The sequence below is a fragment of the Streptomyces roseicoloratus genome, assembly GCF_004117935.1.
Lineage (GTDB): Bacteria > Actinomycetota > Actinomycetes > Streptomycetales > Streptomycetaceae > Streptomyces > Streptomyces roseicoloratus.
This window is the reverse complement of the sequence record NZ_SDOY01000073.1, coordinates 1-56,148: the sequence shown is the minus strand read 5'-3', so window position 1 is coordinate 56,148 and position 56,148 is coordinate 1. Positions and strand designations below refer to the sequence as shown.

51 protein-coding genes, 2 tRNA genes and 1 pseudogene (1 of these 54 only partly in view) are annotated in these 56,148 nt (G+C 72.6%); 30 read left to right on the top strand and 24 right to left on the bottom strand.

Annotated elements, in window-relative coordinates:
• Positions 1-591: part of a serine/threonine-protein kinase coding region (locus ESG85_RS06715; protein ID WP_164986181.1), annotated on the bottom strand (this coding region is incomplete at its 3' end). Its footprint begins 346 nt before the window's first position; the window shows 591 of its 937 annotated nt.
• A 72-nt stretch (positions 592-663) separates the two neighbouring features.
• A complete protein-coding gene (locus tag ESG85_RS06710) occupies positions 664-1,212 on the bottom strand; it encodes a helix-turn-helix domain-containing protein (protein WP_128977110.1) in 549 nt (182 codons plus the stop codon).
• Positions 1,213-1,344: 132 nt separating this feature from the next.
• Here ESG85_RS06710 and ESG85_RS06705 point away from each other — a divergent pair.
• From ESG85_RS06705 to ESG85_RS06695, 3 genes are all read left to right on the top strand, one after another.
• Positions 1,345-1,417: transfer RNA gene (locus ESG85_RS06705), tRNA-Ala, on the top strand.
• Between the two features lie 134 nt (positions 1,418-1,551).
• Positions 1,552-2,913, top strand: a complete 1,362-nt coding sequence (locus ESG85_RS06700) for an MFS transporter (protein WP_128977109.1) — start codon at positions 1,552-1,554, stop codon at positions 2,911-2,913.
• Between the two features lie 276 nt (positions 2,914-3,189).
• Complete coding sequence (locus ESG85_RS06695; RefSeq protein WP_181018977.1) at positions 3,190-3,615, top strand: DUF6344 domain-containing protein; 426 nt, start codon at positions 3,190-3,192, stop codon at positions 3,613-3,615.
• A gap of 49 nt (positions 3,616-3,664) precedes the next feature.
• Here the strand turns inward: ESG85_RS06695 and ESG85_RS06690 are convergent, their stop codons facing one another.
• A complete protein-coding gene (locus tag ESG85_RS06690) occupies positions 3,665-4,354 on the bottom strand; it encodes a DUF5324 family protein (protein WP_128977108.1) in 690 nt (229 codons plus the stop codon).
• 177 nt (positions 4,355-4,531) lie between these two features.
• On the opposite strand from ESG85_RS06690, the gene ESG85_RS06685 reads away from it, so the two are divergent.
• Positions 4,532-5,056 carry a peptidylprolyl isomerase gene (locus ESG85_RS06685; RefSeq protein ID WP_246094843.1) on the top strand — a complete coding sequence of 175 codons (525 nt, stop codon included), beginning with the start codon at positions 4,532-4,534 and terminating at the stop codon, positions 5,054-5,056.
• A gap of 213 nt (positions 5,057-5,269) precedes the next feature.
• Positions 5,270-6,115: a rhomboid family intramembrane serine protease gene (locus ESG85_RS06680; RefSeq protein ID WP_128977106.1), complete on the top strand. Its 846-nt coding sequence runs from the start codon at positions 5,270-5,272 to the stop codon at positions 6,113-6,115.
• Between the two features lie 267 nt (positions 6,116-6,382).
• Here the strand turns inward: ESG85_RS06680 and crgA are convergent, their stop codons facing one another.
• Positions 6,383-6,640 (bottom strand): cell division protein CrgA, encoded by a 258-nt coding sequence (gene crgA, locus ESG85_RS06675; protein ID WP_128977105.1) that lies wholly within the window; start codon positions 6,638-6,640, stop codon positions 6,383-6,385.
• 165 nt (positions 6,641-6,805) lie between these two features.
• Between crgA and ESG85_RS06670 the strand changes: the two genes are divergently transcribed.
• The 6 genes from ESG85_RS06670 to ESG85_RS06650 all read left to right on the top strand — a co-directional run bounded on the left by ESG85_RS06670 (position 6,806) and on the right by ESG85_RS06650 (position 11,104).
• Entirely contained in the window at positions 6,806-7,573 is a 768-nt protein-coding gene (locus tag ESG85_RS06670; RefSeq protein WP_128977104.1) for a DUF881 domain-containing protein, read from the top strand.
• Positions 7,574-7,604: 31 nt separating this feature from the next.
• Positions 7,605-8,309: a class E sortase gene (locus ESG85_RS06665; protein WP_128977103.1), complete on the top strand. Its 705-nt coding sequence runs from the start codon at positions 7,605-7,607 to the stop codon at positions 8,307-8,309.
• Between the two features lie 64 nt (positions 8,310-8,373).
• Entirely contained in the window at positions 8,374-8,535 is a 162-nt protein-coding gene (locus tag ESG85_RS34870; protein ID WP_030493741.1) for a hypothetical protein, read from the top strand.
• Positions 8,532-9,170, top strand: coding sequence for an aminodeoxychorismate/anthranilate synthase component II (locus ESG85_RS06660; protein WP_128977102.1), 639 nt, complete (start codon positions 8,532-8,534; stop codon positions 9,168-9,170). The genes ESG85_RS34870 and ESG85_RS06660 overlap by 4 nt, the downstream gene beginning before the upstream one ends.
• Entirely contained in the window at positions 9,167-10,384 is a 1,218-nt protein-coding gene (locus ESG85_RS06655) for a class E sortase (RefSeq protein ID WP_128977101.1), read from the top strand. The genes ESG85_RS06660 and ESG85_RS06655 overlap by 4 nt, the downstream gene beginning before the upstream one ends.
• Before the next feature lie 42 nt (positions 10,385-10,426).
• Positions 10,427-11,104 carry a class E sortase gene (locus ESG85_RS06650; protein WP_128977100.1) on the top strand — a complete coding sequence of 226 codons (678 nt, stop codon included), beginning with the start codon at positions 10,427-10,429 and terminating at the stop codon, positions 11,102-11,104.
• 208 nt (positions 11,105-11,312) lie between these two features.
• Here the strand turns inward: ESG85_RS06650 and pknB are convergent, their stop codons facing one another.
• The 6 genes from pknB to ESG85_RS06620 form a co-directional block, all read right to left on the bottom strand.
• Positions 11,313-13,289, bottom strand: coding sequence for a Stk1 family PASTA domain-containing Ser/Thr kinase (pknB, locus tag ESG85_RS06645; protein WP_128977099.1), 1,977 nt, complete (start codon positions 13,287-13,289; stop codon positions 11,313-11,315).
• A 205-nt stretch (positions 13,290-13,494) separates the two neighbouring features.
• Positions 13,495-14,961 carry a peptidoglycan D,D-transpeptidase FtsI family protein gene (locus tag ESG85_RS06640; RefSeq protein WP_128977098.1) on the bottom strand — a complete coding sequence of 489 codons (1,467 nt, stop codon included), beginning with the start codon at positions 14,959-14,961 and terminating at the stop codon, positions 13,495-13,497.
• Positions 14,958-16,400, bottom strand: coding sequence for an FtsW/RodA/SpoVE family cell cycle protein (locus tag ESG85_RS06635; RefSeq protein ID WP_128977097.1), 1,443 nt, complete (start codon positions 16,398-16,400; stop codon positions 14,958-14,960). The genes ESG85_RS06640 and ESG85_RS06635 overlap by 4 nt, the downstream gene beginning before the upstream one ends.
• 28 nt (positions 16,401-16,428) lie before the next feature.
• The gene (locus tag ESG85_RS06630) at positions 16,429-17,913 is read right to left on the bottom strand and encodes a PP2C family protein-serine/threonine phosphatase (protein WP_128977096.1); all 1,485 of its coding nucleotides are present in this window, start codon (positions 17,911-17,913) and stop codon (positions 16,429-16,431) included.
• Positions 17,914-18,090: 177 nt separating this feature from the next.
• Positions 18,091-18,615: an FHA domain-containing protein FhaB/FipA gene (locus ESG85_RS06625; protein ID WP_128977095.1), complete on the bottom strand. Its 525-nt coding sequence runs from the start codon at positions 18,613-18,615 to the stop codon at positions 18,091-18,093.
• Between the two features lie 10 nt (positions 18,616-18,625).
• On the bottom strand, positions 18,626-19,492 hold the full coding sequence (locus ESG85_RS06620) for an FHA domain-containing protein (RefSeq protein WP_128977094.1): 867 nt from the start codon (positions 19,490-19,492) through the stop codon (positions 18,626-18,628).
• A 366-nt stretch (positions 19,493-19,858) separates the two neighbouring features.
• Between ESG85_RS06620 and ESG85_RS06615 the strand changes: the two genes are divergently transcribed.
• The 3 genes from ESG85_RS06615 (at position 19,859) to ESG85_RS06605 (ending at position 22,864) form a co-directional block, all read left to right on the top strand.
• Positions 19,859-19,945 (top strand) — tRNA-Leu (locus ESG85_RS06615).
• Between the two features lie 343 nt (positions 19,946-20,288).
• Complete coding sequence (locus tag ESG85_RS06610; protein ID WP_128977114.1) at positions 20,289-22,031, top strand: sensor histidine kinase; 1,743 nt, start codon at positions 20,289-20,291, stop codon at positions 22,029-22,031.
• A 170-nt stretch (positions 22,032-22,201) separates the two neighbouring features.
• Positions 22,202-22,864, top strand: coding sequence for a response regulator transcription factor (locus tag ESG85_RS06605; RefSeq protein ID WP_128977093.1), 663 nt, complete (start codon positions 22,202-22,204; stop codon positions 22,862-22,864).
• A gap of 30 nt (positions 22,865-22,894) precedes the next feature.
• Here ESG85_RS06605 and ESG85_RS06600 read toward each other — a convergent pair whose 3' ends face one another.
• Positions 22,895-23,374, bottom strand: a complete 480-nt coding sequence (locus ESG85_RS06600) for a MarR family winged helix-turn-helix transcriptional regulator (protein WP_128977092.1) — start codon at positions 23,372-23,374, stop codon at positions 22,895-22,897.
• A gap of 90 nt (positions 23,375-23,464) precedes the next feature.
• Here ESG85_RS06600 and ESG85_RS06595 point away from each other — a divergent pair, with 90 nt between their 5' ends.
• The 4 genes from ESG85_RS06595 to ESG85_RS06580 all read left to right on the top strand — a co-directional run bounded on the left by ESG85_RS06595 (position 23,465) and on the right by ESG85_RS06580 (position 27,952).
• Positions 23,465-24,586, top strand: coding sequence for an ABC-2 transporter permease (locus tag ESG85_RS06595; protein WP_128977113.1), 1,122 nt, complete (start codon positions 23,465-23,467; stop codon positions 24,584-24,586).
• Positions 24,587-25,003: 417 nt separating this feature from the next.
• Positions 25,004-26,389 (top strand): DUF2252 domain-containing protein, encoded by a 1,386-nt coding sequence (locus tag ESG85_RS06590; protein WP_128977091.1) that lies wholly within the window; start codon positions 25,004-25,006, stop codon positions 26,387-26,389.
• Positions 26,390-26,481: 92 nt separating this feature from the next.
• Positions 26,482-27,387 carry a J domain-containing protein gene (locus ESG85_RS06585; protein ID WP_374050409.1) on the top strand — a complete coding sequence of 302 codons (906 nt, stop codon included), beginning with the start codon at positions 26,482-26,484 and terminating at the stop codon, positions 27,385-27,387.
• 220 nt (positions 27,388-27,607) lie between these two features.
• Positions 27,608-27,952, top strand: a complete 345-nt coding sequence (locus ESG85_RS06580; protein ID WP_128977090.1) for a rhodanese-like domain-containing protein — start codon at positions 27,608-27,610, stop codon at positions 27,950-27,952.
• A 19-nt stretch (positions 27,953-27,971) separates the two neighbouring features.
• Here the strand turns inward: ESG85_RS06580 and ESG85_RS06575 are convergent, their stop codons facing one another.
• The 6 genes from ESG85_RS06575 to paaA all read right to left on the bottom strand — a co-directional run bounded on the left by ESG85_RS06575 (position 27,972) and on the right by paaA (position 32,990).
• Positions 27,972-29,105, bottom strand: coding sequence for an acyl-CoA dehydrogenase family protein (locus ESG85_RS06575; RefSeq protein WP_128977089.1), 1,134 nt, complete (start codon positions 29,103-29,105; stop codon positions 27,972-27,974).
• Positions 29,106-29,297: 192 nt separating this feature from the next.
• Entirely contained in the window at positions 29,298-30,395 is a 1,098-nt protein-coding gene (locus ESG85_RS06570; RefSeq protein ID WP_128977088.1) for a 2Fe-2S iron-sulfur cluster-binding protein, read from the bottom strand.
• The gene (gene paaD / locus ESG85_RS06565; protein WP_128977087.1) at positions 30,396-30,911 is read right to left on the bottom strand and encodes a 1,2-phenylacetyl-CoA epoxidase subunit PaaD; all 516 of its coding nucleotides are present in this window, start codon (positions 30,909-30,911) and stop codon (positions 30,396-30,398) included.
• Complete coding sequence (gene paaC / locus ESG85_RS06560) at positions 30,905-31,651, bottom strand: 1,2-phenylacetyl-CoA epoxidase subunit PaaC (protein ID WP_128977086.1); 747 nt, start codon at positions 31,649-31,651, stop codon at positions 30,905-30,907. The genes paaD and paaC overlap by 7 nt, the downstream gene beginning before the upstream one ends.
• On the bottom strand, positions 31,648-31,935 hold the full coding sequence (gene paaB, locus ESG85_RS06555) for a 1,2-phenylacetyl-CoA epoxidase subunit PaaB (protein WP_128977085.1): 288 nt from the start codon (positions 31,933-31,935) through the stop codon (positions 31,648-31,650). Before paaB ends, paaC begins: the two co-directional genes overlap by 4 nt.
• Positions 31,932-32,990, bottom strand: coding sequence for a 1,2-phenylacetyl-CoA epoxidase subunit PaaA (gene paaA / locus ESG85_RS06550; RefSeq protein ID WP_128977084.1), 1,059 nt, complete (start codon positions 32,988-32,990; stop codon positions 31,932-31,934). Before paaA ends, paaB begins: the two co-directional genes overlap by 4 nt.
• Before the next feature lie 663 nt (positions 32,991-33,653).
• Here paaA and ESG85_RS06545 point away from each other — a divergent pair.
• The 3 genes from ESG85_RS06545 to ESG85_RS06535 are packed head-to-tail and all read left to right on the top strand — an operon-like array spanning position 33,654 to position 36,273.
• A complete protein-coding gene (locus ESG85_RS06545) occupies positions 33,654-34,310 on the top strand; it encodes a DUF5819 family protein (RefSeq protein ID WP_374050294.1) in 657 nt (218 codons plus the stop codon).
• Positions 34,307-35,617 carry an HTTM domain-containing protein gene (locus ESG85_RS06540; protein WP_246094841.1) on the top strand — a complete coding sequence of 437 codons (1,311 nt, stop codon included), beginning with the start codon at positions 34,307-34,309 and terminating at the stop codon, positions 35,615-35,617. The genes ESG85_RS06545 and ESG85_RS06540 overlap by 4 nt, the downstream gene beginning before the upstream one ends.
• On the top strand, positions 35,614-36,273 hold the full coding sequence (locus tag ESG85_RS06535; protein WP_128977082.1) for a TrmH family RNA methyltransferase: 660 nt from the start codon (positions 35,614-35,616) through the stop codon (positions 36,271-36,273). The genes ESG85_RS06540 and ESG85_RS06535 overlap by 4 nt, the downstream gene beginning before the upstream one ends.
• Before the next feature lie 67 nt (positions 36,274-36,340).
• Here ESG85_RS06535 and paaN read toward each other — a convergent pair whose 3' ends face one another.
• A complete protein-coding gene (gene paaN, locus ESG85_RS06530) occupies positions 36,341-38,038 on the bottom strand; it encodes a phenylacetic acid degradation protein PaaN (RefSeq protein ID WP_128977081.1) in 1,698 nt (565 codons plus the stop codon).
• Between the two features lie 241 nt (positions 38,039-38,279).
• On the opposite strand from paaN, the gene ESG85_RS06525 reads away from it, so the two are divergent.
• Positions 38,280-39,740 carry a 3-hydroxyacyl-CoA dehydrogenase gene (locus ESG85_RS06525; RefSeq protein ID WP_246094847.1) on the top strand — a complete coding sequence of 487 codons (1,461 nt, stop codon included), beginning with the start codon at positions 38,280-38,282 and terminating at the stop codon, positions 39,738-39,740.
• The gene (locus tag ESG85_RS06520; protein ID WP_128977079.1) at positions 39,737-40,330 is read left to right on the top strand and encodes a TetR/AcrR family transcriptional regulator; all 594 of its coding nucleotides are present in this window, start codon (positions 39,737-39,739) and stop codon (positions 40,328-40,330) included. Before ESG85_RS06525 ends, ESG85_RS06520 begins: the two co-directional genes overlap by 4 nt.
• A 186-nt stretch (positions 40,331-40,516) precedes the next feature.
• Here ESG85_RS06520 and ESG85_RS06515 read toward each other — a convergent pair whose 3' ends face one another.
• Entirely contained in the window at positions 40,517-41,155 is a 639-nt protein-coding gene (locus ESG85_RS06515) for an Lrp/AsnC family transcriptional regulator (RefSeq protein WP_425471171.1), read from the bottom strand.
• Positions 41,156-41,332: 177 nt separating this feature from the next.
• On the opposite strand from ESG85_RS06515, the gene pdhA reads away from it, so the two are divergent.
• The 7 genes from pdhA (at position 41,333) to ESG85_RS06480 (ending at position 50,324) form a co-directional block, all read left to right on the top strand.
• Positions 41,333-42,499, top strand: a complete 1,167-nt coding sequence (gene pdhA, locus ESG85_RS06510; RefSeq protein ID WP_128977078.1) for a pyruvate dehydrogenase (acetyl-transferring) E1 component subunit alpha — start codon at positions 41,333-41,335, stop codon at positions 42,497-42,499.
• The gene (locus ESG85_RS06505) at positions 42,496-43,527 is read left to right on the top strand and encodes an alpha-ketoacid dehydrogenase subunit beta (protein WP_128977077.1); all 1,032 of its coding nucleotides are present in this window, start codon (positions 42,496-42,498) and stop codon (positions 43,525-43,527) included. The genes pdhA and ESG85_RS06505 overlap by 4 nt, the downstream gene beginning before the upstream one ends.
• Complete coding sequence (locus tag ESG85_RS36550; RefSeq protein WP_128977076.1) at positions 43,527-44,909, top strand: dihydrolipoamide acetyltransferase family protein; 1,383 nt, start codon at positions 43,527-43,529, stop codon at positions 44,907-44,909. Before ESG85_RS06505 ends, ESG85_RS36550 begins: the two co-directional genes overlap by 1 nt.
• Before the next feature lie 469 nt (positions 44,910-45,378).
• Positions 45,379-46,434: a DUF6457 domain-containing protein gene (locus ESG85_RS06495; protein ID WP_246094840.1), complete on the top strand. Its 1,056-nt coding sequence runs from the start codon at positions 45,379-45,381 to the stop codon at positions 46,432-46,434.
• Positions 46,431-48,032, top strand: coding sequence for a molybdopterin molybdotransferase MoeA (locus ESG85_RS06490; RefSeq protein WP_128977074.1), 1,602 nt, complete (start codon positions 46,431-46,433; stop codon positions 48,030-48,032). Before ESG85_RS06495 ends, ESG85_RS06490 begins: the two co-directional genes overlap by 4 nt.
• Positions 48,029-49,114, top strand: a complete 1,086-nt coding sequence (locus ESG85_RS06485; protein WP_246094839.1) for a potassium channel family protein — start codon at positions 48,029-48,031, stop codon at positions 49,112-49,114. The genes ESG85_RS06490 and ESG85_RS06485 overlap by 4 nt, the downstream gene beginning before the upstream one ends.
• Positions 49,115-49,343: 229 nt before the next feature.
• Positions 49,344-50,324, top strand: a complete 981-nt coding sequence (locus tag ESG85_RS06480; protein ID WP_128977072.1) for an NAD(P)H-quinone oxidoreductase — start codon at positions 49,344-49,346, stop codon at positions 50,322-50,324.
• A gap of 196 nt (positions 50,325-50,520) precedes the next feature.
• Here the strand turns inward: ESG85_RS06480 and ESG85_RS06475 are convergent, their stop codons facing one another.
• The 5 genes and pseudogenes from ESG85_RS06475 to ESG85_RS35450 all read right to left on the bottom strand — a co-directional run.
• Complete coding sequence (locus ESG85_RS06475; RefSeq protein WP_128977071.1) at positions 50,521-51,072, bottom strand: bacterial proteasome activator family protein; 552 nt, start codon at positions 51,070-51,072, stop codon at positions 50,521-50,523.
• Positions 51,073-51,170: 98 nt separating this feature from the next.
• Positions 51,171-54,038, bottom strand: a complete 2,868-nt coding sequence (locus tag ESG85_RS06470) for an FtsX-like permease family protein (RefSeq protein WP_128977070.1) — start codon at positions 54,036-54,038, stop codon at positions 51,171-51,173.
• Positions 54,035-54,778: an ABC transporter ATP-binding protein gene (locus ESG85_RS06465; RefSeq protein ID WP_128977069.1), complete on the bottom strand. Its 744-nt coding sequence runs from the start codon at positions 54,776-54,778 to the stop codon at positions 54,035-54,037. The genes ESG85_RS06470 and ESG85_RS06465 overlap by 4 nt, the downstream gene beginning before the upstream one ends.
• A gap of 122 nt (positions 54,779-54,900) precedes the next feature.
• A complete protein-coding gene (locus tag ESG85_RS06460; protein ID WP_128977068.1) occupies positions 54,901-55,545 on the bottom strand; it encodes a PadR family transcriptional regulator in 645 nt (214 codons plus the stop codon).
• 94 nt (positions 55,546-55,639) lie between these two features.
• Positions 55,640-56,148, bottom strand: a pseudogene (locus tag ESG85_RS35450) (hypothetical protein); the annotation flags it as partial.

Here is a 56,148-nt window from a genome sequence, read left to right as displayed (position 1 = left end):
CGCGACCAGGCCGACCGCGAACAGGTCGGCGGTGAAGTCGGGCTCGGCGCCCATGAGTTGCTCGGGCGCGAAGTAACCGGGCGTCCCCACCACGTAGTTGGTCTCGGTGAGGCGGGGCTCGCCCTTGCGCATCGAGATGCCGAAGTCGGACAGCCGCAGGTGCGGCCGTCCGGTCCCGGTGACCTCGAGCAGGATGTTGGCGGGCTTGATGTCGCGGTGCACGACCCCCTCCGCGTGCACCGCGGCGAGACCGGACAGCAGCTGGTCGAGCAGGACGCACACGAAGCGGGGCGGCAGCGCGCCGTAGTCCCCGATGACGTGCGCCAGGGAACCGCCCGCCACGAGGTCCATCGTGAAGAGGACCTTGTCGTCGTCCGCGGCCCAGCTGGCCGGGGCGAGGACGTGCGGGTGGTCGATCCTGAGCGCCTGCTCGCGGACGAAGCGCAGCAGGGCGTGGGCGTCGCTCTGCTGGAGCACCTTGGCCGCCACGTAGCGGCGGCGCCGGTGGTCCCAGGCACGCCAGACCGCGCCGATTCCGCCGCGGCCGATCGGATCGATCAGCTCGTACCGACCAGCGAAGACCTCACCCATCGCGCTGCGCCCGCTCCCGTACCGTCTCGGATGCCGCCGTGTCCGTACCGGGTCGCCCCGGACGGGCCGGCGTCAGTTCTGGTGCGACTCGTAGTGGGCGACCGCGTCCGCGGTGCGCCCGGCGCCGTACACCCGGAGGAACTCTGCCAGCTCGGGGTGGGCGGGCGCGAGCGAGTCGGCGGCCTCGATGATGTCGCCGGCCGCCGCCACGGAACGCAGCAGCGACTGGATCTCGCGGACCACGCGGCGCACGGTGGGCGCGCCGCTGCTCGTGGTGGTCTGGCTGCCCGTGGTCAGCACGGAACCGCCCTGGGACTTCTTGATCTCGTCCATCCGGTCGGTCGCCTCGGCGGCGCTGACGCTGCCGTCGGCGACCTGGCGGGCGAGCTCCTGCAGGGCCTGGACACGCTGGACGACCGCCGGGTTGCCGATCTTGGCCCGCTGGCCGCTCATCAGCTGTGACAGCATCGGCGCCGAGAGCCCGAGCACGGCCGCCAGCCGGGCCTGGTTCAGCCCGAGGTCGTCGATCAGGCGACGGAAGAGCGCCCCCAACGGCTCCCCGTACCAACTGCGCTGAAGCTCGCGGGCTCTCGCCGTGGCTTCCTGCTGCGCTGTATCCATTCCTACTTCTCCCCATCCCTTGGGTTCGCCACTGCGAACCCCGATCAGCATCTTACGGAGCGTGGTCGCCCACGGGGAGTCCCAATCCTTTTGCGGGATACGGGGGGTGACCCGGTACTCTGTTGTCGTTCCGGGGCCTTAGCTCAGTTGGTAGAGCGCTGTCTTTGCATGGCAGATGTCAGGGGTTCGACTCCCCTAGGCTCCACTCCGGTAAGAAGAGCTCCCTGACCTGCGGAAACGCGGGCAGGGAGTTTTTTCGTACACCGGAAGAAGTGGCCCGGTCGCACGGGGCGGGAATGGACCAGGAAGGGTGGGCCATCCAGCCCTAGATTCGTCGTCATGACGCAGACGGGGAGCACCACGCGCACCGGTACGGGAAGCACGGCGCACACCGGTACGGGAAGCACGGCGGGCACCGGTACGGGGCACGGGGCGCACACCGGTACGGGGAACGGGGCGCACACCGGTACGAGGACCCGCCGGGCGCTGCTGGCCGCCCAGCTCGCCAATTCCGTCGGCGACGGGGCCTTCTACGTGACCTCGGCCCTCTACTTCTCCCGGGTCGTCGGGCTCTCCGCCCCGCAGATCGGCGCCGGGCTCGCCGTGGCCTGGGGCATCGGCTCGCTCGCCGGGGTGCCGCTCGGGCACCTCGCCGACCGGCGCGGGCCGCGCGGCAGCGCCGTCCTGCTCGCCCTGGTGACCTCGGCGGCCGTCGCCTCCTTCCTGCTCGTCCGCTCCTTCGTGCCCTTCCTGGTCGCCGCCGCCGTGTACGCGACCGCCCAGAGCGGCCTTGCCGCCGCCCGCCAGGCGCTCCTCGCGGGGCTCGTCGAGCCGGCCGAGCGGGTCGGGACGCTGGCGAAGCTCCAGGCCACGCTGAACGCCGGGCTCGCCGTCGGCGCCGCGCTCGGCGGCCTCGCCCTCGGCGCCGGGACCCGTACGGCCTATCTCACGGTCTTCGCCCTCGACGCGCTGGGCTTCCTGCTCTGCGCCCTGGTGCTGCGCGGCCTCCCGCCGGTGCCGGGCAGCCCGGCCGGCGGCGCCGGCGAACCCCGGCTCGTGGTGCTGCGGGACCGCCCGTACGCCCTGCTCACCCTCCTCAACGCGGTCCTGCTGCTCCGGATGCCGCTGCTCAGCCTCGCGCTGCCGCTGTGGACGGTGGAGCGCACCGCGGCGCCCGGCTGGACGGTCTCGGCGCTCTTCGTCCTCAACACCGGCGCCGTGATGCTCTTCCAGGTGCGGGCCGCGCGCTCGGTGACGGGCTTGCCCGAGGCGACCCGGGCCGTGGGCCGGTCGGGGGTGGTGATGCTCGCCTCGTGCGCCGTGTTCGCGGTGACGGCCGCCGGTCTCGGTGCCTGGCAGGCCGTCGGGGTGCTGGTCCTCGGAGCGGTCCTCCAGGTGATCGCCGAAATGCGTCACTCCGCGGGCTCGTGGCAGATCGGCTTCGCGCTCGCCCCGGCCGACCGGATCGGCCAGTACCAGGGTTTCCACGGCACCGGCGTGCCGGTCGCGAGGACGCTGGGGCCAGTGCTCGTCACCACGCTGCTGATCGGCTGGGGCCCGGCGGGCTGGCTGGTCCTGGGCGGGATCTTCCTGGTGGCGGGCTGGGCGACGGCGCCGGCGGTGCGCTGGGCGGAGCGCTCCCGGGGCCCGGTGGGTCCGGTCGCGGGCGCCCCGGTCGCGGAGCGCGCGGGAGGGCACTGAGCCGGACGGGTGGTGTTCATCGGAAGAACTGCGCGGTGGCGGCGTCGCTCCACGGTTCGCGGACGCGCTTCCTCATCATGAGGAAGGTACGAAAAGCGCGCAATTCGTCATGAACCATCAGAGGACATTCCTCCGGAACGTTCCAGGGCATCGAGGACCGTTCGGAGCGTCCGGGGAGTCCGCAGTACGGGAAGTCCGCAGCACCAGGAAGTCCGCAGCACCGGAAGATCCGCAGCACCGGGAACACCTGACACCCTCTCAGGAAAGTGAGGAGCCATGGCCACCGCCAAGGTCAAGCAGTTCTGGACCGCCTTCATCTCCCTCTTCTTCGCCCTGTTCGCCTCCCTCGGCCTGGCGAGCCCGGCGACCGCCGCACAGCAGCCCTCCCTGCAGCAGGGCGAGGAGCCGGCGGTCGCGCCCGCGAAGGCCGCGACGACCGCCGCGCGCACCCTCGTCTCCGTACCCGCACAGCGGATCAGCAGCCATCAGTGGCACCTCGCGCAGGGCCGCGCCCTGCCGCCCACCATCAAGCAGCGCATCGGCGCCGAGGCCCACGGTTCCTCCCCCTCCGTCCGCCACCTGCGTGCGGACGCCCCGGCCGGCTCGGACCCGACCGGAGCGCACGACCCGACCGGAGCGCACGACCTGACCGGCGCGGCGCTCGCCACCACCTCCGCCGCCACTACCGCCGCCGCCGCGTAGGGCGCGGCGGGCTCCTCCGCCGCGTCCTACCGCCCGGAACGGCCGGTGGTCAGCGACGTTCCTCGTCGCGATCCGCGGCCTCCTCCTCGGCCTCCTTGGCCGCGACACCGGGATCGAGGTCCGAACGGTCGTCGACGGACGACAGCCCGGTCTCCTCGTCCACCTCGGTGGGAGCGGGCGGCTCGACCAGCCAGTCGGGGTTGGCCTGCTTGTCCCACCACTTCCAGGCGGCGAAGGCGCCGCCGATCACGACGCCGAGGACCACGAGTCCCTTGGCGAGGCGTCCGGCCCTGGCCCGACGCGCATGCTTCTTCATGATCCTGTCGATGTCCTTCGGCGTCACCTGACCGCGCAGCGCGGCCCAGGCGGCGGTCGAACGCGAACCGGCCTCCTCCAGGACCGGACCGGTCGCGGCAACCGCGTGCTCGACGCGCGGAACGGTGTAGTCGGTCGCCTGACGGGCGGCCTTGCGGGTCACGGCCGCGGCGCGTTGCGCGGCCTCGTCGACCCGCGGCGGCACGTGCGGTGCGACATGGCTGTCGTACTGCTGACGGGCCTGAACACGGGCCGCTGACGCGGCCTTCGAGACTTTGGGCGCGAGCCTGACGCGCGCCTCGTGCGCGTAGAGAACGGCCTGGTCCCTGGCCGTGCCGGCGTACGGCGCCACCACTTCCGCGGCGTGCAGGACGCTCTCCTTCGCCGAACCTGTCGCGGCGCGCACGCTGTCCATGCGGGTCACGGGTTTCCTCCTCCTCGGTGGCGATGTCGGTTTTTCACCTTTCCATCCTTTTCGGAATCATGCCTGCCGTACCGCGCTCCGGCATGCGGGGCGGGCATCCGGGGCATGCGAGGATGCGGACGTGCAGGACGCGTGGGCATCGCCGTGCCCGTGCGGAGGTGTGGAGGAAGGCGCAACGTGCCCCAGCAGTACGCGATTCTGAAGACCAGCCAGGGTGACATCGAGATCCGGCTGCTGCCGTTCCACGCTCCGAAGACGGTACGGAACTTCGTCGAGCTGGCCCGCGGCGAGCGCGAGTGGACCCACCCGGCGACCGGTGAGGTCTCCACGGCGCCGCTCTACGACGGCACGGTCTTCCACCGGGTGATCAAGGGCTTCATGATCCAGGGCGGCGACCCGCTGGGCAACGGCACGGGCGGCCCCGGCTACGAGTTCGCCGACGAGTTCCACCCCGAGCTCCTCTTCGACAAGGCCTACCTGCTCGCGATGGCCAACGCCGGCCCGGGCACCAACGGCTCGCAGTTCTTCATCACGCTCGGCGCCACGACCTGGCTGAACCGCAAGCACACGATCTTCGGCGAGGTCGTCGGCGAGGCGAGCAAGAAGGTCGTGGACGCGATCGCCGCCGTCGAGACCAACCCGCGCACCGAGCGGCCGGTCGAGGACGTCGTCGTCGAGACCGTCGTGATCGAGAACCGCTGAGTCCCGGCCGGGAGCCGCCGAGTCGCCCGACGGATCCGTCCTGCCGACTTCTCCGGCGGGCCCGTCCTGCCGACTCGTCCGGCGGGCCCGGTCCGGGTCCGGGAACCTTCGCGCCCCGCCCGTCCGTCAGGAGGGCGGGGCGATCTGCCGGGCCCGGTCCCGCCGACCGCCCTCCGCCGACCGCTCTCGGCCGACCGTCCTCGGAGGACCCTGATGCACTGCTACCGACACCCGGACGTCGAGACCGGCATCCGCTGCGCCCGCTGCGAGAAGCCGATCTGCCCGGAGTGCATGGTCTCCGCGGCCGTCGGCTTCCAGTGCCCCGACTGCGTCCGCACCGGCTCCGGCACCGGTCACGCGCCGGACGCCAACCGGCCGAGGACGATCGCCGGCGGCCGGGTGAGGGCGGACGGACGGTTCGTCACCAAGATCCTCATCGCGGTCAACCTGGGTCTGTTCATCGCGGCCCAGGTGGTCGGCGAGCGGTTCGTGGACCGGCTGGTCATGATCGGCTACGCCTACAACCCGGTGCTCGGCGAGGTCGTCGGGGTCGCGGACGGCGAGTGGTACCGGCTGTTCACCTCGGCCTTCCTGCACCAGGAGGCCATGCACTTCGTCTTCAACATGGTCGGCCTGTGGGTGATCGGCGGGATCGTCGAACCGGAGCTGGGCCGGATGCGCTACGCGGCGCTGTGCCTGCTCTCCGGTCTCTCGGGCTCGGCGCTCGTCTATCTGATCTCCCCGGCGAACCAGGCCTCGCTCGGTGCGTCCGGCATGGTCTACGGCCTGATCGGCGCGTGGGTGGTGCTCGCCCGGTGGCGGCGCCACGACATGGGCCCGGTGATGCTCTTCGTGGCGATCTCGCTGGTCTTCACCTTCGCCCGGCCGGGCGTCTCCTGGGAGGCGCACGTCGGCGGGCTGGTGGCGGGCGCGCTCGTCACGTACGGGCTGGTGCACGCGCCGAGGGCGCGGCGGGAGCTGGTGCAGTACGCGGTCTGCGGGCTGATCCTGCTGATCGACCTGGGGCTCGTGCTGAGCAGGACCGCTGCGCTCACCTGAGCGGGGCTAGCTGTGGACGAGCTTCCCGGGAAGCTTTCCCCAGAGTTATCCACAGTGTGTGTCCCGGCAGGGCTGCTGATCTGTGCATGACCGCGCCCTCTGGCTCTGACCAGGCCTTCTTCGTCAGAGGCAGAGGGCGTCACGTGCCCGAACGGGCGTTCCCGTGGTCGTATCGGCGTCAACTCCATGGAGGTTATCCACAGATCTTCGTAAGTTATCCAGTGCTGTGCACAACACTGTGGATAACTCAGGGCAGAGCTTGACGCGTCACTTCCACTGCGTGGAGACACCGAAGCCCGCGGCGATGAAGCCGAAGCCGACGACGATGTTCCAGTTGCTGATGGACTTGACCGGCAGCGTGCCGTCGGTGACGTAGAAGACCACGATCCACACCAGCCCGATGGCGAACAGCGCCAGCATCACCGGAGCCACCCAGCTGCGGTTGGTCAGCTTGATGGCGGCGGCCTGCTTCGTGGCGGGCGGCGGCGTGTAGTCGGCCTTCTTGCGGATCCGTGACTTCGGCACGAGGAACTCTCCTGTCGATGCGCTGCGTGACCGCGCAGGGAACTGTGGCTGGTGCCGGGCCGGACGGACGGGCTGTGACAACGGGATGTGACACAGAGGACCGCGGCGTCCCCCGGGCGTCCGTTAGCGTAGTGGTTCCGCGGCACCGAAGGGGATCAGGGTACGTTGAGCAATTCCGCCGGCACTCCCGCCGGGCCGGGACGCAGCCACAGGTGGCGACCGGTCCGGGTGCTCACCGCTGCCGTCTTCGCCCTGGCCGGACTGATCTTCGTCACCAGCTTCAACACCGCGAAGGGCACCAACCTCCGCACCGACGCCTCCCTCCTCAGGCTCTCCGACCTGATCGAGGAGCGCAGCCACAAGAACGCGGGACTCGACGAGTCCGCCGCGGCCCTGCGTCAACGGGTCGACACCCTCGCCGCCCGCGACGACGGCTCCACCAAGGCCCAGGACGAGCGGCTGCGGGCCCTGGAGGCCGCCGCCGGCACCACCGAGACCTCCGGCCCCGGCCTCACCGTCACCCTGAACGACGCCCCGCCGAACGCCCAGGCCGCACCCGGCTACCCCGAGCCGCAGGCCAACGACCTGGTCATCCACCAGCAGGACCTCCAGGCCGTCGTCAACGCGCTGTGGCAGGGCGGCGCCAAGGGCATCAAGGTCATGGACCAGCGGCTCATCTCCACCAGCGCCGTGCGCTGCGTCGGCAACACCCTGATCCTCCAGGGCCGCGTCTACTCTCCGCCCTACAAGATCACCGCTGTCGGTGACCGCGACAGGCTCGGCAAGGCCCTCGCCGACTCCCCGGCCCTGCAGAACTACCAGCTGTACGTGAAGGCCTACGGCCTCGGCTGGAAAGTCGACGAGCACAAGGCGGTGACTCTGCCCGGCTACTCGGGCACAGTGGACCTCCACTACGCGAAGCCTGTGAGCTGACGCATGCGCTGACCGGGGGGAGCCGGGTGCGGTGACGGTGCGACTGTTCGTACGGACCCTCAGTGAGCTGTGCATCACCGTCGGCGCCCTGATCGTCCTCTTCGTCGTGTACGTCCTGTACTGGACCGGCGTCCAGGCCGGCAGCGCCACCGCCGGCCAGCTCGACGGCCTCCAGCGCGCGTGGGCGCAACGCCCCGTCGAAGCCGCCGCGCCCGCGGAACCCGCCGCGCCCGCCCCGGCCCCGTACGCCGACGGCAAGGGCTTCGCCGTCATGTACGTGCCGCGCCTCGGCCAGGACTGGGAATGGCCCGTCCTGGAAGGCACCCGCACGGACACCCTCAAGAAGGGCCTCGGCCACTACGCCGGCACCGCGCGCCTCGGCGAGACCGGCAACTTCGCCGTCGCCGGGCACCGCCGCACCTACGGCGACCCCTTCAAGGACTTCCCCCGGCTGCGGCCCGGCGACGCCGTCGTCCTCACCGACGGGACGACCTGGTTCACCTACCGCGTCGACCGCGCCCCGTACCGGACCGTGCCCACCGACACCGCCGTGATCGACCCCGTGCCCCGCAGGTCGGGATTCGACGGGCCCGGCCGCTACCTCACCCTCACCACCTGCGACCCCGAGTGGGGCAGCAGCCACCGGCTGATCGTCTGGGCGCACCTGGACGCCACCCAGCCGGTGACGGCCGGCCGGCCGCGGGCGCTGCGTCGTCCACAGGCTTCGGACGGTTGACCCCCGACCGCCCCGGCGCCCCGTACTCTGGTCCCCGTAACGAACGGAAGGGGCGGCGGACGTCATGTACGGATGGATCTGGCGGCACCTGCCGGGCAACGCCTGGGTGAAGGCGCTGATCTCGGTCGTGCTGGTCCTCGCGGTCGTCTACGTCCTCTTCCAGTACGTGTTCCCCTGGGCGGAGCCTCTGCTTCCGTTCAACGATGTGACGGTGGACGGCCAGTGAGCGCGCGAATTCTCGTCGTCGACAACTACGACAGCTTCGTCTTCAACCTCGTGCAGTACCTCTACCAGCTCGGCGCCGAGTGCGAGGTGCTCCGCAACGACGAGGTGGAGCTCAGCCACGCCCAGGACGGCTTCGACGGCGTGCTCCTGTCGCCCGGGCCCGGTGCGCCCGAACAGGCCGGGGTCTGCATCGACATGGTGCGGCACTGCGCGGCCACCGGCGTGCCCGTCTTCGGCGTCTGCCTCGGCATGCAGTCCATGGCCGTCGCCTACGGCGGGGTCGTCGACCGCGCGCCCGAGCTGCTGCACGGCAAGACCTCCCTCGTCACCCACGGCGGCAGGGGCGTCTTCGCCGGGCTGCCCTCGCCGTTCACCGCGACCCGCTACCACTCGCTGGCCGCCGAGCCCGCCGCCCTGCCGGACGAGCTCGAGGTCACCGCGCGGACCGAGGACGGCATCATCATGGGCCTGCGCCACCGCGAACTGCCCGTCGAGGGCGTGCAGTTCCACCCCGAGTCGGTGCTCACCGAGCACGGCCACCTGATGCTCGCCAACTGGCTGGAGCAGTGCGGGGACACGGGGGCCGTCGCGCGGTCGGAGGGACTGGCGCCGGTGGTGGGCAAGGCCGTCGCGTGACGGCCGGTTCGCCGTGGTTCCGGGCGGCGAACCTGCCGTCCGAGGAGCCCGAGTCCCCGCAGATACCCGGCCCCGGGCCCGTAGCGCCCGCACAGCCGCCGTACGAGGCCGAGACGGCCGTCTACGAGCCGATCACGGCCCCGGAGGCGTACCGGCCCCACCAGGCCGCCCAGGGGCCACAGGAGCCGCACGGAGCCCCGTACGAGCAGCCTTACGCGCAGTCGTACGAGACGCCGTACGAGCAGCCCTACGCGGCGGCGAACGCGACGCCGAGCGGCGCGGCGGCGAACGCGGCGGCGTACGAAGAGTCCTACGAGCCGGTGTCCGAACCCGCGCCCGACCCCGAGACGATGGCGCTGCGCACCGTCGAGGAGACCGCGCCGCCGGCCGGTCCGCTGCCCGGACCCGGGCGGGCCGAGCGCCGGCGCGCCGCCCGGCGCAAGGGCCGCGGCGCCGCCGCCGAACCGGAGCCCGCCCCCGAGGCGCCCGCCGTGCCGCTCTCCCGGGTCGAGGCCCGCCGGGCCGCCCGCGCGGCCAAGGACAGCGTCGGCGTCGTCCTCAGCCGGGTCGTCGGCGAACTCTTCATCACCTTCGGCGTGGTGATGCTCCTGTTCGTCACCTACCAGCTGTGGTGGACCAACGTCCTCGCCGGCCAGGAGACGGACAGGGCCAAGGAGAAGATCGAGAACTCCTGGACCCAGGAGGACGACCGCGAACCGGGCGCCTTCGAGCCCGGCGAGGGCTTCGCCATCATGTACATCCCGAAGCTCGACGTCGTCGTCCCCGTCGCCGAAGGCATCGACAAGACCAAGGTCCTCGACAAGGGCATGGTCGGCCACTACGCGGAGGGGCAGTTGAAGACCGCCATGCCCGCCGACAAGCAGGGCAACTTCGCCGTCGCCGGCCACCGCAACACCCACGGCGAACCGTTCCGGTACGTCAACCGGCTCCAGCCCGGCGACGCGATCGTCGTCGAGACCCGCGACGCCTACTACACGTACGAGATGACGAGCATCCTGCCGCAGACCTCGCCGTCGAACGTCTCCGTCATCGACCCGGTCCCCAAGGGCTCCGGCTTCACCAAGCCCGGCCGCTACATCACCCTGACGACCTGCACGCCCGAGTTCACGAGCACGTACCGCATGATCGTGTGGGGAAAGCTCGTCGACGAACGCCCGCGCGACAAGGGAAAGCCGGACGCGCTCGTAGGCTGAGCCCCACACCTGCGACCACCCACACCTCGACGGGACGATCTAGTGGCACGAGCGCGCAACCGGATCGCCGGGATCATCAGCGTCTTCGGCGAACTCCTCATCACCGCGGGCCTCATCCTCGGCCTCTTCGTCGTCTACTCGCTGTGGTGGACCAACGTCCTCGCCGACCGCGCCGCCGACAAGGAAGGCGACCAGGTCCGCGACCACTGGGCCGCCCCCGGCCCCGGTGCGCTCGACACCAAGGACGGCATCGGCTTCCTGCACGTGCCGGCCTTCGGCGACGGCGAGGTGCTCGTGAAGAAGGGCACCGACCCCAAGACCCTCAACAACGGCGTCGCCGGCTACTACACCGAGCCGGTCAAGTCCGCCCTCCCGCAGGACGAGCAGGGCAACTTCACGCTCGCCGCGCACCGCGACGGCCACGGCGCCAAGTTCCACAACATCCACAAGCTGAAGGCCGGCGACCCGATCGTCTTCGAGACCAAGGACACCTGGTACGTCTACAAGGTCTACGAGACCCTGCCGGAGACCACGAAGTTCAACGTGGACGTCCTCCAGCCCGTCCCCAAGGAGTCCGGCAGGACCAAGCCGGGCCGCTACATCACCCTGACGACCTGCACTCCGATGTACACCTCGGACTACCGCTACATCGTGTGGGGCGAACTGGAGCGCACGGAGAAGGTCGACGCGGCCCGCACCCCGCCGGCCGAACTGCGCTGACGCGCGCGAAGCCCGGGACGAGGCCACCGGCCCGAGGGCGGCGCAAGCCCGGGGACGGGTGACGAAGCCCGAGGGCCGCGCAAGGCCCAGGACGACGTAAGCCCCGGCACGACGTAAGCCCCGGCACGACGTAAGCCCCAGGACGACGTCAGCCCCGGCATCCAGGATGCCGGGGCTTACCCATGGGTCCGTCGACCCGACGGTCCCGCTAGTCGAAGAAGCCGCCGTTGCCGTCGTCGTTGTTGCCGCCGAGGGTGAAGACGGTGACCGTGTCACCCGGGTTCACCATCGCGCCGGCCTGCGGGTTGGTGCCCATGACGGTCGCGTTGCCCTTGTCCGAACCCTGCTGGATCACGTTGAGCTGCAGGGCCTCGAGCTGGGCCTTCACCTCGTTGAACTTCTTGCCCTGGAGGCCCTGCGGGATCTGGACCTGCGTGGGCTGCTGCGGGCCCTTGGAGACCTTCAGCGTGATCTGGACGTCCTTCGGCTGGGCGGTGCTGCCGTTGGGGTTCTGTCCGATGACGGTGCCCAGCGGCTGCTCGGAGTCCACGTCCTGGCGGGCGACGTTGGTGAAGCCGAGCTGGGCGAGCTGCTGCACGGCCTGGTCGTAGTTGCGGCCGGTGACGTCCGGCAGCTGCGACTGCTCCTTCTTGGCGACGGTGATCGTCACCTCGGAGTTCTTCTCCGCCTTCGAGCCGCCGTCCGGGTTCTGCTTCAGCACCCGTCCGGCTTCCTGGTCGGACTCCTCGTACTTGATGGTGACCTTGAAGCCCTTCTCCTTGAGCTGCTCCTCGGCCTTGTCCTGGAACTTGTCCGTGACGTCCGGGACCTCGACCTGCGGCGCGCCCTCCGACACGACCACGGAGATCGTCTCGCCGACGTCCATCTTCGCCGTCGCCGTGTACGCGGGCGTCTGGCTGCAGATCGCGCCCTTCGGCTGCTCGCAGCGCTCGGTGCCCGACTGCTGCACCTTGACCTGCGAGTTCTCCGCGAGCTTCTCCGCTTCCTTCAGCGTCTTGCCGACGAACTGCGGCACCGGCACCTGGTCGGCGCCGTCCTTGGTGTCGAAGATCGAGCGGCCGATGAGGATCGCGCCGACCAGGACCAGGATGCCCGCGAGGACCAGCAGGATCGTCGAGGTGCTCGACTTCTTCTGGCGGCGGCGGTCCGGGCGGTCGTCGTAGCCGTATCCGCCGTCGTCCGGGTTCATCGGCGGCAGCATGGTGGTCTGGCCGGCGGGGTCCGCCTGGCGCAGGGCCGTCGTCGGCTGGTCCTCCGGCGCGTAGCCACCGCCGTAACCGCCGCCGTACCCGACGGCGCCCATCGCCGCGGTCGCCGCGACCGGCTGGCCGTCGAGGCACGCCTCGATGTCCGCGCGCATCTCGTCGGCGGACTGGTAGCGGTAGTCGGGGTCCTTGACCAGCGCCTTCAGGACGATGGCGTCCATCTCGGGCGTGATCTCGGGGTCGAAGACGCTCGGCGCCTGCGGCTCCTCGCGCACGTGCTGGTAGGCGACGGCGACCGGGGAGTCGCCGATGAACGGCGGCCGGACGGTCAGCAGTTCGTACAGCAGGCAGCCCGTGGAGTACAGGTCGGAGCGGGCGTCGACCTGCTCGCCCTTGGCCTGCTCCGGGGAGAGGTACTGGGCCGTGCCGATCACCGCGGCGGTCTGCGTCATGGTCATGCCCGCGTCGCCCATGGCGCGCGCGATGCCGAAGTCCATGACCTTCACCTGGCCGGTGCGCGTCAGCATGACGTTCGCCGGCTTGATGTCGCGGTGCACGATCCCGGCGCGGTGCGAGTACTCCAGCGCCTGCAGGATGCCGACGGTCATCTCCAGCGTGCGCTCGGGCAGCAGCTTGCGCCCGGAGTGCAGCAGCTCACGCAGGGTCGACCCGTCGACGTACTCCATCACGATGTACGGGATGGAGACCCCGTCGACGTAGTCCTCGCCGGTGTCGTAGACGGCGACGATCGCCGGGTGGTTGAGCGAGGCGGCGGACTGGGCCTCCCGGCGGAACCGGGCCTGGAAGGACGGGTCACGGGCGAGGTCGGCCCGCAGCGTCTTCACGGCGACGGTGCGGCCGAGCCGGGTGTCGTGCGCGAGGTACACCTCGGCCATGCCACCACGGCCGAGCACCGAGCCCAGCTCGTACCGGCCGCCGAGGCGACGCGGCTCTTCCATAGCTTCTCCAGCCCTCTCCGTCTGTCCCGACCGCACCCGTGTGTGGTCCGGCGGTGTGTGCTGTTCGCGCATACGCTACCGGCCGCGGGGAACCGCTTCGTCCGCCGACCGTCACCTGATACCACACCGGTACACGGCCGGGGCCCCCGGCGTGGTATCGGTCACCCGGACCGGCACCGAACGCCCGGAGGACCGGCTTCGGCGCTCAGCTCCGGTTCTTGAGCACCGCCTTCATCACGGCCTTGGCGATCGGGGCCGCCAGACCGCCACCGCTGATGTCCTCGCGGTCGGTGCCCGCCGAGTCCTCGACGATCACGGCGACCGCGACCGGCGAGCCCTGGTCGGTCTTCGCGTAGCTGATGAACCAGGCGTAGGGACGCTTGGCGTTCTTCTCGCCGTGCTGCGCCGTACCGGTCTTGCCGCCGACCTTCACGCCGTCCATGCGCACGTCGGCGTTGCCGCCGGTGCCGTTGGTGACGACGTTCTCCATCATCTCCTGGAGCTGCTGGGCGGTCTTCTGCGAGACGGGCCGGCTGAGCTCCTCCGGCTCCGTCTTCTTGATCAGGTCGACGTTGGGCGCGCGCAGCTCGTCGATCATGTACGGCTTCATCAGCTTGCCGTCGTTGGCGATCGCCGCCGTGACCATCGCCATCTGCAGCGGCGTGGTGGCCGTGTTGAACTGGCCGATCGACGACAGCGCGTTGCCACCGCGGTCGGCGTTCTTGTCGTACACCGAGGCGACGGCGCGGACCGGGACGAACTGCTCGGCGTTGAAACCGAACTTCTCCGCCATCTCGGTCATCTTCTCGACGCCGACGTCGTCGCCGAGCTTCGCGAAGACCGAGTTGCAGGAGATCTCCAGCGCGCGGTTCAGGCTGGCGTTGGCGCAGCCGCTGGCGTGGTTGACCATCTCCCTCGAGGAGAGCGGGATCTTCCAGCCTTCGGGCGTGTCCGTCTGCGCGTTGATGTCCTTGACCGCGCCGTTCTCCAGCGCCGCCGCGGCCGTGACGACCTTGAAGACGGAGCCCGGCGGGTAGATCTCGCGCAGCGCGCGGTTCAGCTTGGGCTTGTTCTTGTCCTTCTCCAGCGTCTGCCAGGCCTTGGCGTCCGCGTTGTGGTAGCCGGCGAAGGAGGCGGGGTCGTACGACGGCGTGGACGCCAGCGCGAGGATCTTGCCGGTCGACGGCTCGATCGCGACGACCGCGCCGGTCTTGTTGCCGAGGCCCTTGAACGCGGCCTTCTGCGCGGCCCCGCTCAGGGTGGTGACGACGTCGCCGCCCTTCTTCTTCTCGCCGGTGAACATCGCCAGCGTGCGGTCGAAGAACAGCCGGTCGTCGTTGCCGGTGAGGACGCCGTCCTCGATCTTCTCGATCTGGCTGGCGTCGAAGGCCTGCGAGGCGTAGCCGGTGACCGGCGCCCACATGGGGCCGTCCACATAGGTCCGCTTGTACTTGTAGAACTCGTCGCCGGAGTCCACGGAACCGGTGATCGGCTTGCCGTCGACGATGATGTTCCCGCGCTCGTTGGAGTAGCGCTCGATCGTCACCCGCTTGTTCTTCGGGTGGGCGTTCAGCTCGTCGGCGCGCACGTACTGGAGCCAGTTGTCGCGCACCAGCAGGGCGAGGATCAGCAGGCCGCAGAAGATCGCGACTCGGCGCAGCGGCTTGTTCACGGACGGACCACCTGGGTCATCTCGGCGTCGGGGTTCGGGGCGGGGGACGGTGCGGGACGGCGCGCGGTGTCGCTGATGCGGATCAGCACGCCGACCAGCGCCCAGTTGGCGATCACGGACGAACCGCCGTAGGCGAGGAACGGCATCGTCATGCCGGTCAGCGGGATGAGGCCCATCACACCGCCGGCGACGACGAAGACCTGGAGGGCGAACGCGCCCGACAGGCCCATGGCGAGCAGCTTGCCGAACGGGTCGCGGGCCGCGAGGGCCGTCCGCACACCGCGCTCGATGATCAGCCCGTAGAAGAGCAGGAAGACCATGACGCCGGCCAGGCCGAGCTCCTCGCCGACCGTGGCGAAGATGAAGTCGGAGTTGGCGGCGAACTGGATGAGGTCCGAGTTGCCCTGGCCGAGGCCCGTGCCCAGGATGCCGCCGGAGCCGAACGACATCAGCACCTGCGTCATCTGGTCGCACGCGTACGCCATGTTCGTGCCCTCGGGGGCCGTCTTCAGGCACTCGAACGGGTCGAGCCAGGCCTGGACACGCGACTGCACGTGGCTCGCGGTCGAACCGACGACCACGGCGCCGCCCGCCGACATCAGCAGACCCATGACGACCCAGCTGGTCCGCTCCGTCGCCACGTACAGCATGATCACGAACATGCCGAAGAACAGCAGCGAGGTACCGAGGTCGTTCTCGAAGACCAGGATGAGGAGGCTGACCGCCCAGATCGTCAGGATCGGGCCGAGGTCACGTCCGCGCGGCAGGTAGAGGCCCATGAACCGGCGGCTGGCCAGCGCCAGCGCGTCCCGCTTCACCATCAGGTAGCCGGAGAAGAACACGGCCAGGACCAGCTTCGCGAACTCACCGGGCTGGATGGAGAAGCCGCCGACCCGGATCCAGATCTTCGCGCCGAACACGTCGGCGCCGAGACCCGGCACGAGCGGCAGCAGCAGCAGGACCAGCGCGACCACCATGGAGATGTACGTGTAGCGCTGCAGCGTCCGGTGGTCCTTCAGGAGCAGCAGCACCGCCACGAACATCGCGATGCCGATCGCCGAGTACATCATCTGGTTCGGCGCCGACGGGCTGAACGCCCCGTACGAGCGCTTGGCCAGGGCGATCAGCCGCGGCGACTGGTCGAGGCGCCAGATCAGCACCAGGCCCATGCCGTTGAGCAGGGTCGCGAGCGGCAGCAGCAGCGGGTCCGCGTACGGCGCCCACTTGCGCACCACGAGGTGCGCGACGCCCGCGAGCAGGGCGAGGCCGGCACCGTACCCGAGCATGCCGGGCGGCACCTCGCCGTCGATCGCCAGACCGACGTTGAGGTAGGCGAACACCGGGATGACGACGGCGAACGCCAGCAGCGCCAGCTCGGTGTTGCGGCGGCTCGGCGCCTCGATGGCGCCGATGGTGGTCGTGTTGGTGACAACGCTCATGGTGGTGAAAGGCCCCCTACGGGTCTGCTTACTGCTTGCCGCAGTTCGAGGCCAGCTTCTGCTCCTCCGCCGACAGGGTCGGTCCAGGGGACGGCGCGGCTGTGGTGGGCTTCTTGTCCGGCGCGGCGGCACCGTCCGTGGACGGCGGCGGCGTGCTCGCCTTGTCGGCGGCCTCCGCGGCGGCCTTCTGACGCTGTTCCTGCTTCTTGCAGGCCGAGGCCTGCAGCGCCAGCTCGGCGATCTTCGTCTGCGCCTTGCCGAGGCTGCCGCCCGCGATCGTGTCCTCCACCTGCTTGCGCTGGTACGCCGGCAGGTACTTGAGTTCGATCTCGGGGTGGTCCTTCTCGACCTCCGACAGCTTCAGCCACGCCAGGTCCTGGCTGATGCCCCGGTAGAGCGCCACGTGCTCGTCGTTCGAGCCCACGAAGTACTGGGTCTGCGTCCAGCGCCAGCCGCCGTACAGGCCGCCGCCGAGCACGGCGAGCGCGAGGAGGATGAAGAAGGAGCGCTTCAGCCACTTGAGGCCGGTGCGCGGCTTCACGAAGTCGTCCTCGGTGTACGACCCGAAGGAGCCCTGCGGCGGCATCCCGCCGTAGCCGTGGTCGTCGCCGCTTCCGGGCGGGCCGAAGCCGCCGGACGGAGGCTGCTGGTGCGGCGCGGGGCGGCCGAGCCCGGAGGCGCGGCCCGCGGGCGTGTGCATGGCACCGCCGTCGTGCGGCTGCACCTGGTTCTCGGCGACCGCGCCCACGATCATCGGGGTGTCGGAGAGGTGACCCGCGAGGGTGTCGCCGCCGTCGACGTCGAGGACGTCGGCGACGATCACCGTGATGTTGTCCGGGCCGCCGCCGCGCAGCGCGAGCTGGATCAGCTCCTGCACGGTCTCCTGCGGGCCCTGGTAGCTGGCGAGGGTCTCCTCCAGCGTCTGGTGCGACACGACCCCGGACAGGCCGTCGGAGCACACCAGGTAGCGGTCGCCGGCCCGCACCTCGCGGATCGACAGGTCGGGCTCGACGGGGTCACCGCTGAGCACCCGCATCAGCAGCGACCGCTGCGGATGGGTCGTCGCCTCCTCCTGCGTGATCCGGCCCTCGTCGACGAGCCGTTGCACCCAGGTGTGGTCCTGCGTGATCTGCGTGAGGACGCCGTCGCGCAGCAGGTACGCGCGGGAGTCGCCGACGTGCACCAGGCCGAGGCGCTGGCCCGTCCACAGCAGGGCGGTGAGCGTCGTGCCCATGCCTTCGAGGCGCTGGTCCTCGTCGACCATCACTCGCAGCTGGTCGTTGGCGCGCTGCACGGCCGTGCTGAGCGACGTGAGGATGTCCGAGCCGGGGACGTCGTCGTCGAGCGTCACCAGGGAGGAGATCACCTCGGACGAGGCGACCTCGCCGGCGGCCTGGCCGCCCATGCCGTCGGCGATCGCGAGCAGCCGCGGACCGGCGTAGCCCGAGTCCTCGTTGCCCTCGCGGATCATGCCCTTGTGCGAGCCCGCGGCGAAACGCAGTGACAGACTCATGCCCACCTGCCCTGTCGGCGCCGTGTCGGGTTGCCGCCGGTCTCGAGCCACACTGCCCACCCTCCGGTCGGGAGCCCGTACCCGCCCCGGCCCCTTGCCCGGGCTGCCGCGCGGTCCTCAGGGCGGTCCGTCGTGGGGACCGCCCCGGCGCGCTCGCTCCGCTCGCTCATGTTCGTACTACTTCCGCAGCTCGATGACGGTCTTGCCGATGCGGATCGGCGCGCCGAGCGGAATCGGTGTCGCGGTGGTGAGGCGGGTCCGGTCGAGATACGTGCCGTTGGTGGACCCGAGGTCCTCGACGATCCACTGACCGTCCCGGTCCGGGTAGATCCTGGCGTGCCGGCTGGAGGCGTAGTCGTCGTCCAGCACGATCGTCGAGTCGTGCGCCCGGCCCAGCGTGATGGTCTGGCCCTGCAGGGCGACCGTCGTGCCGGTGAGGGTGCCCTCGGAGACGACGAGCTTGGTCGGGGCGCCGCGGCGCTGCCGACCCGCGGGCGCGGCCTGCTGGCCGCCCCGCTGCTGTGGCGGTGCGGCGGCCTGCCGCCCGCTCTGCTGCGGGCGCGCGTCCTGCCGGCGCGAACCGCGCTGGGTGACCCGCGTGCCGAACAGATCGCTGCGGATGACCTGGACGGCCACGATGACGAACAGCCACAGAACGGCCAGGAAACCCAGCCGCATGACCGTCAGGGTCAGCTCTGACATTGCCCCCGCTTCACCCTTCGGCTTGCCGGTAAACGATGGTGGTGCTGCCCACGACGATCCGCGAGCCGTCGCGGAGCGTAGCGCGGGTGGTGTGCTGCCCGTCCACCACGATGCCGTTGGTGGACCCGAGATCCGCGATCGTCGAGGGCGTTCCGGTCCGGATCTCGCAGTGCCGGCGGGAGACGCCGGGATCGTCGATCCTCACGTCCGCGTCGGTGCTGCGTCCGAGGACCAGGGTCGGGCGGGAAATCTGGTGGCGGGTGCCGTTGATCTCGATCCAGCGGCGGATCTGGCCGCCGCCGGACGTCGCGGGCCCGCCGGGTCGGCCCGCGGCGGGCGCCGTCGGACGGTGCCCGGGCATGGCCGGGGCGCCCGGCGGCGGGGCCGCGGGCATCGGCGGGGCACCGGCCGGGGGATACCCGTAACCACCGCGGGGCGGCTGCTGGCCGCTCTGCGGTCCGGCCGGGTATCCGCCCGGAGCGGGCGGCTGCGGCTGTGACGAACTCGACGCGAGCGTGCGGCTGCGCACCCGGTACAGACCGGTGTCGAGGTCGTCGGCCTTCTCCAGGTGGACCTTGATCGGGCCCATGAAGGTGTACCGCTGCTGCTTCGCGTAGTCCCTGACCAGGCCGGCGAGCTCATCGCCGAGCTGGCCCGAGTAGGGGCTGAGGCGCTCGTAGTCCGGCGCGCTCAGCTCCACGATGAAGTCGTTGGGGACGACCGTCCGCTCGCGGTTCCAGATCGTCGCGTTGTTGTCGCACTCGCGCTGGAGGGCGCCGGCGATCTCGACGGGCTGGACCTCGGACTTGAAGACCTTGGCGAAGGTGCCGTTGACCAGACCTTCGAGTCGCTGCTCGAACCGCTTCAGGACTCCCATGGGGCACCTCCTCCGTCGTTGTCGTCGTACTGCTTACTGATCGTATCCACGCGTCGGGAAATCGGCTGGTTCCCCTTCTCTGCCCTGTGGACGAGTGTCACCTCTCACAGACCTTCCCCACGGATCGTAGAGGCGGCCTGTGGACAGTGTCCCGCACCCGGGAGCGGAGCAGGAGGTGCCGTCCTTCACTCCTTCCCCCTCGCTCCCCTCCCCGTCCTCCTTCCCCTCCTCTTTCCCCTCCTCTCTCCTCGTCCGCCGGGGAGGGGACGAAACAACGGATGTGAATCCACCGCCTGCAGCGTGCTAATCTTCAGATGTCGCCAGGCGAACGAACCGAAAGGTGAGAGAGCCGGGAGACCACCCAATGCGCGGGTGGCGGAATAGGCAGACGCGCTGGATTCAGGTTCCAGTGCCCGAAAGGGCGTGGGGGTTCAACTCCCCCCTCGCGCACCAGTCGAGACGGTCGGCATCGTGATCACGATGCCGACCGTTTTGCGTTGGTCTCCTCGCGGTGGTGTGCATGCACCGCCGGGTGTGAGGTAGACCACTCGAAGGCGGCTCGCGGCAGCTCGTGGTGACGCACGGACAGGCGACCATCGTCGCGGCCGGGCGAGACGAAAGAGGACAGCGAGCGCACGGAACCCGGGCCTATCGTGCCGGCGTGGAAGCTCCTACCAAGATCCGGACGGTCGGCACGCGGCTGACGGTGCTGCTCCGCGACGGGTGGCGCTGGTTCGCGGTGCCCGGACAGTGGTCGCGGCGCAGGACCGCGGGCGAGCTGGTGCTCGCCGTCGTCATGGCGCTGCTGGCCGCCGGCACCGAGGACCTCGTGGGCGGCGAAGGCTGGACGCTCGCCGCCGTCGCCACGGCCGCGGCCGGTCTGTCGCTGCTGCGCCGCCGCCTGCCCGCGACGGTGCTCGTCCTCACCTCCGGCCTCGCGCCGTTCCTTCCCGGCTTCCTCGCCCTGCTGATACTCGTCGGCTGGTCCGCCGGACGCTATGTCGCGGGCGTCGAGCGGGCACTGGCCGCGTTCACCACGGCGTACGTGCTGAACGTCGCGAGCACCGCCGTCGAGGCCTGGCAGCAGCAGCGGCTGCTCACGCTCGCCTTCTTCTCGACGCTGTACTTCCTCGCCACGACGCTCGCGCCCGGTCTCGCCCACCGCTACTGGACCCAGCGCAGGACCCTGCTCCACGCCCTCCAGGAGCGCAACGTGCAGCTGCTGCGGGAGCGGGCGATGCTCGTGGGCCAGGCCAGGATGCGGGAACGGCAGCGGATCGCGCAGGACATGCACGACAGCCTCGGCCACCAGCTGGCCCTGATCTCCGTGCACACCGGGGCGCTGGAGGTGGACCCGCACCTGACCGACCGCCAGCGCGAGGTGGTCGCCGTGCTGCGCGGCGCGTCCATGGACGCCATGCACGAGCTGCGGGAGGTCGTCGGCATCCTCCGTGACGGGGTGGAGGCGCCGGACGACGGCGACCGGGGCGGCCAGGGCGCCGCCCTGACGCGGCCGGGCGACGAGACCGGGCGGGCTGCGCGGGGGACCGCCGGCATCGAGGGGCTGGTCACGGCCGCCCGCGCCGCGGGCACCGCGATCGGTCTGAACCGGCGCGGCGAGACCCGGGCGCTCGCGCCGGCCGTCGACCACGCCGCGTACCGCATCGTCCAGGAAGGCCTCACCAACGCCTACAAGCACGCGCCGGGCGCCCCGATCACCGTCGAAGTGCGGTACGAGCCGGACGCCTTCGTCGTCGAGGTGCTCAACGAGGAGCCGGCCGAGGTCCCTTCCGGCGTCGTCAGCGGCGGCCAGGGCCTGCCCGGGCTGCACGAGCGGGCCCGCCTCGTCGGCGGCATCGTCCACGCGGGCCCCGCGGACGGCGGCGGCTTCCGGGTCGCCGGGGTCCTGCCGTACGGGGCGGTGGAGGCCGCGCCGTACGTGGACCCGTACGCCGCGCCGCGGACGGACCCGTACGGAGCGCCGTACGGGGAGCAGAGGGGTCCGCACGCGGTACCGCAGGTCGCGCCTTTCGTCGATGCGGCCGACGACTTCCGGCAGCAGTGGAAGAGGCCCCGACGCGGCGACCGTGGTCGGGTCGCGGTCGGACCGTCCGACTGGACGGTGGCCGAACGGGAGCTGGCGATGGCGATGCAGGCGGGCAGGGGCAGGAGCACGGGCGGCGGGATAGCGATCGGCTGCGGGATAGCCGTCGCCGCGCTGGTGCTGCTGCTCGTGGCGGCGGGCTTCGGCCTCTGGTTCCTGATGGGTTCGGTGTCGAAGGGAATGGTCGACCCCGGACAGTACGACGCGGTCAAGGTCGGCGACAGCGAGCGCAAGGTGCGGGACAGCCTCCCTTCGGGTGACACGATCGCCACCGCCGGCCTGCACGGGAAGGGCCCGGCGGAGCCCGAGGGGTCGTCGTGCCTGGTCCTGATGAGCTCGGAGACGAGCGACGACTTCGACAAGGAGCCGGTTTTCCGGTTCTGCTTCAAGGACGGCAAGCTGATCGAGAAAAAGTCGTACGAGGTCGTGCGCTAGCTCGCGCTCGCGCAGGGCCGGGCCGTTGGGGAGTGGGAGTGGGCGGGGCAGGAACAGGACCGGAGGCGGGTCCGGGGGCGGACCCGGGACCGGGGGCGGCGCCGGGAACGGAGGCGGGGGCGGTGTCGGCACCGGGGCCGGTTCCCGGGGCGGTGTCGCGGGCGGGGGCGGTGTCGGGGGCACGGCGGATCAAGGTCGTCATCGCCGACGACGAGCCCCTGATCCGGGCCGGCATCCGCATGATCCTCACCTCGGATCCGGAGATCGAGGTCGTCGCCGAGGCGACCAACGGCCGCGAGGCCGTCGACCTGGCGCGCGCCCACGCGGCGGACGTCGTCCTGCTCGACATCCAGATGCCCGTCCTCGACGGGCTCTCCGCCCTGCCGGAGCTGCGGCGGGCCGCCCCGGCGGCCCGGGTGATCGTCCTGACGACGTTCGGCGAGCGGGAGAACGTCCTGCGGGCCCTGGAGCACGGCGGGGCCGGCTTCCTGCTCAAGGACACCGCACCGGCCGAGCTGATCCGGGCCGTACGGGCAGCGGCGGCGGGCGACGCCTATCTCTCACCCGCGGCCACCCGGCACGTCGTGGAGCGGCTCGCCTCCGGCCGTGAGGCCGCCCGCGCGGAGGAGGCGCGGGCGCGACTGACCGCGCTGAGCGAGCGGGAACGCGAGGTGCTCGCGCTGCTCGGTGAAGGACTGTCCAACGCCGACGCCGGCCGGCGGCTGCACATGAGCGAGGCCACGGTGAAGACGTACGTGAGCCGCATCCTGTCCAAGCTGGGCTGCGAGAACAGGGTTCAGGCGGCCCTGCTGGCGAGGGACGCCGGTCTGTAGGCCGCCAGCCGGCGATGCTCGGGCGGCGGGTCAGGGCCGGGGCTTGGGCCAGGACTCCCCGATCGGGGCGGGGGGCCCCGTGTCGCCGGTGGCGTTGTAGCGCAGGAGGTAGCCCGCGAACGCGGCCAGGTCCTCGGCCGACCAGTCCTTGAGGCGCTCCTCGTACGCGGCGAGCCGGCTGGCCTGCGTCGAGGCGAGCAGCCGGGTGCCCGCGTCGGTGGGGTGCAGCACCTGCACGCGGTGGTCGTCGGGGTCGGGGCGCCGTTCGACCAGACCCATCTTCTCCAGGGCCGCGATCTGACGGCTGACCGTCGACTTGTCCAGCAGGTAGTGGGCCGCGAGATCCGTGGCCCGGCAGCCCTGCCGGTCGTCGATGTGGGCCAGGAGCGTGTACGAGACCAGCGGCAGCTCCGGGTGGAGCCGCGCCGCCGCGGCGCGCGCCCGGCGGGCGAAGGCCGTCAGCTCACGCTGGATCGTGTCGAGGGACGTCTCCCGCGCGCCGTCGCTCATGGTGCGCTCCCTGGTGCCGCGGGTGGTCCGCTGGTCGGTCCCACCCTTCAGTTGTATAGTACAACGGTTATGTAGTTGTAAATGCCAACCATGGAGGTTCCGGTGTCCGCAGGACCGACCACCAAGGGAGCACTTCGCCACGTCCTCGGGCACCTGCTCACACCCCTGCTGATGTGCGTCGGCATGGGCCTCGCCTACCTCGGCGCCTTCCACGCCCCCGAACCCCACGGCCTGCGCGTCGACGTCGTCGGCTCCGGGCCGTCGGTCCAGGTCCTCGCGCAGACCCTCCAGGACAAGGGCGCCGGCGCCCTCGACGTCCGTACCGTCCCGGACCGCGCGACCGCCACCACCGCCCTGCGCGAGCGGTCCAGCTTCGGCGCCTACCTCCCCGGCACCGCCGGTCGCGGCCCCGAACTGCTGGTCGCCTCCGCCTCTTCCGACACCAGCGCCATGGCCGTCGAGAAGGTCTTCACCAAGGTCGCCGCCGCCGAGGGCGAGCCCCTCAAGGTCACCGACGTCGCCCCCGTCTCCTCCGGCGACCCCACCGGCCAGGGCGTCTTCTTCCTCCTCGTCGCCCTCAGCATCGGCTCCTACGCCTCCGTCGCCGTACTCGGCGGCGCCGGCGCCGTCCTGCCCATGCGCATCAGGGCCCTGCTCGCCGCGGGTATGTCGTTCGTCGTCAGCCTCGTCGGCACCGTCTTCGCCGGCCCCCTCTTCCACCTCGTGGACCAGGGCCTGGGCGGCGTCTGGGCCCTGTCCTGGCTGTACAGCGCCGGCATCCTGCTGATCGGCGTCGGCCTGCACACCTTCCTCAAGCGCTGGACCACCCTCGGCGTGATGGTGCTGTTCGTGATGCTGAACTTCACCAGCTCCGGCGGCATCTACCGCCCCGAACTCCAGCCCGGCTTCTTCGGGTCCCTGCACGCCTTCTGGAACGGCGCCGGATTCGTCGAGGGCGTCCGCGACCACGTCTACTTCGACGGCCACGCCCTCGGCGGCAACGTCCTCGTCCTGACGCTCTGGTTCCTCGCGGGTGTCGCACTGACGATCACCGCCGGCATCACGGAGACCTGCCGCGAGGACGGGAGGGCGGTCAGGGACGCGATGGCGGAGGAGACGAAGGCGGAGGGGGCCAAGGAGGCGGAGGCGAAAGCAGAGGCAGATGCAGAGGCAGAGGCAGAGGAGGAGATGGCGGAAGCCGTGGGGGTCTGACCGTCACCGGGAGCGGATGCGGAGTTGTCCACAGGTCGTTGTCCACAGGGGGCGACGGGCTTGAGGCTCCGGCGGTACCGTCATGCCCAGTCGACGAAGTTGATGTTGGCATCGGGCCACGACTCGACCCGCTCGACGCAGTACGGCACAGGCGCGCCATGCCGCGGGAGGAAGCGGTGGGGCGCGCGCGGAACGGCGAACGACGGGGGAGGACGTCCGATGGACGACACCAGGACAGCGGTACCGGGACCACGCGACGACACGGCGGCGGGCACGCCCCTTGTCCCTGTCGCCGTCCCCCTCCCCGCCCCGGCCTCGGTCCCGGCCCCGGTTCCGACCTCGGTCCCGGCCCCGGCCCCGACCTCGGTCCCGGCCCCGGCCCCGACCTCGGTCCCGGCCCCGGCCCGCGTCCCCTTCGTGCCCGGATTCGTCCGCCGCACCACCGACGGGGCCGCGGTCACCGCCAGGCAGTGGGGCAAGGAACTGCGCAACCGCCTCCCCCGCACCGCACACGCCGCGCTCACCCCGGCCCCCGGCAGACCCGACGCCGTCCGCGCCGTCGAGGAGTCCAACCGGGGCCGCGTACCCGAACTCACGCCGATCCGGGTCGGCAGGATGTCGGCGAGCCCGTTCGCCTTCCTCCGCGGTTCGGCCGGACTCATGGCCCACGACCTCGCCGGCTCCCCCGTCACCGGCATCGCCGCCCAGCTCTGCGGTGACGCCCACGCCGCCAACTTCGGCCTCTACGGCGATGCCCGGGGCCGGCTCGTCATGGACCTCAACGACTTCGACGAGACCGTCGTCGGCCCCTGGGAATGGGACCTCAAGCGGCTCGCCACCTCCCTCGTCCTCGCCGGCCGCGAGGTCGGCGCCGACGAGGACACCTGCCGGGCCGCCGCCTTCGACACCGTCGGCGCCTACCGGCGCACCATGCGTCTCCTCGCCCGGCTCCCCGCCCTCGACGCCTGGAACGCCATCGCCGACGAGGAGCTCGTCTCCCACACCGACGCCCGCGACCTCATAGGCACCCTCGAACGGGTCTCCGCGAAGGCCCGCAACAACACCAGCGCCCGTTTCGCCGCCCGCTCCACCGAGAGCGTGCCGGACGAGGAAGGCGGCGGCCGTCGTTTCGTCGACGCGCCTCCGGTACTGCGCCGCGTCGGGGACGCGGAGGCGGCGGCCGTCGCCGCCTCCCTCGGCCCGTACCTGGCGACCGTCTCCGAGGACCGCCTGCCGCTGCTCGCCCGCTACGCGATACACGACGTGGCCTTCCGCGTCGTCGGCACCGGCAGTGTCGGCACCCGGTCGTACGTGGTGCTGCTGCTCGACCACCGGGGCGAGCCGCTGGTCCTCCAGGTCAAGGAGGCCCGCCCCTCGGCGCTGCTGCCGTACCTCCCCGCCGTCGGCTTCCCGCTGCCCGAAACCGGGCACGAGGGTCGTCGGGTGGTCCTCGGACAGAAGCGGATGCAGGTCGTCAGCGACAGCCTGCTCGGCTGGACCACGGTCGAGGGACGGCCCTTCCAGGTCCGCCAGTTCCGCAACCGCAAGGGCAGCGTCGACCCCGCCGCCCTCAGCGCCGACCAGGTCGACGACTACGGCCGCATGACCGGGGCCCTGCTCGCCCGCGCCCACGCGCACAGCGCGGACCCGCGACTGATAGCCGGCTACTGCGGCAAGAACGAGGAGCTCGACGAGGCCGTCGCCTCCTTCGCCGTCGCCTACGCCGATCGCACCACCGCGGACCACACCGACCTCGTCACGGCCATCCGCACCGGCCGCATGGCCGCCGAACCGGGCGTCTGACCGGGCGATGCCCGGGGAGCCCCCGACGGGGTGCGGGCGGGACCGTAGGCTGGGGAGGACGAGCCGGAACGAGGACGTGGACGGGCGTGGACGTGAGCGGGGACCAGGACGTGGCCGGCGGTTCCGGCGAGCCGGTCGGTGGGACCGAGGGCGAGCAGGCGCACGCGCCGGCGGGCGGTGCGGCCGCGGGTCAGTCGGGCCGGGAGCCGGGCGGCGGGGCTGAGGGCGAGCGGCCTGAGGCTCGGCTTGACCAGGCGGTGCGGGTGGCCGAGCAGGCGCTGATCGAGTTCGAGATCGCGGTGGAGACCTTCCGGGTCGAGGTGGAGAACTTCTCCCGGCTGCATCACCAGAGGCTGGGCCCGATGTACGCGCGTCTCGACGAGCTGGACGCGGAGATCGCGGAGGCGCGGGCCGCGCGGACCGGGGATCCGGAGGATCTGCGGCGTGCGCAGGAGGCGCGTGCGGCGGTCCTGCCGATGCCCGGGGTGGAGGAGCTGTTCCACGAGTGGGTGGACTCCGACGGGCTTTCGGCGGAGGCGGCGGCCATGCTGACGGACCGGCCGGTGCAGCCGCCGAAGCGGGTCCGGCCGTCGGACGAGGTCCGCAAGCTGTACCGCGATCTGGCGCGGCAGGCCCATCCGGATCTGGCGCGGGACGAGGACGAGCGGAAGCGGCGCGAGGAGTTCATCACGCGGGTGAACGCGGCCTACGCGCGTGGTGACGAGGCGCTGCTGCGGGAGCTGTCGGCGGAGTGGGCGGCCGGTCCGGTGCCCGAGGCGCGGCGGAGCGAGGCCGAGGAGCTGTACGCGCGGCTGGAGTGGCTTGCGCGGCGCAAGGAGATGCTGTCGCTGGTGGCGCGGGATCTGGAGGAGAGCGCCATCGGCGCGATGCTGCGGATGGCGCCGGACGATCCGGATCGTCTGCTGGAGGAGATCGCGGAGCAGCTGCTCGCGCAGGTCGCGGAGCGTGAGGCGGAGCTCGCGGCGCTGGTGCGGTAGCTCGGGTGCGGTAGCTCGGGTGCGGCAGGCGTGGCGCGGCGGGTCCGGCCTCGTACGTCTGGTGCGGCCGATCCTGTCCTGGGCGTCTGGGCGTCTGGGCGTCTGGGCGTCTGGGCGTCTGGACGTCTGGGCCGGTGGGTCCGGTGTGTGGGGCTGGTGCAGTAGGTTCGAGTGAGGTGCGCCCGTCGGGCGCGGAGTTTCGGAAGAGAAGGCCACGTTCATGAATTTCGCCCCGCTGCCGACGGTCGACGTGGCTTCCGTGCCGGCGGATGCCCTGGTGCTGGACGTCCGTGAGGACGACGAATGGGCGGCCGGTCATGTGGAGGGTGCGCTGCACGTTCCGATGAGTGATTTCGTGGCGCGGTTCGGTGAGGTGACGGAGGCCGTGGCCGACGGGCGGCGGGCTTTCGTGGTGTGCCGGGTGGGCGGCCGATCGGCGCAGGTCACGCAGTATCTGGTGCGCCAGGGGATCGACGCGGTGAACGTCGACGGCGGGATGCTCGCGTGGGACGGCGCGGGGCGCCCGATGGTGACGGACGACGGGAGCCCCGCCTACGTGCTGTAGGGCGCGGGTGCGGCGTGGTTCAGCCGAGGGAGTGGATGGCGAGGAGGTCGCCGAGTGCTTCTTCGTGCTGGGCCGCGGGGCCGAGGGCGAGTTCGAGGTGCTTGGCCCAGGCGTGGTAGCGGTGCAGCGGGTAGTCGGTGTCCGCGCCGAAGCCGCCGTGGAGGTGCTGGGCGGTCTGGACGACGCGGCGTACGCCTTCTGAGGCCCAGATCTTGGCCACGGCGATGTCCGCGGCAGCGGGCAGGGGTCCGGCGGTGTCGGCGGTGAGGCGCCAGGCGGCCTGCCAGAGGGTGACTTCCATGGCGCGCAGGTCGATGTAGCGGTCGGCGGCCTGGACGGCGACGGCCTGGAAGGTGGCCACGGGGTGGCCGAACTGTTCGCGCTTGCCGGTGTACTGGCTGGTCATGGTGAGGACCTGTTCGCCGAGCCCGAGGGCGAGGGCGCAGGTTCCGGTGGCGAGGAGGCCGTGGAGCCATTCCCAGGCGCCTTCGGTGTCGATGACGTCGGTGCCGTCGAGGCGGACGTCGTCGAGGTGGAGTACGGCGAGGCGTTCGCCGTGGGTGCCGTACTGGTCGGTGAGGGTGAGGCCGGTGCGGGTGCGGGGGAGCAGGGCGAGGACGGTGTGTCCGTCGGGGGTGTGGGCGGGCACGGCGATGCGGTCGGCCTGGTGGGCCCAGGGGACGGCGCTGGTCCGGCCGGCAAGGGTCCAGCCGTCGTGGTCGCGCCGGGCGGTGACGGCGAGGGGTGCCGGGTCGTGGCCGGTGCGGCCGTGGACGGCGGCGGTGAGGACGAGTTCGCCGCGGGTGACGCGGAGGAGCAGGTCGGCGGCGGTGCCGGCGGGGCCGTAGCGCTGGAGGGTGAGGGCGACCGCGCTGGTCTCGAGGAGGGGGACGCGGGCGAGGGCGCGGGCGGATTCCCGCAGGACGAGGCAGAGGGCGATGGGGTCGAGTCCGGCGCCGCCGTGGGCCGGGTCGAGGACGAGGCCGAGCAGGTCGGTGTCGGCGAGGCGGGCCCAGAGGGCGCGGTCGAGGTCGTCGGCGACGGCGCCGTGGGTGAGGGCGGGGCTGGGTACGGCGTCGGGTGGGACGTCGGCGAAGACGGCCTTGGCGGTTTCGGCGGCCGCTTGTTGTTCTTCGGTGAAGGTGAAGTCCACGGTCCTGTCCCTTTCGGCCTTGCCCCGCTGGGATGTGACGGGCCGTCAAGATAGAACAGGTTCCAGTGGATGGGAATGGGCGGGCACGTCGGGCGTGGTGCCCGGGCGTGCCCGCCCATGTCCGGTGCGACGGCGCGGCCGTCCGCGGGATCTGTCCGGTGATCGCGGCCGGACGGACCCCGGTCCGCCGGGTCAGCGGTCGAAGTCGAGTTCCACGTCCGGGGTGGCGGGGTGGGACTGGCAGGCCAGGACGTAGCCGGCGTCGGTCTCCTCGGGTTCCAGGGCGAAGTTGCGGTCCATCCGCACCTCGCCGGAGACGAGGAACGCGCGGCAGGTGCCGCACACGCCGCCCTTGCAGGCGTACGGGGCGTCCGCCCGGGCGCGGAGCACGGTGTCGAGGAGCGTTTCGCCCTGCTGGACGGGCCAGTTGCCGGACCGGCCGTGGAGGGTGGCGGTCAGCGTGGCGTGGGCGGGGGCGTCCGCCGAAGGCGCCGGGGCGGGAGCGGAGCCGTCGTCGACGTGGAAGATCTCCTGGTGGACGCGGGTGCGGGGGACGCCGAGGTCGCGCAGGACGCGCTCGGTGTTCTGCACCAGGCCGAAGGGGCCGCACAGGAACCAGCCGTCGATCTCGCCGACGGGCAGCAGCGCGGGCAGCAGGGTCCTGAGCCGTTCCTCGTCGAGCCGACCGGAGGGGAGACCGGCCTGCTGTTCCTCGCGGGAGAGCACGGTGACCAGCTGGAACCGGTCGGGGTAGCGGTCCTTGAGGTCGGCGACCTCGTCGAGGAACATCGTGGACGACGCGGTGCGGTCGCTGCGGACCAGGCAGAACCGGGCCTCGGGTTCGCGGGCGAGCAGCGTCGCGGCCATGGACAGCACCGGCGTGATGCCGCTGCCGCCGACGACGGCGGCGAAGTGCCCGGGGCGGGGTTCGAGGACGAAGCGCCCCATGGGTTCCATGACCTCGACGGTGTCGCCGACGGCGAGTTCCTTGAGGGCGTACGTGGAGAACTCGCCGCCTTCGACGAGGCGGATGCCGACCCGCAGGACGGGCGTCTCGCCTTCGGCGGCGGCCGGTGCGCAGATCGAGTAGGTGCGGCGGATCTCCTCGCCGCCGGGGCCGAGGCGGCGCAGGGCGAGGTGCTGGCCGGGCGCGTGGCGGTAGGCCTCGCCGAGCTCGGGCGGTACCGCGAAGGTGACGGCCACGGAGTCATCGGTGAGCTGCTCGACCTCGCTCACGCGGAGCGGATGGAACCCGGCCCGTCCGGCGGTCGAGGACGGCGTCGACGGCATCTACAACTCCTTGAAGTGGTCGAACGGTTCGCGGCAGGCGGCGCAGCGGCGCAGTGCCTTGCACGCGGTGGAGGAGAAGCGGCTGAGGAGCTCGGTGTCGGTGGATCCGCAGTGGGGGCAGCGGATCGCCAGGGTGAGCGGTATCGGTCCGCCGGCCGGTCCTTGCGGGCGGGGCGGGGCGATGCCGAACTCGGCGAGCTTGCGGCGGCCTTCCTCGCTGATGTCGTCGGTCGACCAGGCGGGGCTGAGGACGGTGACGACGGAGACGTCGGGGATGCCGTGGTCGTGGAGGGCGTTCTCGATGTCGGTCGACATCGCCTCGACGGCCGGGCAGCCGGTGTAGGTCGGGGTGAGTTCGACCTCGACGCGGCCGGGGCCGTGGACGTGGACGCCGCGGAGCACGCCGAGTTCGGCGAGGGTGAGGACGGGCAGCTCGGGGTCGAGGACGGCGCCGGCGATCCGGGCGAGTTCCTCTTCGAGCGGCGTGGGGGCCGTGGTCGGTGAGCCGGTCACCATGACGCCCCCGGGTGGCTGCGGTGGAGGTGCTGCATCTCGGCGAGCATGCGGCCGAAGGACTCGGTGTGGAGTCCCTGGCGGCCGGCGCCGGCGGACCAGGCGCCGGTGCGCGGTCCGGGCGGGACGGTGAGGGTGGCCCGGCCGAGGACCGCGGTGACCGAGTCGAGCCAGGCGCGTTCCATGGCCTCGGTGTCGAGGTCGAGGCCGTCGAGCGGCTGGAACAGCTCGCCGGTGTAGCGCCACAGGGCGTCGCAGGCGGCCTGCATGCGCCGGTGGCTTTCCTCGGTGCCGTCGCCGAGGCGCAGCGTCCAGTGTTCGGCGTGGTCCTGGTGGTAGGCGACTTCCTTGACGGCCTTGGCGGCGAGTCCGGCGAGCGGGCTGTCGCCGGCGGCCAGTCGGCGGTACAGCAGGTGCTGGTAGGTGGAGAAGTACAGCTGCCGGGCGATGGTGTGGGCGAAGTCGCCGTTGGGCTGTTCCACGAGCTGGCAGTTGCGGAAGGCGCGCTCCTCGCGGAGGTACGCGAGCTCGTCCTCGTCGCCGACGAGGGAGAGCAGGACGCGGGCCTGGCCGAGGAGGTCGAGCGCGATGTTGGCGAGGGCGACCTCTTCTTCGAGGACCGGCGCGCCGCCCGCCCACTCCCCCAGGCGCTGGGCGAGGACGAGGGCGTCGTCGCCGAGGGCGAGCGTGGCGGCCGGGACGGTCGTGGCGCCGGCGTCGCCGGTGGTGGTCCGGGCGGTCACAGGTGCTTCACCCCGTCCGGGATCTCGTAGAAGGTGGGGTGCCGGTAGGGCTTGTCGGCGGACGGCTCGAAGAAGGGGTCCTTCTCGTCGGGCGACGAGGCGGTGATCGCCGTGGAGGGGACGACCCAGATCGAGACGCCCTCCATGCGGCGGGTGTAGAGGTCGCGGGCGTTGCGCAGGGCCATCTCGGCGTCCGGCGCGTGCAGGCTGCCGGCGTGGGTGTGGGACAGTCCGCGGCGCGAGCGCACGAACACCTCCCACAGCGGCCATCCGTCGGTGGTCATGCCCCTGCCTCCCCGTGCGTGTGCGTGTGCTGCTCGTCGTGACGGCCGTGGGCGTCGTCCCGGCCGTGGTTGTCGTTGCCGTGCCTGCCGTCGTGCTTCCCGGCGTAGGCCGCGGCGGCTTCCCTGACCCAGGCGCCGTCCTCGTGCGCCTTGCGGCGCTTGCTCAGCCGCTGCTCGTTGCAGGGGCCGTTGCCCTTGAGGACGTTCCAGAACTCGTCCCAGTCGATGGGGCCGAAGTCGTAGTGCCCGCGCTCCTCGTTCCACTTCAGGTCGGGGTCCGGGAGGGTGAGGCCCAGGCTTTCGGCCTGCGGGGCCGCGATGTCGACGAAACGCTGGCGCAGCTCGTCGTTGGAGTGGCGCTTGATCTTCCACGCCATCGCCTGCGCCGAGTGGGTCGACTCGTCGTCCGGCGGGCCGAACATCATCAGCGAGGGCCACCACCAGCGGTCGACCGCGTCCTGGGCCATCGCGTGCTGCGCCTCGGTGCCGCGCGAGAGGGCGAGCAGCGCCTCGTAGCCCTGCCGCTGGTGGAAGGACTCCTCCTTGCAGACCCGGACCATCGCGCGGGCGTACGGTCCGTAGGAGCAGCGGCAGAGCGGGACCTGGTTGGTGATCGCGGCACCGTCCACGAGCCAGCCGATGGCGCCGACGTCGGCCCAGGTCAGCGTCGGGTAGTTGAAGATCGACGAGTACTTCTGGCGGCCGGAGTGGAGCTTGTCGAGGAGCTCGTCGCGGCTGGTGCCGAGGGTCTCGGCCGCGCTGTACAGGTACAGGCCGTGGCCGGCCTCGTCCTGGACCTTGGCCATGAGGATCGCCTTGCGCCGCAGGGACGGCGCGCGGGTGATCCAGTTGGCCTCGGGCTGCATGCCGATGATCTCGGAGTGCGCGTGCTGTGCGATCTGGCGGACGAGGCCGGCGCGGTACGCGTCGGGCATCCAGTCGCGGGGCTCGATGCGCTCGTCGGCGGCCACGGCGGCGTCGAACACCGCTTCGAGGGCAGCCTGGCTCGCCGTCATGCCCTCTGTCGCTGTCGTCTCTGCCGTACCTGTGGTCATCGGACCCCCTACCGACCGATCGTTCGGTTGAATTGCTTCAATGGTCGTTCGGCGGCCCGTATGGTGTCAACCCTGTGGATAACTGCTGAGGGCAAGCGGGAGCGGGGCGCGATGGACTCGTACGACGGCGGGGGCGGGATCACACCCGGTCCGGGCGGTTCGCCCGAGCGGGTGGCAGAGGCCGATCGACAAGGCGCCGACCGCCGCGAGGCGGGCCGGTCCGGGGACGGTCCGACCGGGGCCGAACGGGAGGCCGACGGGGCCGGAGCGGCCGACGAGGCCGATTCGAGTGTGGCTGCCGCCGGCGCCGCGGAGCCCGGGGCCGCCGATGCCGCGGAGCCCGGGGCCGCCGACGAGGTCGACCCCCGGTCCGGCGCCGGCGCCGGCGGGCACGAGCCCGGGACCGGTGCCGGAGGCCTCGAAGAGGGAGCGTCCGGTTCCGGAGACTTCGAAGCCGAAGCGTCCGGGGCCGAGCCATCCGGGGCCGAAGCATCCGCAGACGAAGCCTCCGGACCCGAAATGACCGGAGCCGGGACGTCCGAAGCCGAAGCGTCCGAAGCCGAAGCGTCCGCATACGCGCCCTCGGCCGAGGACGGTGTCGCCGCCGCCCCCGTCCCTCCCGGCGACGCCGGTGCCGCGCGAGGCGGGATCGGGGCCCTCTCCATGCCCTACCAGGTCGTCGCGGCCGTCGCGCTCGCCGTCGTCGGCGTCCTCGCCTGCGTCCACCTCGCGATGGTCTTCCTGCACGTCGCGCCCTCCAACACGCTGACCAAGCAGCACGGCGAGGCCGTCGACGACTGGGTCTACCCCGAGTTCGAGCAGAACTGGAAGCTCTTCGCCCCCAACCCGCTCCAGCAGAACATCGCCGTCCAGGTCCGTGCCGAGCTCTCCCGCCCGGACGGCACCCGGACGACCACCGGCTGGACCGACCTCACCGGGCAGGACATCGCACAGATCCGCGGCAACCCGATGCCCAGCCACACGGAGCAGAACGAGCTGCGCCGGGCCTGGGACTTCTTCCTCAACACCCACACCGACGACCAGCGCCCCAACGGGATGCGCGGCCGGCTCTCGGAGCAGTACATGCGCCGTATCGTCATGCTGCGCCTCGACGAGCGGGCGCTCGGCGGCACCGTCCGGAAGATCCAGCTGCGCTCGGCCACCCGGCCCGTGCCGGCCCCGGCCTGGAGCGCCGAGAAGATCAACACCGAGCCGTCGTTCCGCACCTACCCCTGGTGGCGCGTCACCGCCGCGGACCGGCCCGGCGCGACCGCCGCGAGCAGCACCGAGGCCCAGGCCGGTACGGAGGCAGCCCGATGAGCCAGACGCCCGTCGCCCCCCGCGTGCCGTTCGACCGGCGGCTCGCCGCCGCCGTCCAGAAGGTCACGGCGCACTCCCTCGGCCCCTACCAGACCGCGATCGTCCGGATCGGCTTCTCCTGCACCTGGCTGCTGTTCCTGCTGCGCGAGTGGCCCCACAGGCTGGAGCTGTACGGGCCGGACGGCCCGTGGTCGTGGGAGATGGGCCGGCAGCTGATCGCCGACAACCGCTCCTTCACCGCGCTGATGTGGTCGGACGGACGGCTGTGGTTCGAGGTCGTCTACGGCCTCGCCGTGCTCTCCGCCGTCCTGCTGCTCCTCGGCTGGCACACCCGCGCCGTCTCCGTGGTCTTCATGGCCGGCGTGCTGTCCCTGCAGAACCGGTCCATCTTCATGGGCGACGGCGGCGACAACGTCGTCCACCTCATGGCCGTCTATCTCGTCCTCACCCGCTGCGGACAGGTCTGGTCGCTCGACGCCCGGCGCGCGGCCCGGGCCCGCGCACGCGCGCGTGCGCGCGGCGAGGGCGATGCCGTCGACGGCGGCGGGTTCGCCGGGCCGGCGCTGTGGACGGTCCTCGGCGGTTTCCTGCTCGCCGCCACCTACTTCTCCGGCGTCACCGGGGAGTGGTGGCTGCTGGTGATGTTCTGGGTGCTGTGGCTCGGGCACGGGCTGTGGTGGCTGGTGTGCCGGTTCGCTCCCGGCGAGCCGCGCACCCTGCTGGACGTCCTCGCCAATCTCGCGCACAACGCCACGCTCGTCGTGATCATGGCGGAGGTGTGTCTGATCTACGCCACGGCCGGCTGGTACAAGGTGCAGGGCTCGCGCTGGCAGGACGGATCCGCGCTCTACTTCCCGCTGAAGCTCGACTACTTCTCCCCCTGGCCGGCCCTGTCCGACCTGCTGGGATCGAGCGCGATGATGGTGCTGCTGCTGACCTACGGCACCGTGATCGTGCAGGTCGCCTTCCCCTTCACGCTGTTCAACCGCAGGGTCAAGAACGTACTGCTCGCGGCGATGATGCTGGAGCACGCCGGGATCGCGCTGCTGCTCGGGCTGCCGTTCTTCTCGATGGCGATGATCGCCGCGGACGCGGTCTTCCTGCCGACGGCGTTCCTGGTGTGGCTGGGCGCGCGGGCGGCGCGCGGCCGTGACCGGCTGCTCGGCACGCGCCGCGACGCCGGTCTCGACGGCGGCGACGGCACGGGTGGCCGTACGGGCGACGGGCGGGGGCAGGGCGAGGACGCCAAGGTCACCCCGCCGAGCCGTTCGGGTGACGGGGTGAGCCCCCGTACCCTCGTCGGGTGAGCACCACCGAAGAGCAGCCGGCCGAGCCGGTCCAGTACGACGAGGGCTACGGCCCCGAGATCGGCGTCGGTCCGCATCCGCGGCCGTGGCCGGAAGGCGAGCACTACGACCGCGAGCTGCTGGCCGGCGGCGACCGGCGCAACGTCGTCGACCGCTACCGGTACTGGACGCGCGAGGCGATCGTCGCGGACCTGGACACCCGGCGCCACGACTTCCACGTGGCGGTGGAGAACTGGGGCCACGACTTCAACATCGGCTCGGTGGTGCGGACGGCCAACGCCTTCCTGGCGAAGGAGATCCACATCGTCGGGCGGCGGCGCTGGAACCGGCGCGGGGCCATGGTCACCGACCGCTACCAGCACGTGCGGCACCACCCGGACACGGAGGCGCTGACCGCGTGGGCGGCGGCGGAGGACCTGCCGATCATCGGCATCGACAACCTGCCCGGTTCGGTGCCGCTGGAACGGACGGTGCTGCCGCGCCGGTGCGTGCTGCTCTTCGGCCAGGAGGGCCCGGGCCTCACGGAGGAGGCGCGCAAGCACGCGGCGATGGTCTGCTCGATCGCCCAGTTCGGTTCGACGCGGTCGATCAACGCGGGTGCGGCGGCCGCGGTCGCGATGCACGCCTGGGTGCAGAGGCACGCCGAGATCACCTGACGCGCCCCGGCGCTGGCGCCCCGTCCCCGGCCCTCACTGGGGGGCCGGGGACGGCTCGGTCTTCCCGTCAGGACTGGCGGCGGACCTCCACCACGCGGAAGCGGTTGGAGACGAACGCGCCGTCGCACAGGGCCGCGTTGGCGGCGGGGTTGCCGCCGGAGCCGTGGAAGTCGGAGAAGGCGGCGGTCTGGTTGACGTAGACACCGCCGGTGAGGTTCAGGGAGAGCTGGGCGGACTCCTCCAGGCAGACCTCCTCGACGGCGCGCTCGGTGTCCGGCGAGGTGGTGTACGCGCCGACCGTCATCGCGCCCTTCTCGCGGACCGTGCGGCGCAGCAGCTCCAGGGCGTCGCCGGTGGAGTCGACGGAGACGGCGAAGGCGACGGGGCCGAAGCACTCCGAGAAGTAGGCGGCCTCGGCGTCCGGCTTGGAGCCGTCGAGCTTGACGATGACCGGGGTGCGGACGACGGCCTCCGGGAAGTCCGGGTTCGTCACCTCGCGGGAGGCGAGCGCCACCTCGCCCAGGCCGGCGGCGGCCTCAAGGCGGGCCTTGACGTCCGGGTTGACGAGGGCGCCGAGCAGCGCGTTCGCCCGGGCGTCGTCGCCGAGCAGACCGCCGACGGCCGCCGCGAGGTCGGCCACGACCTCGTCGTACGTCTTCGGGCCCTGGTCGGTGGTGATGCCGTCGCGGGGGATCAGCAGGTTCTGCGGGGTGGTGCACATCTGGCCGCTGTAGAGGGACAGCGAGAAGGCCAGGTTGCCGAGCATGCCCTTGTAGTCGCCGGTGGAGTCGACGACGACCGTGTTGACGCCGGCCTTCTCCGTGTAGACCTGGGCCTGGCGGGCGTTGGCCTCCAGCCAGTCGCCGAAGGCGGTCGAGCCGGTGTAGTCGATGATCTTGATCTCGGGGCGGACCGCCAGGGTCTTGGCGATGCCCTCGCCCGGCCGCTCCACGGCCAGCGCGACCAGGTTGGGGTCGAAGCCGGCCTCGGCGAGCACCTCGCGGGCGACCCGTACGGTCAGGGCCAGCGGGAGGACCGCGCGCGGGTGCGGCTTGACGAGGACCGGGTTGCCGGTGGCCAGGGAGGCGAACAGGCCCGGGTAGCCGTTCCAGGTCGGGAAGGTGTTGCAGCCGATCATGAGCGCGATGCCGCGGGCGACCGGGGTGAACTCCTTGCTCAGCTCCAGCGGGTCGCGCTTGCCCTGCGGCTTCGACCAGGCGGCGCGGCCGGCCGGGGTGCGGGTCTGCTCCTCGTAGGCGTACGCCACGGCCTCCAGGCCGCGGTCCTGGGCGTGCGGGCCGCCGGCCTGGAACGCCATCATGAACGCCTGGCCGCTGGTGTGCATGACGGCGTGGGCGAACTCGTGGGTGCGGGCGGAGATCCGGGCGAGGATCTCCAGGCACACCAGGGCGCGGGTCTCGGGGCCGGCGTCACGCCAGGCGGCCATGCCGGCGCGCATCGCGGGGAGCAGCACGTCGATGTCGGCGTGCGGGTACTCGACGCCCAGGGACGGGCCGTACGGCGAGGTCTCGCCGCCGGTCCAGCCGTCCGTGCCGGGCTGGTCGAGCTCGAAGCGCTTGCCGAGCAGGTCCTGGTAGGCGGCGAGACCGGCGGCGGCGTCCAGCGAGCCGTTCTCCCCGTAGGCCTTCGGGTGCTCCGGGTGCGGGGACCAGTAGGCGCGGGTGCGGATGGTGGAGAGCGCCTGATCGAGTGTGGACCGGTGCTTCTCGGCCAGACGGTCGGTGGTCAGCTGAGCGGTGGCCATGGATGGACCAACTCCTCGTCGAGCTGGGCAGGGAGACGCGTACGGAGTTAGAGTAACCGAACGATCGGTCGGGACAAGGGGGTCCGGCGATCCTGTGGAGAACCCATCGGGGAGGATCAGTCCTATGACCGCCAACGCGAACGTCCGCCCGGGGAGCGACGGGCTGTCGGCCGACGGATCCGGACCCTCCGGCCCCGGCATCGGGCCGGGCAGCACGGTCGCCGTCGTCGGCACCGGCACCATGGGCCAGGGAATCGCCCAGGTCGCCCTGGTCGCGGGCCATCCCGTCCGCCTCTACGACAGCGCCCCCGGCCGGGCCGCGGAGGCCGTCGCCGCCGTCGCGGGCCGTCTCGACCGGCTGGTGGAGAAGGGCCGGCTGGGCAAGGAGGACCGGGACGCCGCGCTCGCCCGGCTGCACGCGGCGGACGAGCTCACCGGGCTCGCCGACGCCGCGCTGGTCGTCGAGGCGATCGTCGAGCGGCTCGACGTCAAGCAGGGTCTCTTCGCCGAGCTGGAGGGCATCGTCGCCGAGGACGCCGTCCTCGCCACCAACACCTCCTCGCTGTCCGTGACCGCGATCGCGGGAGGGCTGCGGCTGCCCGGCCGCTTCGTCGGCATGCACTTCTTCAACCCGGCCCCGCTGCTGCCGCTGGTCGAGGTCGTCAGCGGCTTCGCCACCGACCCGGCCGCCGCCACGCGCGCGTACGAGACGGCGAAGCGCTGGGGCAAGACCCCGGTGCGCTGCACCGACACCCCGGGTTTCATCGTGAACCGCGTCGCCCGCCCCTTCTACGCGGAGGCGCTGCGGGTCTTCGAGGAGGGCGCCGCCGACCCGGCCACGATCGACGCGGCCCTGCGCGAGTCCGGTGGCTTCCGGATGGGCCCGTTCGAGCTGACCGACCTGATCGGGCAGGACGTCAACGAGGCCGTCACGCGGTCCGTGTGGGAGGCCTTCTACCAGGACCCCAAGTTCACGCCCTCGCTCGCGCAGCGCCGGCTCGTGGAGTCGGGCCGGCTCGGCCGCAAGTCGGGCCACGGCTGGTTCCCGTACGCGGACGGCGCGGAGCGCCCCGAGCCGCACACCGCGGCGCCGGAGGAGGCGCCCGCGCGGATCACGGTGCGCGGCGACCTCGGTCCCGCGCAGCCGCTGGCGGGCCTCTTCGAGCGGGCCGGCGTCGAGGTCCGGCGGAAGAAGGGCGACGGGTTCGTGGACCTGCCCTCGGGCGTGCGCCTCGCCCTCGTGGACGGCGAGACCTCCTTCGAGTACCACCAGGAGCAGATCGTCTACTTCGACCTCGCCCACGACTACGAGAAGGCGGAACGGATCGTCCTGTCCGCGCGCGAGGGCATCTCCCCGCAGGGCCTCGCCGAGGCGGTGGGCCTCTTCCAGGCGGCCGGCAAGAAGGTGTCGGTGATCGGTGACGTGCCCGGGATGATCGTGGCCCGTACGGTCGCGATGCTCGCGGACCTGGCGGCCGACGCGGTGGAGCGCGGCGTCGCCACCGCCGAGGACGTGGACACGGCGATGCGCCTCGGCGTCAACTACCCGGCGGGGCCGCTGGAGTGGGCCGCCCGGGTCGGCCACCGGCCCACGGTGTCCCTGCTCAGGGCGCTGCACGAGCGCTACCCGACGGGCCGGTACGCGCCCGGCCTCGGCCTCGTGCGCCGGGCCTACGCGGAGGAAGCGGAGGAGGCGGGATGACCACCGCGCGACGCGACACGTACACACCCGAGACGTTGCTCTCGGTCGCCGTGCAGGTCTTCAACGAGCGCGGCTACGACGGCACGTCGATGGAGCACCTGTCCAAGGCGGCGGGCATCTCCAAGTCGTCGATCTACCACCATGTGGCGGGCAAGGAGGAGCTGCTGCGGCGGGCTGTCAGCCGCGCGCTCGACGGGCTGTTCGCCGTTCTCGACGAGCCGGCCGCGAACCGCGGGCGGGCCGTCGCGCGGGTCGAGTACGTCACCCGGCGCACGGTGGAGGTGCTGATGGCCGAGCTGCCGTACGTGACGCTGCTGCTGCGGGTGCGGGGCAACACCTCGACCGAGCGGTGGGCGCTGGAGCGGCGCCGCGAGTTCGACCACCGCGTGGCCGAGCTCCTGAAGGCGGCCGCCGCCGAGGGCGACCTGCGGGCCGACCTGGACATCCGGCTCGCGACCCGGCTGCTCTTCGGCATGATCAACTCGCTCGTCGAGTGGTACCGGCCGCACCACGCCTCACTGGAGGAGCGGGAGCAGCTGGTGGACACCGTCGTCCACCTGGCCTTCGACGGGCTGCGCACGGCCCGCTGAGAGCCTTCGGCGGGCTGTGTACGGGCCGCTGAGAGCCTTCGGCGGGCTGCGTACGGCCCGCTGAGAGCCTTCGGTGGGCTGTGTACGGCGCTCGCCGAGCGCACCCGAACCATGAACGTTCGCGCCCGCCCGGGGACCTCCCCGGGCGGGCGCGACGCGTTTTCCCGTCCTTGCCCTGCCTTCCCCTCAGCCGCTCCGCTCCGGGTACGGGTCCAGGTCGGTCTCCTCGAAGACCAGCAGCGTGCGGGTCGACAGGACCTCGGGGATGGACTGGAGCCGGGTCAGCACCAGCTCGCGCAGTGTCCGGTTGTCCGGCGTGTGCACCAGCAGCAGGACGTCGAAGTCGCCGCTGACCAGGGCGATGTGCGCGGCCCCCGGCAGGGCCTGGAGCTGTTCGCGCACGGTGCGCCACGAGTTCTGGACGATCTTGAGCGTGATGTAGGCGGAGGCGCCGTGCCCCGCCCGCTCGTGGTTCACCCGGGCGCCGAAGCCGCGGATCACCCCGTCGTCGATGAGCCGGTTGATGCGGGCGTACGCGTTGGCGCGGGACACGTGGACCCGCTCGGCGACCGAGCGGACCGAGGCCCGGCCGTCGGTCTGGAGCAGCCGCAGGATGTCGCGGTCGACGGCGTCCAGCGGGCGGGCCGGCGGCATCGGGGAGACCATGGCAGGGCCGGCCGGCGCTCCCGCCGACGGGCCCGACGGGCTCCCCCAGGGCCCCGCCGGTACGGGCGCCGTCCCGGCCGCGGGGGCGGCTCCGGGGGGCGTGTTCAGGGGCGCGTCGTCCGTGTGCTCGTCGACGTCGGCCATTTGTTCATCCGCCATGTCCCCCCGCCTCTCTCTCGTGGACGACCTGCATCCATCCCAGGCTGTGGAGAACCGTTTGTCCACAGGCTGGAGGTGCCTGTAGCCAAAATGCCTCCACGACCGAACAATCGGTAGGTGAGGCGCGCCACATTCCGCGCCACCCGCCTTCGGGTCTTATGCCCGTCCCACGAGGAGGTGGACTCGTTGCAACAGCGCAGTTCGACAGTCCAAGAGCCCCCCGGCGCCGCTCGCGACGCCTATCGGCCCACCCCGCCCCCGGCCTGGCGGCCGCGCACCGACCCCGCCCCGCTGCTGCCGGAGGCCGAGCCGCTGCGCGTGCTCGGCACCGACGCGGTGGCCGACGCGGACCCCGAGCTGCTGCGCCGCCTCTACCGGGAGCTCGTCCGCGGCCGTCGGTACAACGCACAGGCGACGGCACTCACCAAGCAGGGCCGGCTCGCCGTCTACCCCTCCACGACCGGCCAGGAGGCCTGTGAGGTCGCCGCGGCGCTGGCCCTGGAGGAGCGGGACTGGCTCTTCCCCTCGTACCGCGACACCCTCGCCGCCGTCGCCCGTGGCCTCGACCCCGTCCAGGCCCTCACCCTGCTGCGCGGCGACTGGCACACCGGCTACGACCCGCGCGAGCACCGCATAGCGCCGCTCAGCACCCCGCTCGCCACCCAGCTGCCGCACGCGGTGGGCCTCGCCCACGCCGCCCGCCTCAAGGGCGACGACGTGGTCGCCCTCGCCATGGTCGGCGACGGCGGCACCAGCGAGGGCGACTTCCACGAGGCGCTGAACTTCGCGGCCGTCTGGCAGGCCCCCGTGGTCTTCCTCGTGCAGAACAACGGCTTCGCGATCTCCGTGCCGCTCGCCAAGCAGACCGCCGCCCCGTCGCTGGCCCACAAGGCCGTCGGATACGGGATGCCCGGCCGGCTCGTCGACGGGAATGACGCGGTGGCCGTCCACCAGGTGCTCACCGAGGCCGTCACCCGCGCCCGGCGCGGCGGCGGACCCACCCTCGTCGAGGCCATCACCTACCGGATCGACGCCCACACCAACGCCGACGACGCCACGCGCTACCGCGGCGACGGCGAGGTCGAGACCTGGCGGGCGCACGACCCGGTCCTGCTCCTGGAGCGGGAGCTCACCGAGCGCGGGCTGCTCGACGAGGACGGCCGCCGCGCGGCGGCCGAGGAGGCCGAGACGATGGCGGCGCGGCTCCGCGAGCGGATGAACGCCGACCCCGTGCTCGACCCGATGGACCTGTTCGCCCACGTCTACGCCGAGAAGACCGCGCAGCTGCGCGAGCAGGCGGCGCAGCTGCGGGCGGAGCTCGACGCCGAGAGTGAGGCGGGATGACCACCCACGCGACCGCACGGCCGGCCGCCAAGGCGGCGGCCAAGCCCGCCACCATGGCGCAGGCGCTGCAGCGGGCCATGCGCGACGCCATGGCCGAGGACCCCACCGTCCACGTCATGGGCGAGGACGTCGGCACCCTCGGCGGCGTCTTCCGCGTGACCGACGGCCTCGCCAAGGAGTTCGGCGAGGACCGCTGCACCGACACGCCGCTGGCCGAGGCGGGCATCCTCGGCACGGCCGTCGGCATGGCGATGTACGGGCTGCGGCCGGTCGTCGAGATGCAGTTCGACGCCTTCGCCTACCCGGCGTTCGAGCAGCTCATCAGCCACGTCTCGCGGATGCGCAACCGCACCCGCGGCGCGATGCCGATGCCGCTCGTGGTCCGCGTGCCGTACGGCGGCGGCATCGGCGGCGTCGAGCACCACAGCGACTCCTCCGAGGCGTACTACATGGCGACGCCCGGCCTCCACGTCGTCACCCCGGCGACCGTCGAGGACGCCTACGGCCTGCTGCGCGCCGCCATCGCCTCCGACGACCCGGTCGTCTTCCTGGAGCCCAAGCGGCTCTACTGGTCGAAGTCCGACTGGTCGCCCGAGGCGCCGTCGGCCGTCGAGCCGATCGGCAAGGCGGTCGTGCGCCGCCGCGGCACCAGCGCCACCCTCATCACCTACGGCCCCTCCCTGCCGGTCTGCATGGAGGCCGCCGAGGCCGCCACGGCCGAGGGCTGGGACCTGGAGGTCGTCGACCTGCGCTCGCTCGTGCCCTTCGACGACGAGACCGTCTGCGCGTCCGTGCGCCGCACCGGCCGGGCCGTCGTCGTGCACGAGTCCGCCGGCTTCGGCGGCCCCGGCGGCGAGATCGCCGCCCGTGTCACCGAGCGCTGCTTCCACCACCTGGAGGCGCCGGTGCTGCGCGTCGCGGGCTTCGACATCCCGTACCCGCCGCCGATGCTGGAACGGCACCACCTCCCGGGCGTCGACCGGGTCCTCGACGCGGTCGCGCGGCTCCAGTGGGAGGCGGGCAGCTGATGGCCCAGGTGCTCGAATTCAAGCTGCCCGACCTCGGCGAGGGCCTCACCGAGGCGGAGATCGTGCGCTGGCTCGTCGACGTCGGCGACGTCGTCGCCATCGACCAGCCGGTCGTCGAGGTCGAGACCGCCAAGGCGATGGTGGAGGTGCCCTGTCCGTACGGCGGTGTGGTCACCGCCCGCTTCGGCGAGGAGGGCACGGAACTCCCCGTCGGCGCACCGCTGCTGACGGTCGCCGTCGGCGGCGCCGCGGACGGGAACGCCACGCCGGCCCCGGAGGCCGCCGGCGCCGCGCGGACGGCGGACGCGAAGGACGCCGAGTCCTCGGAGTACTCGGGCAACGTCCTCGTCGGCTACGGCACCGCGGGGCCCGCTGCCCGGCGCCGCCGGGTCCGGCACGCCACGCACGCGGTGGCCCCGGCCCCCGCGGCGGCCTCGCCCGCCGCCCCCGCCGCCCCCGTGGCGCCCGTGGCTCCTGCGGGCCCCGTGCCCGTCATCTCGCCGCTGGTGCGCAAGCTCGCCCGCGACGGCGGACTCGACCTGCGGGACGTCCGGGGCTCCGGCCCCCAGGGCCTGATCCTGCGGGCCGACGTGGAGACGGCCCTCGCCGTCCGTGAGCAGGCGCCGAAGGCGGCCGCCCCGGTCCTGGCCCCGGTGCCGGCCACCGCGGGAGGCTCCGCGGCCTCGGCCGCCGTGGGCGAGCGCGTGCCGCTGCGCGGTGTGCGCGGCGCCGTCGCCGACAAGCTGTCGCGCAGCCGCACCGAGATCCCCGACGCGACCTGCTGGGTCGACGCGGACGCGACCGAACTCATGGCCGCGCGGGCGGCGATGAACGCGGCGGGCGGCCCGAAGATCTCCGTGCTCGCGCTGCTCGCCCGGATATGCACCCACGCCCTGGCCCGCTTCCCGGAGCTCAACTCCACGGTCGACACGGCCGCGCGGGAGATCGTCCGGCTGCCCGCCGTGCACCTCGGGTTCGCGGCCCAGACCGAGCGCGGTCTGGTGGTGCCCGTGGTCCGGGACGCCGGCGGCCGCACCGCCGAGTCGCTGACCGCGGAGTTCGCCCGACTCACCGAGTCGGCGCGGCAGGGCACGCTCACCCCGGCCGACCTGACCGGCGGCACGTTCACGCTGAACAACTACGGCGTGTTCGGAGTCGACGGCTCCACGCCGATCATCAACCACCCCGAGGCGGCCATGCTCGGCGTCGGCCGGATCGTGCCCAAGCCGTGGGTGCACGGCGGTGAGCTGGCGGTGCGTCAGGTGGTGCAGCTCTCGCTCACCTTCGACCACCGGGTGTGCGACGGCGGCACCGCCGGCGGCTTCCTCCGCTACGTCGCCGACTGCGTCGAGAACCCGGCGGTGCTGCTCCGCACGCTCTGACCGGTTCACGGCGTACGACTCCGCCGGGAAGGCTACGGCGGGGGCACGGGGCCCCGGCGGTACCCGGCGGCCCTGTCCGGGACCCAACCCACGCCGGGTCCCGGACGCGTACCCGAACCGTGTACGGACCCGAATGGTGCGTGTACCCGGACCGTGCGCGGACCGGTCCGTCCCGGCTACGTACGCGAACCGTGTACGGACCCGGACCTTGCGCGGACCCGGACCTTGCGCGGACCCGGACCTTGCGCGGACCCGGACCTTGCGCGGACCCGGTCCGTCCCGGGTACGCGCCTGAACCGCCCGGGCCCCGTCCTCGTCCCGGGCTGGCCCCGTCCCGTCCTCGTCCCGGGTCCCGGGCCCAGGCATGGACGCGTTCCCCGGTGATGTCGCGGCGCGCCGGGCCGGGACGGGCTCCGGTCTGGGCCGGGCCGGTCGTCGTCGCGGTGCGGTCGCGGACCATACTGCTGGGGTGACGACCGCGTACGACGCCATCGTGCTCGCCGGAGGTGCCGCCAGGCGCCTCGGCGGGGCCGACAAGCCCGGGGTACGAGTCGGGGGACGCCCCCTGCTCGACCGGGTCCTCGCGGCCTGCCGCGACGCGGGCCGCGTCGTGGTCGTCGCCGAACCCCGTGCGACCGCCCGCCCCGTCGAATGGGCCCGCGAGGACCCGCCCGGCGGCGGCCCCGCCGCCGCCCTGGACGCAGGCCTCCGCCACCTGGCCGGGTGGGCGGACGGAGCTCCCGCCACAGCCCTCGGCTCGACCGAGACCTCCCACCCCGACGCCGCCGGTGCCGCCGGTGCCGGCCCGGCCGCCACCGCCGCGTCCTCCTCGCCGGCCGTGGACGCCGACCACACCGCGCCCTCCCACCTCACCGAGGACACCCGGGCCTCCGCGCCCTCCGCGTCTCCCGCGCCCTTCCCCGCGCCCGCGACCTTCGTGCTGGTGCTCTCCGCCGATCTGCCGTTCTTCGAGATGCGGGCCGCGCGGCGGCTCGTTCGGGCACTGGAGGAGGCGCCGGGCAGCGACGGGGCCGTCATGGTGGACGACGACGGGCGCGAGCAGCCGTTGGTCGCCGTGTACCGGACCGCGGCGCTGCGGCGGGAACTGGAGCGGGTCGGGCCCGAACTGGGCGGGCTGCCGTTGCGGCGGGTCGTCGGCGGGCTGCGGGTCGAGCGGGTCGCCGCCGAGGGATCGGCGTCGTTCGACTGCGACACCTGGGAGGACATCGTCACGGCCCGGGCGCGGATCAGGGAGCATGGGACCGTGCTGGATGAATGGATCACCGCAGTCAAGGACGAACTGGGCATCGACCTGGACGTCGACACGGGCCTGCTGCTCGACCTGGCCCGTGACGCCGCGCACGGCGTCGCACGGCCCGCCGCGCCGCTGACCACCTTCCTGGTCGGGTACGCGGCGGCGAGCGCCGCCGGAGCCGGCGGCGGCCCGGAGGCCGTCGCCGAGGCCGCACGCAAGGCCGCCGCGCTCGCCCAGCGCTGGGCCGCGGAGCAGGACGAGGCCGGATGACCATGAAGGAGCGGGTGCCCGACGACAGCGCGGCCGGCGGCGCGGCCGGCGGCGTGGACGACGGCGCGTTCGCCGATGACGGCGCGGCCGGCGACGCGTTCGCCGATGACGGCGTGGACGACGCCCTCGCCCTCGTCGGCCGCCGCCGAACCGATTCCTCACCCGACTCGTCGGTCCCGGCGCCCGCCGCGACCTCGCCGTCCGCACCCGCGCCGGCCGCCGCCGCCGTACCGAAGGCCGAGCGGCACCGGGCCACCGAGTGGACCGAGGCGCGGACCGTGGCCGCGCGGGCCGGAGCGAAGGCGGCGGCGGCGCGGCCGGCCGGCCGGGTCCCGCTCGGGCAGGCGCTCGGCCGCGTCCTGGCCGAGCCGCTGCACGCGCTCACCGACCTGCCCTCCTTCGACACCTCCGCCATGGACGGCTGGGCCGTCGCCGGCCCCGGCCCCTGGCGGACCGACCCCGACGGCGCCGTCCTCGCCGGGCACTCCGGCGCCGGCGAACTTGCCGACGGGGACGCCGTACGGATCGCCACCGGCGCCCGGGTGCCGGCCGGGGCCACCGCCGTCGTCCGCAGCGAGCACGCCCGCACCGACCGGGACGGCCGGCTGCACGCCCTGCGCGTGGTCACGCACGGCCAGGACATCCGCCCGCGCGGCCAGGAATGCCGCTCCGGCGACCGGCTGCTGCCCGCCGGAAGCGCCGTGAGCCCCGCCGTCCTCGGACTCGCCGCCGCGGCCGGCTACGACGAGCTGACCGTGCACCCGCGCCCCCGTGTGGAGGTGCTCGTCCTCGGCGACGAGCTGCTCGCCGCCGGGCTCCCTCACGAGGGCCTGATCCGTGACGCCCTCGGCCCCATGCTCGGCCCCTGGCTGCGGGCGCTCGGCGCCGAGGTGCTCGGTACCCGCCGGATCGGCGACGACGCCGACGAGCTGTACGCGGCCGTCACCGGCTCCGAGGCCGAACTCGTGGTCACCACCGGCGGCACCGCGGCCGGGCCGGTCGACCACGTCCACCCGGTGCTCGCCAAGGCCGGTGCCACGCTCCTGGTCGACGGCGTGAAGGTCCGTCCCGGCCACCCCATGCTCCTCGCCGAGCTCCCGGGCCCGGGCGGCGCCCGGCATCCCGTCCGCCACCTCGTGGGCCTGCCCGGCAACCCTCTCGCCGCCGTCTCCGGACTGCTCACGCTCGCCGAGCCCCTGCTCCGCGCGCTCGCCGGTCGCTCCGTCGCGGCCCCGAGCCCGTCCGCGGCCGCGGGAACGCTGCCCACGGCGGCCGTGGCCCCGAGCCCGTCCCCGGCGGTGGGCCCGCCCTCGACTTCCGGCCCCGCCCCGGTCCCCGGGCCGTACCGCGTGCGCGTACGCGAGGAGATTCAGGGACATCCGTACGACACCCGGCTCGTGCCCGTCGTACGGCGCGGCGACGAGGCCGCGCCGCTGCGCTATCACGGACCGGCCATGCTCCGGGGCATCGCCGCCGCCGACGGCATGGCCGTGGTCCCGCCCGGCGGTGCCACCGCCGGACAGCCACTGGAGGTCCTCGACCTGCCATGGCCGGCCGGTGCCGGACTGTACGCGGACGAGGAGGCGTGTTTCACGTGAAACTTCCCAGCCGGGACGCGATGGCGCGGCAGGCCGACGAGCGGGTCTCGGGCCCCCGGGTGCGGCTGCCGCGCCAGGTGGTCGAGAAACCGCTCTGGCAGGTGGGCAAACGGCTCCTCATGGCGCTGGGCGTCCTCGTCGTCACCGTTCTCCTCGTCTACATCGACCGTGAGGGCTACCACGACAACGCCAACGGGACGCTCGACTTCCTCGACTGCGCCTACTACGCGACCGTCACCCTCTCCACCACGGGCTACGGCGACATCGTCCCCTACAGCGATTCGGCGCGGCTCGCGAACATCCTGCTGGTCACGCCGCTGCGCGTCCTGTTTCTGATCATCCTGGTCGGCACCACCCTCGAGGTCCTCACGGAACGGACCCGCGAGGAGTTCCGGCTGAACCGCTGGAGGTCCACCTTGCGTGACCACACCGTCGTCGTCGGCTTCGGCACCAAGGGGCGTTCGGCGATCCAGACGCTCTGCGCGACCGGGCTGCGCAAGGACCACATCGTCATCGTCGACCCGTCCACCAAGGTCATCGAGGCGGCCAACGCGGACGGTTTCGTCGGCGTCGTCGGCGACGCGACCCGAAGCGACGTCCTGCTCCGCGCCGAGGTGCAGAAGGCCCGGCAGATCGTCATCGCCACCCAGCGCGACGACACCGCGGTGCTGGTGACGCTCACGGCCCGCCAGCTCAACAAGGGCGCCAAGATCGTCGCCGCCGTGCGCGAGGAGGAGAACGCGCCGCTGCTGCGCCAGTCCGGCGCGGACGCCGTGATCACCAGCGCCAGCGCCGCCGGCCGGCTGCTCGGCCTCTCGGTGCTCAGCCCGAGCGCCGGCACGGTGATGGAGGACCTCATCCAGCAGGGCACCGGTCTCGACCTCGTCGAACGCCCGGTGACCAAGGCCGAGGCCGGGCGCAGCGTGCGGGACACCGAGGACCTGGTCGTGAGCGTGCTGCGCGGGCACCGGCTGCTCGGTTACGACGACCCCGCCGCCAGTCCGCTCCAGCTGACCGACCGGGTGATCACCATCGTTCGCGCGGCTGCCGTCACCCCGCTGACCACCCCCTCGGAGGACTGACCGCCCCCCGGGCGGCCAGGAACCGCGCCTCCGGGGCCGGGACCGCGCCCCGGGGCCGGCCCCCCCACCCCCGGGCCGCGCGCGCCCCACGGGATCGGCCCCGCTTCACGGGACCGGCCCCGCCCCCGGCCCGCGCGCCCCACACGATCGGCCGGGCCCCAGACCAACGCCCCGAGCCCGCCGTGCCCTATCGGTCGGTCCCGCCGGCGTCGGGAGTAGCCTCGCCGCCATGCATGCGATCACGATTCCGGAACCCGGCGGGCCCGAGGCGCTGGTCTGGGCCGAGGTGCCCGATCCCGTCCCCGCCGAGGGTGAGGTGCTCGTCGAGGTGGTGGCGAGCGCCGTCAACCGTGCCGATCTGCTCCAGCGCCAGGGCTTCTACGACCCGCCGCCCGGCAGTTCGCCGTACCCCGGTCTCGAGTGCGCGGGCCGGATCGTCGCGCTGGGCCCCGGGGTCTCCGGCTGGTCCGTCGGCGACGAGGTGTGCGCGCTGCTCGTCGGCGGCGGCTACGCCGAGAAAGTGGCCGTTCCCGTGGGCCAGTTGCTGCCGAAGCCGGAGGGCATGGACCTGGTGACGGCCGCCGCGCTGCCCGAGGTCGCCTGCACGGTCTGGTCGAACGTCTTCATGCTCGCCCATCTGCGGCCCGGTGAGACGCTCCTCGTGCACGGTGGGGCGAGCGGCATCGGCACCATGGCGATCCAGCTGGCCAAGGCCGTCGGCGCGCGCGTCGCGGTCACCGCGGGCAGCACCGGGAAGCTGGCCCGCTGTGCCGAGCTCGGCGCGGACATCCTCATCGACTACCGGGAGCAGGACTTCGTCGAGGAGCTCCGCAAGGCGACCGACGGGGCCGGCGCGGACGTCATCCTCGACATCATCGGCGCCAAGTACCTGGAACGGAACGTCAAGGCCCTCGCCGTCAACGGCCGGCTGGCCGTCATCGGACTCCAGGGCGGCGTCAAGGGTGAGCTCAACCTGTCGGCCCTGATGGCCAAGCGCGCCGCCGTCCTCGCGACGACGCTGCGGGCGCGTCCGCCGGCCGAGAAGGCGGCGGTGGTCGCCGCCGTCCGCGAGCACGTGTGGCCGCTGGTCGCCGCGGGCACGGTCACCCCGGTCGTGGACCGCACCCTGCCGATGACGGACGCGGCCGAGGCGCACCGGACCGTCGAGGCCGGCAGCCACGTCGGCAAGGTCCTCCTGCTGGCACCGTAACCGATACCGCCGCCGCCCCCGCCACTGCCGGCACCGCCGTCACCAGCACCACCGCCACCGCCACTGCCGGCACCACCACTGTCACCGTCACCGTCACCGTCACCGCCGCCGGTCACGTAAAAGGGCCCGGCGCACCGCTGTTCACGGTGTGCCGGGCCCCGGACGCCTCACGGCGCGGTCGTCGTGCGGAACAGGCCTACAGGTACGGCCCCGAGCCGACCGCGCGGCCGCGCTGCGGCCCGTGGTCGTCGTCGTCATCGTCGTGCGACGCGCCGGGCGGCAGCGCGCGGCGCATCTGCTCCAACTGGGCCCTGGCCGCCATCTGCTGGGCGAACAGCGCCGTCTGGATGCCGTGGAAGAGGCCTTCGAGCCAGCCCACCAACTGGGCCTGCGCGATGCGCAGTTCCGCCTCGGAGGGGATGGCCTCGTCGGTGAACGGCAGGGACAGCCGCTCCAGTTCCTCCACCAGCTCCGGGGCGAGCCCGTCCTCCAGCTCCTTCACCGAGCTGGCGTGGATCTCCTTGAGCCGAACACGGCTGGCCTCGTCCAGAGGTGCCGCCCTGACCTCTTCAAGCAGCTGCTTGATCATGCTGCCGATGCGCATGACCTTCGCAGGCTGTTCGACCATTTCCGTCACCGGGACCTCGCGGGATTCGTCGTCACCCGTGCCGCCGAGCGCCATCCCGTCCTGGCCCACGATGAGGACCTGGGGGCTCTCCTGCGACCTTTCATTCCTCGGCATCTCCATGCCGCCATTCTCTCGCACGTACGCCTCAACAGACGGTGTGCCCCTGGAGGAGGGTGATCCACCCTCCTCCAGGGGCACGAAACGCAGCCGGTGCGCGGCTAGTGTGCGGCGCGGCGGGCCAGCGCCCCGCGGGAGCGGGTCACCAGGGCCGCCAGCAGGGCGGCGCCGAGCGGCACGGCCACGAGGAGGGCGGCGAGCGTCTCCCACGGGACGACGATCGGCACGGACGGCGGCTCCTGGATGCCGCCCCAGCCCTCGTCCAGGGCCCGCTGGTAGAAGGCCAGCTCCTGGCGCTGCTCGGTGAACCGGAGTCCGACGGCCGGCAGGATTCCGGCGGCGGAGCCGAGGACGACGCCCATCGCCGCGACCACTCCGCACTGGAAGCCGCTGAGGGTCCGGCGCACCCGGAGCGGTGCGCCGACGGCGGACAGGGTCTTCAGGTCGGCCTCGGCGTCGGCCTGGGCGAGGCCGGTGGCGATGCCGGCGGCGCCGATGGTGACCAGGCCGGCGAAGACGGTCAGCGCGAGCAGCACGATGCTGTACTTGCTGACGTAGCCCTCCTCCAGGGTCACGTCGACGCTGGAGCCCAGCTTGGCGATCTCACCGGCGAGCTTCTGCCGCTGCTCGGTGCTCGGCAGGTGGTCGGTGGTGAAGTACGCGCCCATGGGCACCGTGCTCAGTCCCGCGGCCTTGGCGGCGGCCGGGCTGAGGACGCTCTCCACGCCGTACGACGGCGGGGAACCCGGCACCAGGTAGGCGGGGAAGGACTTGATCTCGCCGGGGAGCGGCTTCCGCTCCTGGGCGGCTTTCTCGTAGGCCTCGTCGTCGGTGATCAGCCGGATGCCGACGGCGCCGTTCTTGTCGATCAGCGCCTTGGAGAAGCTGACGATCTTCCCTTCGGCGAGGGCCTTGGCGGCGCCCGGGTCGGTGATGCCGAGGACCTTCAGGACGGTGGCGTCGGCGACGAGCATGTTGCCCTCCACATAGACGCCGTCGCCCGTCCGGGACTGGCAGCGCCAGTCCTCCTCCTGGAGCTTGCGGCGCTGCTCCTTGGTGAAGCGCTCGGAGGGGTCGGAGCCGTCCGGGGTGGCGGTCCACAGGGGGCACTCGTTCGCCGGCGGGGTGACGACCTCGAAGCGGCCGCAGCCCTTGCCTTCGCCCCAGGTGCCGCAGCCCTGCCGGCCGACGGAGATCCGGGACACGTCGGCGCGCATGTCGACGGGGAAGCTGCGCTGGACCGCCTCGCGGACGGCGGGAGCGTCCCGGCCGCCCTCCTCGGTCACGATCGCGGCGACGGCGCCGTGCGGCAGCTTCGGGTGGTAGCCCTGACGGCTCTGGGCGTCCGTGCTCGCGGTGTACGTGGCGACGGCGACGGTGCCCGCGACGGCGGCCAGGACGGCGGCGACGGCGGGTGCCGTACGGCCCCGGTTGCGGACGGCGTCGCGCAGGGCGAGCCGCGGCGACAGCGGCAGCCAGCGGCCGCTGCGCCCGAACAGGCCGACCAGCGCCGGGGTCAGGGCGACGACGCCCAGTTCGGCGAGTGCGGAGCCGCCGGCCACGACGATGAACTGGTCGGTGACCACCGAGCCGTAGAGGGCGATCACGGCGCCGATGACGAAGGCGACGAGGCCGACGACCGGCAGCACCCGGCTGGAGCGGCGCACCCCGCGGCGGCCGGTGAGCGAGGCGAGGACGGTGGTCCGGGAGGCGGTGATCGCCGGGACGATCGCGGAGAGCAGACCGGTCAGGACGGCGAGCCCGGCGATGCCGAGCAGCTCCAGCGGCCGCACGGTGAACCCGCCGAACCGCGCGCCCAGGTACTCCTCGAGGAGCGGCCGGAGCGCGAGGGTGAGGAGCAGTGCGAGGACCGTGCCGACGACGGCCGCGGCGACGCCGATGACGAGACCGCCGCTGAGCACGATGGCCCGGATGTGGCTGCGGGCACCGCCGTTGGCGCCGACCAGGCCGAGCTGGCGGCGGGAGCGGCGGGCGCCGACGGCGAACGCGGGGCCGGCGAGCAGGGTGATCTCCAGCATCGCGAGGCCCACCACGGTGCCGATCGCGGCGAGCGCGACGGCGTCGGCGGCCGCGCTGCTCTCCCAGGGCGCCCAGCCCTCCCGCTGGAACAGCGGGACCTCGGAGTCGGCGGGCGGGTCGAGGATCACGGCGCGCGCCTGGACCACGACGCCCTTGGTGTTGACGGTCTGCACGTCGTTCCACGTGAAACCACCGGACTTCCGCACCAGGTACGTGGTGTCGACGCCGGGCTTCGGGATGCCGGCCTTCTCCACGGCGCTGCCGTACGGGGCGAGGAACGCGCCCGGCAGGGCGTTGACCTGCTCCGTCTTGAGGCTGCTCGGCAGCTCGTACGCGCCGGTGATGCGGTACTCGCGGTCGAAGCCGCGGGCGGTGAGCGTGGAGCCGATCGTGAGGCCGCTGCTCTTCAGGAAGGCGGTGCTGGCGGCGACCTCGTCGTTCTTCTCCGGGAAACGGCCCTCGGTGAGGACCATGATCCCGCGGGCGACCGGGTCGGCGGCCTTGAGCTCGCGGACCTCGGCCTGCAGCAGACCGTGGGTGGTGGTCAGTTTGGCGCTGCCGCGGGCGTCGGTGAGGACCGTGGCGCCGGCCGGGATGGCCTTGGTGACGTCCGTCGGCCCGTCCGGCCACGGCTCGTTCGTCTTCTCGTACTCCTTGACGGGCGCGCTCTGCTCGCCCTTGGGGTCCTGGAGCAGCGGTTCGCCCTCGACGTGGCCGTCGGTGAAGCGGGCGTCGGCGGCGCCTATGGAGCGCTCCAGCTGCTGCTCGGTGGTGAGTTCGGAGCTGCGTATCGTCACGGCGAAGGCGCTCACGCCGAGGATCGGCAGGGCGATCATGGCGAGGACCAGGAAGCTGCGGCCCTTGGAGCGCCAGGCGTCACGGCGGGCGATGCGGACCGCGGCCCGCCAGGAGTGGAACCAGGTCGTCACCGCTGCGCCGCCCGGCCGGTCAGGAGCGAGTCGGCCTCGCTGCGTACGGTCTGGTCGACGACGGAGCCGTCCCGCAGGAACACGACCCGGTCGGCCCAGGCGGCGAACCGCGGCTCGTGGGTGACGAGGACGCCGGCGGCGCCCGCGTCGCAGCGGGAGCGCAGCAGGGCGAGCACGGACTCGCCGGTCTCGGAGTCGAGGGCGCCGGTCGGCTCGTCGGCGAGGACCAGCCGGCGGTCGCCGACCAGCGCGCGGGCGATGGCCACGCGCTGCTGCTGGCCGCCGGACATCTCGTCGGGGAAGCGTTCGGCGAGGTGTCCGAGGTCCATCTCGGCGAGCGCGGCGAGGGCCTCGGCGCGGGCCTTGCGGGCGGAGACGCCGTCCAGTTCGCGGGGCAGGGCCACGTTCTCCGCGGCGGTGAGCGCCGGGATGAGGTTGTAGTCCTGGAAGACGTAGCCGATGCTGCGGCGGCGCAGCGCGGCGAGCTCCTTGGGGCTCGCGGCGGTGATGTCCGTGTCCTCCACGATCACCCGGCCGGAGGTGGGGCTGTCGAGGCCGCCGGCGATGGTGAGCAGGGTCGACTTGCCGGAGCCCGACGGGCCCATGACGGCGACGAGTTCACCGGGGTGGACGTCGAGGTCGATGCCCCGCAGGGCGTGCACCTCGGTGGCGCCCGAGCCGTGGACGCGGGTCAGGTTCTGCAGGCGCAGCACGGGCTGCTGCGGTGTGGCGGTGGTCATGGAATCCCCCTCGGGCGTACGCCGGCGAACGGCCGCGTGCGGAACGGTCGCCGGCGGCGCCGGGCGTACGGTCTGGGTCAGAGCTGGATCGGGTCTGGGTCGGGTGCCGGCCGGATGGCCGGTCAGGACGAGCGGGCGGTGCTCCGGGTGCGCGGCGTGACCGCCGGGGAACCCCCCTCCGGCGGTGGCTCGGTCCGGGAGGCGGCGGCCGCCGCCGAGAGGCGGATCAGGCGGGCCTCGCAGTGGTCGAGCCAGCGGGCCTCCGCCTCGGTCTGGAAGATCAGCTGCTCCAGGACGAGCAGCCAGGCGACGTCGTCGCGTTCCTCGGCCCCGTGGTCCGCCACCGCCTTCTCGACCGCGGTGATCGCCTGTGCCTTGAGCCGGGTGTAGTCCTGCATGGCCTTCACCGTGTGGCGGCGCTGCGACTGGATGACGTCGCGGATGTCGACGCCGGGGGCGCCGACGGCCATGGCGAGCTTGATGGCCAGTTCGTCACGGGCCGGGCTGGTGCGGTCGACGGGGTTCTCGAACCAGTCGCGCAGCTCGGCGCGACCGTTGTCGGTGATCGCGTAGAGCGCGTGGCCGGCCTCGTCCTCGCCGTCCTGGGCGACCATGCCGTCCCGTTCGAGGCGGTTGAGGGTCGTGTACACCTGGCCCACGTTGAGCGGCCAGGTGGCACCGGTGCGGGACTCGAACTCGGTGCGGAGCTGCGAGCCGTAGCGCGGGCCGCGTTCGAGGAGGGCGAGAAGCCCGTGGCGGATCGACATACCGAGTATGTATACCGAGTAAGTCGCCGATCACAAGCGCCCTCCGACGGATCCCGGAGGTCCGTCTCAGGGCGGACCCGGGCGGTCGCCGCGTTCAGCGGCGTCGCATCCGCACCCCGAGGAAGCCGATGCCGAGGCCCATCAGAGCCAGCCCCACGCCCAGCGTCATGACGGGAACCTGCCGGTCGGAGAGCTCTGCTCCGGCCCTCGCGCCGATCCGCGGCGCTGCCGCCGGCATGCCGCCGCGCGTGGAGTCCGCGCCCGGGGCGTCCGTCTCAGGGACGACGCCGACGGCCTCGTCCCCCTCGGCCTCCGGCTCCTCTTCTGTTGCCGTTTTGGTACGAGCGGGGTCGACCGGACCCGTCGAGGCGGGCGCCGACGACGTTGAGGACCCGGACGACGGGGACGGGCCGGTCGTCTCGGACGGGTCGGCCGCCCCGGACTCCTCCCCGGAATCGGCCGATCCGGGTGACTCGGACGGCGGAGCGGACGGCGCGGCGGGCCGCCCCGGCCGCTCCCGGCCCTCGCCCGCCGGACGCCCGGCCAGGGAGGCCGGGTCGCTCGGCGCGGCCGCCTCGGAGGGCCCGGACGCGGGCCCGGAGG

Coding starts and splice junctions, on each gene's coding strand:
- ESG85_RS06710 (WP_128977110.1), bottom strand. CDS start 1,212: ATGGATACAGCGCAGCAGGAAGCCACGGCGAGAGCCCGCGAGCTTCAG.
- ESG85_RS06700 (WP_128977109.1), top strand. CDS start 1,552: ATGACGCAGACGGGGAGCACCACGCGCACCGGTACGGGAAGCACGGCG.
- ESG85_RS06695 (WP_181018977.1), top strand. CDS start 3,190: ATGGCCACCGCCAAGGTCAAGCAGTTCTGGACCGCCTTCATCTCCCTC.
- ESG85_RS06680 (WP_128977106.1), top strand. CDS start 5,270: ATGCACTGCTACCGACACCCGGACGTCGAGACCGGCATCCGCTGCGCC.
- ESG85_RS34870 (WP_030493741.1), top strand. CDS start 8,374: ATGTACGGATGGATCTGGCGGCACCTGCCGGGCAACGCCTGGGTGAAG.
- pknB (WP_128977099.1), bottom strand. CDS start 13,289: ATGGAAGAGCCGCGTCGCCTCGGCGGCCGGTACGAGCTGGGCTCGGTG.
- ESG85_RS06635 (WP_128977097.1), bottom strand. CDS start 16,400: ATGAGCGTTGTCACCAACACGACCACCATCGGCGCCATCGAGGCGCCG.
- ESG85_RS06630 (WP_128977096.1), bottom strand. CDS start 17,913: ATGAGTCTGTCACTGCGTTTCGCCGCGGGCTCGCACAAGGGCATGATC.
- ESG85_RS06625 (WP_128977095.1), bottom strand. CDS start 18,615: ATGTCAGAGCTGACCCTGACGGTCATGCGGCTGGGTTTCCTGGCCGTT.
- ESG85_RS06620 (WP_128977094.1), bottom strand. CDS start 19,492: ATGGGAGTCCTGAAGCGGTTCGAGCAGCGACTCGAAGGTCTGGTCAAC.
- ESG85_RS06610 (WP_128977114.1), top strand. CDS start 20,289: ATGGCGCTGCTGGCCGCCGGCACCGAGGACCTCGTGGGCGGCGAAGGC.
- ESG85_RS06600 (WP_128977092.1), bottom strand. CDS start 23,374: ATGAGCGACGGCGCGCGGGAGACGTCCCTCGACACGATCCAGCGTGAG.
- ESG85_RS06595 (WP_128977113.1), top strand. CDS start 23,465: ATGGAGGTTCCGGTGTCCGCAGGACCGACCACCAAGGGAGCACTTCGC.
- ESG85_RS06580 (WP_128977090.1), top strand. CDS start 27,608: ATGAATTTCGCCCCGCTGCCGACGGTCGACGTGGCTTCCGTGCCGGCG.
- ESG85_RS06570 (WP_128977088.1), bottom strand. CDS start 30,395: ATGCCGTCGACGCCGTCCTCGACCGCCGGACGGGCCGGGTTCCATCCG.
- paaD (WP_128977087.1), bottom strand. CDS start 30,911: ATGGTGACCGGCTCACCGACCACGGCCCCCACGCCGCTCGAAGAGGAA.
- paaB (WP_128977085.1), bottom strand. CDS start 31,935: ATGACCACCGACGGATGGCCGCTGTGGGAGGTGTTCGTGCGCTCGCGC.
- paaA (WP_128977084.1), bottom strand. CDS start 32,990: ATGACCACAGGTACGGCAGAGACGACAGCGACAGAGGGCATGACGGCG.
- ESG85_RS06545 (WP_374050294.1), top strand. CDS start 33,654: ATGCCCTACCAGGTCGTCGCGGCCGTCGCGCTCGCCGTCGTCGGCGTC.
- ESG85_RS06540 (WP_246094841.1), top strand. CDS start 34,307: ATGAGCCAGACGCCCGTCGCCCCCCGCGTGCCGTTCGACCGGCGGCTC.
- paaN (WP_128977081.1), bottom strand. CDS start 38,038: ATGGCCACCGCTCAGCTGACCACCGACCGTCTGGCCGAGAAGCACCGG.
- ESG85_RS06525 (WP_246094847.1), top strand. CDS start 38,280: ATGGGCCAGGGAATCGCCCAGGTCGCCCTGGTCGCGGGCCATCCCGTC.
- ESG85_RS06520 (WP_128977079.1), top strand. CDS start 39,737: ATGACCACCGCGCGACGCGACACGTACACACCCGAGACGTTGCTCTCG.
- ESG85_RS06515 (WP_425471171.1), bottom strand. CDS start 41,155: ATGGCGGATGAACAAATGGCCGACGTCGACGAGCACACGGACGACGCG.
- ESG85_RS06505 (WP_128977077.1), top strand. CDS start 42,496: ATGACCACCCACGCGACCGCACGGCCGGCCGCCAAGGCGGCGGCCAAG.
- ESG85_RS36550 (WP_128977076.1), top strand. CDS start 43,527: ATGGCCCAGGTGCTCGAATTCAAGCTGCCCGACCTCGGCGAGGGCCTC.
- ESG85_RS06490 (WP_128977074.1), top strand. CDS start 46,431: ATGACCATGAAGGAGCGGGTGCCCGACGACAGCGCGGCCGGCGGCGCG.
- ESG85_RS06480 (WP_128977072.1), top strand. CDS start 49,344: ATGCATGCGATCACGATTCCGGAACCCGGCGGGCCCGAGGCGCTGGTC.
- ESG85_RS06475 (WP_128977071.1), bottom strand. CDS start 51,072: ATGGAGATGCCGAGGAATGAAAGGTCGCAGGAGAGCCCCCAGGTCCTC.
- ESG85_RS06465 (WP_128977069.1), bottom strand. CDS start 54,778: ATGACCACCGCCACACCGCAGCAGCCCGTGCTGCGCCTGCAGAACCTG.
- ESG85_RS06460 (WP_128977068.1), bottom strand. CDS start 55,545: ATGTCGATCCGCCACGGGCTTCTCGCCCTCCTCGAACGCGGCCCGCGC.